The organism is Halomonas salinarum (assembly GCF_012062845.1).
Classification (GTDB): Bacteria; Pseudomonadota; Gammaproteobacteria; order Pseudomonadales; family Halomonadaceae; genus Onishia; species Onishia salinarum.
The window spans coordinates 287,046-344,716 of the sequence record NZ_WWNB01000001.1; the positions used below are offsets into that span (position 1 = coordinate 287,046).

49 protein-coding genes and 1 pseudogene (2 of these 50 cut by a window edge) are annotated in these 57,671 nt (G+C 63.8%); 29 read left to right on the forward strand and 21 right to left on the reverse strand.

Features of this window, described 5'->3' with window-relative positions; genetic code table 11:
* Nucleotides 1–390, forward strand: the end of a protein-coding gene (locus tag HF027_RS01270) for a sodium:solute symporter family protein (protein WP_168012104.1). 1,353 nt of this gene lie to the left of the window's left edge; only the last 390 of its 1,743 coding nucleotides appear in the window; its start codon lies beyond the left edge, outside the window; it ends in the stop codon at nucleotides 388–390.
* A 185-nt stretch (nucleotides 391–575) separates the two neighbouring features.
* Here HF027_RS01270 and HF027_RS01275 read toward each other — a convergent pair whose 3' ends face one another.
* Nucleotides 576–2,321, reverse strand: coding sequence for an IlvD/Edd family dehydratase (locus tag HF027_RS01275; protein ID WP_168012106.1), 1,746 nt, complete (start codon nucleotides 2,319–2,321; stop codon nucleotides 576–578).
* 196 nt (nucleotides 2,322–2,517) lie between these two features.
* Between HF027_RS01275 and HF027_RS01280 the strand changes: the two genes are divergently transcribed.
* The 6 genes from HF027_RS01280 to HF027_RS01305 all read left to right on the forward strand — a co-directional run bounded on the left by HF027_RS01280 (nucleotide 2,518) and on the right by HF027_RS01305 (nucleotide 9,480).
* A complete protein-coding gene (locus tag HF027_RS01280; protein WP_168012107.1) occupies nucleotides 2,518–3,537 on the forward strand; it encodes a TRAP transporter substrate-binding protein in 1,020 nt (339 codons plus the stop codon).
* A gap of 171 nt (nucleotides 3,538–3,708) precedes the next feature.
* Nucleotides 3,709–4,296 (forward strand): TRAP transporter small permease subunit, encoded by a 588-nt coding sequence (locus HF027_RS01285; RefSeq protein ID WP_245184409.1) that lies wholly within the window; start codon nucleotides 3,709–3,711, stop codon nucleotides 4,294–4,296.
* A complete protein-coding gene (locus HF027_RS01290) occupies nucleotides 4,296–5,600 on the forward strand; it encodes a TRAP transporter large permease (protein WP_168012109.1) in 1,305 nt (434 codons plus the stop codon). The genes HF027_RS01285 and HF027_RS01290 overlap by 1 nt, the downstream gene beginning before the upstream one ends.
* Before the next feature lie 127 nt (nucleotides 5,601–5,727).
* Nucleotides 5,728–6,714: an AraD1 family protein gene (araD1, locus tag HF027_RS01295; RefSeq protein WP_168012110.1), complete on the forward strand. Its 987-nt coding sequence runs from the start codon at nucleotides 5,728–5,730 to the stop codon at nucleotides 6,712–6,714.
* Between the two features lie 14 nt (nucleotides 6,715–6,728).
* Nucleotides 6,729–8,306 carry an aldehyde dehydrogenase (NADP(+)) gene (locus HF027_RS01300; RefSeq protein ID WP_168012111.1) on the forward strand — a complete coding sequence of 526 codons (1,578 nt, stop codon included), beginning with the start codon at nucleotides 6,729–6,731 and terminating at the stop codon, nucleotides 8,304–8,306.
* A gap of 10 nt (nucleotides 8,307–8,316) precedes the next feature.
* Complete coding sequence (locus tag HF027_RS01305; protein ID WP_168012112.1) at nucleotides 8,317–9,480, forward strand: fumarylacetoacetate hydrolase family protein; 1,164 nt, start codon at nucleotides 8,317–8,319, stop codon at nucleotides 9,478–9,480.
* Between the two features lie 193 nt (nucleotides 9,481–9,673).
* Here the strand turns inward: HF027_RS01305 and HF027_RS01310 are convergent, their stop codons facing one another.
* The 5 genes from HF027_RS01310 to HF027_RS01330 form a co-directional block, all read right to left on the reverse strand.
* On the reverse strand, nucleotides 9,674–10,588 hold the full coding sequence (locus HF027_RS01310) for an SMP-30/gluconolactonase/LRE family protein (protein WP_168012113.1): 915 nt from the start codon (nucleotides 10,586–10,588) through the stop codon (nucleotides 9,674–9,676).
* Between the two features lie 72 nt (nucleotides 10,589–10,660).
* Complete coding sequence (gene araH, locus HF027_RS01315) at nucleotides 10,661–11,674, reverse strand: L-arabinose ABC transporter permease AraH (RefSeq protein WP_168012115.1); 1,014 nt, start codon at nucleotides 11,672–11,674, stop codon at nucleotides 10,661–10,663.
* Nucleotides 11,675–11,721: 47 nt separating this feature from the next.
* Nucleotides 11,722–13,215, reverse strand: a complete 1,494-nt coding sequence (gene araG, locus HF027_RS01320; protein ID WP_168012117.1) for an L-arabinose ABC transporter ATP-binding protein AraG — start codon at nucleotides 13,213–13,215, stop codon at nucleotides 11,722–11,724.
* A gap of 58 nt (nucleotides 13,216–13,273) precedes the next feature.
* Nucleotides 13,274–14,266: an arabinose ABC transporter substrate-binding protein gene (locus HF027_RS01325; RefSeq protein WP_168012119.1), complete on the reverse strand. Its 993-nt coding sequence runs from the start codon at nucleotides 14,264–14,266 to the stop codon at nucleotides 13,274–13,276.
* Between the two features lie 313 nt (nucleotides 14,267–14,579).
* A complete protein-coding gene (locus HF027_RS01330) occupies nucleotides 14,580–15,707 on the reverse strand; it encodes an aldose epimerase family protein (RefSeq protein ID WP_168012121.1) in 1,128 nt (375 codons plus the stop codon).
* Nucleotides 15,708–15,952: 245 nt separating this feature from the next.
* Between HF027_RS01330 and HF027_RS01335 the strand changes: the two genes are divergently transcribed.
* Entirely contained in the window at nucleotides 15,953–16,975 is a 1,023-nt protein-coding gene (locus HF027_RS01335) for a LysR substrate-binding domain-containing protein (protein WP_168012123.1), read from the forward strand.
* A gap of 32 nt (nucleotides 16,976–17,007) precedes the next feature.
* Here the strand turns inward: HF027_RS01335 and HF027_RS01340 are convergent, their stop codons facing one another.
* Entirely contained in the window at nucleotides 17,008–17,970 is a 963-nt protein-coding gene (locus HF027_RS01340) for a DMT family transporter (protein WP_245184395.1), read from the reverse strand.
* Nucleotides 17,971–18,162: 192 nt separating this feature from the next.
* Complete coding sequence (locus HF027_RS01345) at nucleotides 18,163–19,878, reverse strand: DEAD/DEAH box helicase (RefSeq protein ID WP_168012125.1); 1,716 nt, start codon at nucleotides 19,876–19,878, stop codon at nucleotides 18,163–18,165.
* 534 nt (nucleotides 19,879–20,412) lie between these two features.
* Here HF027_RS01345 and HF027_RS01350 point away from each other — a divergent pair.
* The 3 genes and pseudogenes from HF027_RS01350 (at nucleotide 20,413) to HF027_RS01360 (ending at nucleotide 21,188) form a co-directional block, all read left to right on the forward strand.
* A complete protein-coding gene (locus tag HF027_RS01350; protein ID WP_168012127.1) occupies nucleotides 20,413–20,862 on the forward strand; it encodes a YaiI/YqxD family protein in 450 nt (149 codons plus the stop codon).
* 37 nt (nucleotides 20,863–20,899) lie between these two features.
* Nucleotides 20,900–21,025 (forward strand): annotated as a pseudogene (locus tag HF027_RS01355) (DUF188 domain-containing protein); the annotation flags it as partial.
* A gap of 37 nt (nucleotides 21,026–21,062) precedes the next feature.
* Nucleotides 21,063–21,188, forward strand: a complete 126-nt coding sequence (locus HF027_RS01360; protein ID WP_425338652.1) for a DUF188 domain-containing protein — start codon at nucleotides 21,063–21,065, stop codon at nucleotides 21,186–21,188.
* 328 nt (nucleotides 21,189–21,516) lie between these two features.
* Here the strand turns inward: HF027_RS01360 and HF027_RS01365 are convergent, their stop codons facing one another.
* On the reverse strand, nucleotides 21,517–22,521 hold the full coding sequence (locus HF027_RS01365; RefSeq protein ID WP_168012129.1) for a glutathione S-transferase family protein: 1,005 nt from the start codon (nucleotides 22,519–22,521) through the stop codon (nucleotides 21,517–21,519).
* 102 nt (nucleotides 22,522–22,623) lie between these two features.
* Entirely contained in the window at nucleotides 22,624–23,526 is a 903-nt protein-coding gene (locus HF027_RS01370) for a LysR family transcriptional regulator (RefSeq protein ID WP_168012131.1), read from the reverse strand.
* Between the two features lie 106 nt (nucleotides 23,527–23,632).
* On the opposite strand from HF027_RS01370, the gene HF027_RS01375 reads away from it, so the two are divergent.
* The 4 genes from HF027_RS01375 (at nucleotide 23,633) to HF027_RS01390 (ending at nucleotide 29,161) form a co-directional block, all read left to right on the forward strand.
* Complete coding sequence (locus tag HF027_RS01375) at nucleotides 23,633–24,493, forward strand: pirin family protein (RefSeq protein ID WP_168012133.1); 861 nt, start codon at nucleotides 23,633–23,635, stop codon at nucleotides 24,491–24,493.
* A gap of 236 nt (nucleotides 24,494–24,729) precedes the next feature.
* Nucleotides 24,730–26,472: a peptidoglycan DD-metalloendopeptidase family protein gene (locus tag HF027_RS01380; RefSeq protein WP_168012135.1), complete on the forward strand. Its 1,743-nt coding sequence runs from the start codon at nucleotides 24,730–24,732 to the stop codon at nucleotides 26,470–26,472.
* A gap of 501 nt (nucleotides 26,473–26,973) precedes the next feature.
* Nucleotides 26,974–28,323, forward strand: coding sequence for a NarK family nitrate/nitrite MFS transporter (locus HF027_RS01385; protein ID WP_168012137.1), 1,350 nt, complete (start codon nucleotides 26,974–26,976; stop codon nucleotides 28,321–28,323).
* A 148-nt stretch (nucleotides 28,324–28,471) separates the two neighbouring features.
* On the forward strand, nucleotides 28,472–29,161 hold the full coding sequence (locus HF027_RS01390; RefSeq protein ID WP_168012139.1) for an SDR family oxidoreductase: 690 nt from the start codon (nucleotides 28,472–28,474) through the stop codon (nucleotides 29,159–29,161).
* A 4-nt stretch (nucleotides 29,162–29,165) separates the two neighbouring features.
* Here HF027_RS01390 and HF027_RS01395 read toward each other — a convergent pair whose 3' ends face one another.
* A complete protein-coding gene (locus HF027_RS01395) occupies nucleotides 29,166–29,786 on the reverse strand; it encodes a LysE family translocator (protein ID WP_168012141.1) in 621 nt (206 codons plus the stop codon).
* 260 nt (nucleotides 29,787–30,046) lie between these two features.
* Here HF027_RS01395 and HF027_RS01400 point away from each other — a divergent pair, with 260 nt between their 5' ends.
* The 4 genes from HF027_RS01400 to HF027_RS01415 all read left to right on the forward strand — a co-directional run bounded on the left by HF027_RS01400 (nucleotide 30,047) and on the right by HF027_RS01415 (nucleotide 34,791).
* Nucleotides 30,047–31,468 carry an aminotransferase-like domain-containing protein gene (locus HF027_RS01400; RefSeq protein WP_168012143.1) on the forward strand — a complete coding sequence of 474 codons (1,422 nt, stop codon included), beginning with the start codon at nucleotides 30,047–30,049 and terminating at the stop codon, nucleotides 31,466–31,468.
* Nucleotides 31,469–31,683: 215 nt separating this feature from the next.
* Nucleotides 31,684–32,535 (forward strand): dienelactone hydrolase family protein, encoded by an 852-nt coding sequence (locus HF027_RS01405; protein ID WP_168012145.1) that lies wholly within the window; start codon nucleotides 31,684–31,686, stop codon nucleotides 32,533–32,535.
* A gap of 167 nt (nucleotides 32,536–32,702) precedes the next feature.
* Nucleotides 32,703–34,559: an ABC transporter ATP-binding protein gene (locus tag HF027_RS01410; RefSeq protein ID WP_168012147.1), complete on the forward strand. Its 1,857-nt coding sequence runs from the start codon at nucleotides 32,703–32,705 to the stop codon at nucleotides 34,557–34,559.
* 4 nt (nucleotides 34,560–34,563) lie between these two features.
* Complete coding sequence (locus tag HF027_RS01415) at nucleotides 34,564–34,791, forward strand: homocysteine S-methyltransferase family protein (protein ID WP_245184396.1); 228 nt, start codon at nucleotides 34,564–34,566, stop codon at nucleotides 34,789–34,791.
* A 1-nt stretch (nucleotide 34,792) separates the two neighbouring features.
* On the opposite strand, the gene HF027_RS01420 is transcribed toward HF027_RS01415, so the two are convergent.
* Nucleotides 34,793–35,152: a hypothetical protein gene (locus HF027_RS01420; protein ID WP_168012151.1), complete on the reverse strand. Its 360-nt coding sequence runs from the start codon at nucleotides 35,150–35,152 to the stop codon at nucleotides 34,793–34,795.
* 229 nt (nucleotides 35,153–35,381) lie between these two features.
* Between HF027_RS01420 and HF027_RS01425 the strand changes: the two genes are divergently transcribed.
* Nucleotides 35,382–35,861, forward strand: a complete 480-nt coding sequence (locus HF027_RS01425; protein ID WP_168012153.1) for a peroxiredoxin — start codon at nucleotides 35,382–35,384, stop codon at nucleotides 35,859–35,861.
* A gap of 257 nt (nucleotides 35,862–36,118) precedes the next feature.
* Here HF027_RS01425 and HF027_RS01430 read toward each other — a convergent pair whose 3' ends face one another.
* Genes HF027_RS01430 through HF027_RS01445 form a run of 4 tightly spaced genes read right to left on the reverse strand, consistent with a single transcriptional unit; the run spans nucleotide 36,119 to nucleotide 41,113 of the window.
* Nucleotides 36,119–36,442 carry a chaperone modulator CbpM gene (locus HF027_RS01430; protein WP_168012155.1) on the reverse strand — a complete coding sequence of 108 codons (324 nt, stop codon included), beginning with the start codon at nucleotides 36,440–36,442 and terminating at the stop codon, nucleotides 36,119–36,121.
* A 3-nt stretch (nucleotides 36,443–36,445) separates the two neighbouring features.
* Nucleotides 36,446–37,426, reverse strand: a complete 981-nt coding sequence (locus HF027_RS01435) for a DnaJ C-terminal domain-containing protein (protein ID WP_245184398.1) — start codon at nucleotides 37,424–37,426, stop codon at nucleotides 36,446–36,448.
* A 59-nt stretch (nucleotides 37,427–37,485) separates the two neighbouring features.
* Entirely contained in the window at nucleotides 37,486–38,412 is a 927-nt protein-coding gene (gene cobA / locus HF027_RS01440; protein WP_168012157.1) for a uroporphyrinogen-III C-methyltransferase, read from the reverse strand.
* The gene (locus HF027_RS01445) at nucleotides 38,372–41,113 is read right to left on the reverse strand and encodes a nitrate reductase (RefSeq protein WP_168012159.1); all 2,742 of its coding nucleotides are present in this window, start codon (nucleotides 41,111–41,113) and stop codon (nucleotides 38,372–38,374) included. The genes cobA and HF027_RS01445 overlap by 41 nt, the downstream gene beginning before the upstream one ends.
* Nucleotides 41,114–41,661: 548 nt before the next feature.
* Here HF027_RS01445 and HF027_RS01450 point away from each other — a divergent pair.
* From HF027_RS01450 to HF027_RS01475, 6 genes are all read left to right on the forward strand, one after another.
* Nucleotides 41,662–42,255 (forward strand): ANTAR domain-containing response regulator, encoded by a 594-nt coding sequence (locus tag HF027_RS01450; protein ID WP_168012161.1) that lies wholly within the window; start codon nucleotides 41,662–41,664, stop codon nucleotides 42,253–42,255.
* Nucleotides 42,252–43,277: a CmpA/NrtA family ABC transporter substrate-binding protein gene (locus tag HF027_RS01455; protein WP_168012163.1), complete on the forward strand. Its 1,026-nt coding sequence runs from the start codon at nucleotides 42,252–42,254 to the stop codon at nucleotides 43,275–43,277. Before HF027_RS01450 ends, HF027_RS01455 begins: the two co-directional genes overlap by 4 nt.
* A gap of 332 nt (nucleotides 43,278–43,609) precedes the next feature.
* Entirely contained in the window at nucleotides 43,610–44,947 is a 1,338-nt protein-coding gene (locus HF027_RS01460; RefSeq protein ID WP_168012165.1) for an NAD(P)/FAD-dependent oxidoreductase, read from the forward strand.
* The gene (nirB, locus tag HF027_RS01465) at nucleotides 44,944–47,454 is read left to right on the forward strand and encodes a nitrite reductase large subunit NirB (protein WP_168012167.1); all 2,511 of its coding nucleotides are present in this window, start codon (nucleotides 44,944–44,946) and stop codon (nucleotides 47,452–47,454) included. Before HF027_RS01460 ends, nirB begins: the two co-directional genes overlap by 4 nt.
* 265 nt (nucleotides 47,455–47,719) lie before the next feature.
* Nucleotides 47,720–48,061, forward strand: a complete 342-nt coding sequence (nirD, locus tag HF027_RS01470) for a nitrite reductase small subunit NirD (RefSeq protein WP_425338648.1) — start codon at nucleotides 47,720–47,722, stop codon at nucleotides 48,059–48,061.
* 348 nt (nucleotides 48,062–48,409) lie between these two features.
* Nucleotides 48,410–49,822, forward strand: coding sequence for a PhoH family protein (locus HF027_RS01475; protein ID WP_168012172.1), 1,413 nt, complete (start codon nucleotides 48,410–48,412; stop codon nucleotides 49,820–49,822).
* A gap of 118 nt (nucleotides 49,823–49,940) precedes the next feature.
* Here the strand turns inward: HF027_RS01475 and HF027_RS01480 are convergent, their stop codons facing one another.
* From HF027_RS01480 to HF027_RS01500, 5 genes are all read right to left on the reverse strand, one after another.
* Nucleotides 49,941–50,162 (reverse strand): hypothetical protein, encoded by a 222-nt coding sequence (locus HF027_RS01480; protein WP_168012174.1) that lies wholly within the window; start codon nucleotides 50,160–50,162, stop codon nucleotides 49,941–49,943.
* Nucleotides 50,163–50,335: 173 nt separating this feature from the next.
* A complete protein-coding gene (locus HF027_RS01485; protein ID WP_168012176.1) occupies nucleotides 50,336–50,971 on the reverse strand; it encodes a DUF938 domain-containing protein in 636 nt (211 codons plus the stop codon).
* A gap of 10 nt (nucleotides 50,972–50,981) precedes the next feature.
* Complete coding sequence (locus HF027_RS01490; RefSeq protein ID WP_168012178.1) at nucleotides 50,982–51,674, reverse strand: alpha/beta hydrolase; 693 nt, start codon at nucleotides 51,672–51,674, stop codon at nucleotides 50,982–50,984.
* A 125-nt stretch (nucleotides 51,675–51,799) separates the two neighbouring features.
* Nucleotides 51,800–53,569 carry an SLC13 family permease gene (locus HF027_RS01495; protein WP_168012180.1) on the reverse strand — a complete coding sequence of 590 codons (1,770 nt, stop codon included), beginning with the start codon at nucleotides 53,567–53,569 and terminating at the stop codon, nucleotides 51,800–51,802.
* A gap of 466 nt (nucleotides 53,570–54,035) precedes the next feature.
* A complete protein-coding gene (locus HF027_RS01500; RefSeq protein WP_168012182.1) occupies nucleotides 54,036–54,242 on the reverse strand; it encodes a cold-shock protein in 207 nt (68 codons plus the stop codon).
* A gap of 627 nt (nucleotides 54,243–54,869) precedes the next feature.
* Here HF027_RS01500 and HF027_RS01505 point away from each other — a divergent pair.
* From HF027_RS01505 to HF027_RS01515, 3 genes are all read left to right on the forward strand, one after another.
* Complete coding sequence (locus tag HF027_RS01505) at nucleotides 54,870–55,667, forward strand: murein L,D-transpeptidase catalytic domain family protein (protein WP_245184401.1); 798 nt, start codon at nucleotides 54,870–54,872, stop codon at nucleotides 55,665–55,667.
* On the forward strand, nucleotides 55,667–56,026 hold the full coding sequence (locus tag HF027_RS01510; RefSeq protein WP_168012184.1) for a DUF6164 family protein: 360 nt from the start codon (nucleotides 55,667–55,669) through the stop codon (nucleotides 56,024–56,026). Before HF027_RS01505 ends, HF027_RS01510 begins: the two co-directional genes overlap by 1 nt.
* 344 nt (nucleotides 56,027–56,370) lie before the next feature.
* On the forward strand, nucleotides 56,371–57,671 hold the 5' portion of the coding sequence (locus tag HF027_RS01515; RefSeq protein ID WP_168012186.1) for an FMN-binding glutamate synthase family protein. Its footprint extends 370 nt past the window's final position; only the first 1,301 of its 1,671 coding nucleotides appear in the window; its start codon is at nucleotides 56,371–56,373; the stop codon falls past the right edge of the window.

Below are 57,671 nucleotides of genomic sequence, written 5' to 3' on the forward strand. Positions count from 1 at the left end.
CATCCCGTGCTGCTCAGTACCCTGATGGCACTGGTCGCGATCACCGTGGCATCCATGCTGACCCAGGTCAGCCAGGCCGAGCGCGACTACCGGGCCTTCCTGCATAGCGACGACGAGCACGAGCCCACTGCATGGACAGCCGGCTCCCGCTGGGTAGCCGCATTCACCATGCTGTCGGGCGTCGCCGTGGGCACCTTCCTGTGGCACCAGTACGCCGATACGCTGGCCTCGTTCGCCGGGCAATTCGGCATCCCCGAATCCGCGGTCACCGGCGCCTACGCGCTGGCCATCGGTTGTGGCGGCATGCTGGTCATCGCCGGTGCCGTGGGTTACCGGGTGGTGCGGTCCAGGAATACCCCGGCACACAACGCCCGCGCGGTCGCCTCCTGAAAACCACCCGGCCCCACGAGGATGCCGGTGGTGAGACAGCACCGGCATCCCCGCCTACGGCGGCATCCCATGGCCGACATCTCGGCTCAGGTGGCTGACACTAGCGCCACTTCCTCGAGGCCTGCCAGAGGCAAGTGGCGCAACAGGGCACCACCCCGCATCCTCGAACGCCGCGCCCCGTCATCTCAGTGCGAGTGGCGCGGCACCTCGGCACCGCGACACCCGACCAGGAAGTCGAAGTCGCAGCCTTCATCGGCTTGCAGCACATGTTCGATGTAGAGCTGGCGATAGCCCCCCGTGCTGGCGATTTTTCTGGAGCTTTCGGTGGGATCATGCGCGGCGAGACGCTGCTTGAGCTCTTCGTCGTCAACCTCGAGGTTCAGCTTGCCGGCATAGGCGTCGAGCTCGATCCAGTCGCCGTTTTGCACCGCGGCAAGCGGCCCGCCGGCGGCGGCTTCCGGCGCCACGTGGAGCACCACGGTGCCGTAGGCCGTGCCGCTCATGCGCGCATCCGAAATCCGCACCATGTCGGTGACGCCCTGCTCGAGCAACTTGGCCGGCAGGCCCATGTTCCCCACCTCGGCCATGCCGTGATAGCCGCGCGGTCCGCAGTGTTTCATCACCAGTATGCTGTCGGCGTCGACCTCCAGGTCCGGGTCGTTGATGCGCGCCTTGTAGTCATCGAAGTCCTCGAAGACCACCGCACGGCCACGATGCTGCATTAGCTCGGGGCTCGCCGCCGAGGGCTTGAGCACCGACCCCGCCGGGGCCAGGTTGCCACGCAGCACGCACATGCCGCCGTCATCGCGCAACGGCTTGTCCAGCGGACGAATCACCTCGTCATTGTAGAGCGGTGCATCCTGAACGTTCTCCCACAGGGTCTTGCCGTTGACGGTCAGGGCATCTTTGTGCGGCAGGCGATCATCCTCGCCGAGACGCTTGAGTACCGCGGGCAAGCCGCCGGCGTAGTAGAACTCTTCCATCAAGAAGCGCCCGGAGGGCTGCAGGTCGACGATGGTCGGCGTACCCCGTCCGACGCGCGTCCAGTCGTCGAGTGGCAGATCGACGCCCATGCGCCCGGCGATGGCCTTCAAGTGGATCACCGCATTGGTCGAGCCGCCGATCGCCGCGTTGGTGCGGATGGCATTCTCGAAGGCGCCCTTGGTCAGCACCTTCGATAGTTTCAGGTCTTCGTGGACCATTTCGACGATGCGGTTACCGGACAGGTGGGCGAGCACATAACGGCGCGAGTCGACCGCCGGAATGGCCGCGTTGTGGGGCAAGGAGGTGCCCAGCGCCTCGGCCATGCAGGCCATGGTCGAGGCGGTGCCCATGGTGTTGCAGGTACCCGCCGAGCGCGACATGCCGGCCTCGGCGGCCATGAAGTCATGAATCGAGATCTTGCCGGCCTTGACCTGTTCGGAGAGCTGCCAGACCACGGTCCCCGAGCCGATGTCCTTGCCTTCGTGCTTGCCATTGAGCATCGGCCCGCCGGTGACCACGATGGTCGGAATATCGCAGCTCGCCGCGCCCATCAGCAGCGCCGGGGTGGTCTTGTCACAGCCCACCAGCAGCACCACCGCATCCATCGGGTTGCCGCGAATCGCTTCCTCGACATCCATGCTCGCCAGGTTACGGGTAAACATCGCCGTGGGACGCAGGTTGGACTCGCCGTTGGAGAACACCGGAAATTCCACCGGGTAACCGCCCGCCTCGAGAATACCCTTCTTGACGTGTTCGGCTATCTTGCGGAAGTGGGCATTGCAGGGCGTCAGTTCCGACCAGGTGTTGCAGATACCGATGATCGGCTTGCCCTGGAATTCATGGTCGGGAATGCCCTGGTTTTTCATCCAACTACGGTACATGAAACCGTTCTTGTCGGCGGTGCCGAACCATTCGGCGCTGCGCAGTCGGCGCTTGTCGTCGGTCATGGAAGTCTCTCCTCTAGCGTGTCGCGGCCTGTCTTTCGCCTTGAATGCGATGCCCCGAAGTATGGCAAGGCCTGCCATGACGGTAGCGCCACTTTGCCGCATAGTCGACACATACGAAAGTATATGTTGAACAAATGTTCCGTATGTACAACATTTAGGGCCCGCGACAAAACAACATCTCCAATGGAGCGTTCACATGTCCTACCTCAAGCCGAGTCTGGTACTCACCGGTACAGCACTGCTTATCGGTCTGTCCACGGCGCAAGCGGCCGAATACGAATGGAAGATGCAGGCCTCGGAAACCTCCGGCGAACCCAGCTTCAAGATCAAGCAGGAGTGGGCCAACAAGATCGAGACCATGACCGATGGTCGGGTGAGCATCGAGATCATGCCGATCAACTCCGTGGTTGGCCCCACCGAAACGCTGCAGGCGGTGTCCTCTGGCATCATTCAGGGCCACATGACCGACCCCAGCTACTTCTCGGGCCAGAACCCGGCGTTTGGCATGCTGGGCAACCTGGTCGGCGCCTGGAGTGATCCCTACGACTTTTTGGAATTCATGAAGTATGGCGGCGGCGAAGAGCTCTATAACGAGCTGGCGAACCCGTACGGCACTCACCTGATCAGTGCGGCAACCTTCCCGCTGGAATCGATTCCCTCGACGGTGCCGATCGAGTCCATTGATGACTTCCAGGGACTCAAGATCCGTGCCCCGCAGGGCATGGTCTACAACATCTTCGAGCGCATCGGCGCCACACCGGTCAACCTGCCGGGCTCCGAAGTCTATACCGGCCTCGAGAAGGGCGTGATCGACGCCGCCGACTCCACGGTGCTGTCCAACAACGACGCCATGGGCATCCACGACTTCGCCCCCTATCCGCTGTATCCGGGCTTCCACTCCATGCCGATGATCGCGGTATCGCTGAACAAGGATATCTGGGATGACCTGCCGGATGACCTGAAGACCACTCTGGAGACCGCCTTCGACGGCATGGCCTACGACCTGATTGCCCGTCTCAAGGCGCAGGATCTCGAGACCCTGCAAGCGCTCAAGGACAACCCGGATGTGCACCCGTTCGATCTGCCAGCGGACGAGCGCAAGAAGTTCCGCCAGGCAGCGCAGCAGGAATGGAAAGAATGGGCCGGCAAGAACGAGATGACGCAGAAGATCTACGACTCGGCCACCGCCTTCCTCACCTCTCGCGGCCTGCTCTAATCCAACGAGCTGACCCGACGAACTAGTTCGACGAGCCAGTTCGACGAGCGACTCGCCTCACTGACGAGACCCGGCCACTCGGGTCTCGCTGATCACTCTTCTCACCATGGCGGCGCCCGGGCGTCGCCTGGAGGAGTCATGTCTCAAACGTTTCACGACGAGGATCCCCTCATGAGCGACGAGGACGACCGCGTCCCCGCAACCGCCGAAGGCCAGGCGCCGAACCCGGTACGCAGTACCTTCGACCGCGGGGTGGTGTGGTGCGCCAGAGGTGCTGCCTGGCTGGTGTTCATCGCCATGGGTATCAGCGTCTTCGAGGTCATCATGCGCTATGGCTTCAACTCGCCCACGTCCTGGGTTCACGAAAGCGTGGTCATGCTGGTGGCGGTCAGTTTTGCCCTCGGCGGCCCCGCCGCACTGGCCGGCAATCAGCACATCCGTGTACGCGTTCTCTACGATGCCGCCGGCCCGCGGCTAAAGCGCTGGCTCGACCGTTTCAACGACCTGGTCACCTTCCTGTTCTGCCTGGCCATGAGCTACGCCGCTTTTCTGATGTTCTGGGATGCCTCGCATAACCCCTTCGGCGAATGGTCGCTCGAGCGCTCCGGCACCTCCTGGAATCCGCCTTTTCCGGCGCTGGTGAAGGGCATGATCATGCTGGCCCTGATCATCATGTGCGTTCAGTCCTTCATCCACACCATTCAGTCATTCCGTGGCAAACCCGCCACTGCCACGCCCGACGATAAGGGAGCCCAATAATGGAGATCGCTGACGCGACGATCCTGCTGGTCGGGGCGATCTTCGCCCTGCTGGTGACCGGCCTGCCGCTGGCTTTCATCACTGGCCTGGTAGCACTCGCCTTCACTTTCGGCTGGTTCGGCGGTAGTGCCCTGCCGCTGGTCACCAGCCGCGTGTTTGGCTTTGTCACTGAATACTCCCTGGTGGCAGTGCCGATGTTCGTGTTGATGGCCTCGCTGCTCGACCGCTCGGGCATCGCCAAGGATCTTTTCAATGCCATGCGGGTATTCGCCGGCCGCCTGCCCGGCGGGGTCGCCGTGCAGACCATCGTGGTGGCCTTCTTCCTGGCCGCACTCTCTGGAATTATCGGCGGCGAGATCGTGCTGCTGGGTATCCTGGCCCTGCCACAGATGCTGCGCCTTGGTTATGACAAGCGCCTGTCGATCGGCGTGGTCTGTGCGGGCGGGGCACTGGGCACCATGATGCCGCCCTCGATCGTGCTGATTATCTATGGCCTGATCGCAAGCGTCTCGATCGCCGATCTGTTCACCGCCGCCATTACGCCCGCGGTCATCCTGATGGGCTCCTACATCGCCTATGTGATGGTGCGCTGCCTGCGCGACCCGAACATGGGGCCGCCGATGACCGATGCCGACCGCGAAGACGGTTTCTCCAACCGCTGGCAGGCCCTCAAGGCCATCATCGTACCCGGGCTGATCGCCTTCATGGTGCTGGGCTCGATCTACGGCGGTGTCGCCTCGGTGACCGAAGCCGCCGCGATGGGCGTGTTCGGCGTGCTGCTGGCGATCGTGCTGCGCGGCGAGTTTTCCGTGAAGACGCTGCACTCAAGTCTCGGCCAGACCATGACCACCTGCGGCATGATCATCTGGATCGGCATCGGCGCCGCGGCGCTGGTCGGGGTCTATAACCTGATGGGCGGCAACCGTTTCATCTCGGGGATGATCATGGGGCTCGATGTGGCGCCCATCGTGATCATTCTGGTGATGATGGCGATCCTTTTGGTGCTGGGCATGTTCCTCGACTGGATTGGCGTTGCCATGCTGACCCTACCGATCTTCGTGCCGATCGTGGTGGAGCTCGGCTACAGCCCGATCTGGTTCGGCATCCTGTTCGCGGTCAACATGCAGGTTTCCTTCCTGTCACCCCCCTTCGGGCCGGCCGCCTTCTACCTCAAGGGTGTGGCGCCGCCCGAGGTCAGCCTCAAGGACATCTTCATCGCAGTACTGCCCTTCATTGGCCTGCAACTTTGCGTCCTGTTCGCGCTGCTGTTCTGGCCCAACCTGGCCATGTGGCTGGTGGGCTAAGCGGTAGGACCAACATACAACCCTTAATGTTGTACATAAACCGAGATCCGGCGCTATGATGGGGGTACTTGATGCTCGACTGGCGCCTGACACTCCTTTCTTCTCCTGGACGTCGAGGAAACCTGCAATGCGAATCATCCAATGTCTGCACCAGGGCGAGCCCCGCGCCGCCATGGTCGAAAACGAGCATACGGTCCGCCTGCTTGAGGCCGACACCTACACCCTGGCTCGGCGTGCCATCGCCAACAGCCAGCCTCTGACTGAGGTGATCGAGGCAGCGCTGACCGAGACACGGCTCGACTATCAGCAGCTGGTCGACGAGGCGCGCCTGTTGCCGCCGCTGACCCACGCCGACCCGGCGCATTGCCTGGTCACCGGCACCGGCCTGACCCACCTGGGCAGCGCCGATACCCGCTCAGCGATGCACGCCAAGGCGCAAGCCGACGAGTCCGAGCTGACCGACTCGATGCGCATGTTCAAGCTCGGCGTGGAAGGCGGCAAGCCCGCCGCCGGCGAGACCGGTGCTCAGCCGGAGTGGTTCTACAAGGGCGATGGCGACTGCGTGGTGGCCCCGGAAGCGGCACTGCCCGTACCGGCCTTCGCCGAAGACGCCGGCGAAGAGCCGGAGCTTGCAGGCCTCTACGTGAACGGCGATGACGGTCGCCCCTGGCGGGTCGGCTACGCCATCGGCAATGAGTTCTCCGACCACGTCACCGAGCGTTTCAACTACCTGTGGCTGGCCCACTCCAAGCTGCGCCACTGCAGCTTCGGTCCGGAACTGCTGGTCGGCGAGCTGCCCGACAACCTGGAAGGCACCAGCCGCATCGTGCGCGACGGCGAAACCCTATGGGAAAAACCCTTCCTCACCGGTGAGGCCAACATGGCGCACAGCCTGGCCAATCTCGAGCATCATCACTTCAAGTACGCCGGTTTCCGGCGCCCCGGCGACGTTCATGTGCACTTCTTTGGCACCGCGACGTTGAGCTTCGCCGACGGCGTTGAGACCCGTGACGGCGATCGCTTCGAGATCGCCCTGCCGGCCTTCGGTCGAACGCTGCGCAACCCACTGACGTTCGCGACCGAAGACACCGCATCCCCCATTCATTCCCTGTAAACCCAGGAGGCTTTATGACACTGGAAGGCAAACAACTGATCGGCCAAAGCGCCGTGACCGCCAATGGCGCGGCGATCAACGCCATCAATCCCGCCACCGGCGAGACCCTGTCGCCGGCCTATGCTGCCGGCGGCAAGGCCGAGGTCGACAAGGCCTGTGAGCTCGCCTGGGCGGCCTTCGGTACGTATCGCGAGACTGGCCTCGAGGCGCGGGCACGCTTCCTCGAGACCATCGCCGACGAGATCGAGGCCATCGGTGATGCGCTGATCGAGCGTGGCGTGGCCGAATCCGGCCTGCCGCAAGCTCGCCTGCAGGGCGAGCGCGGCCGTACCTGCGGCCAGCTGCGTCTGTTCGCCTCCGTGGTGCGTGCCGGCGAATGGCTCGACGTGCGTATCGACCCGGCGCTGCCCGAGCGCGAACCGATGCCGCGTGTCGACCTGCGTCAGCGCCACATCGGCCTGGGCCCGGTCGCCGTCTTCGGTGCCTCCAACTTCCCGCTGGCCTTCTCTGTGGCCGGCGGCGATACCGCCTCGGCCCTGGCCGCTGGCTGCCCGGTGGTCGTCAAGGCGCACTCCGCGCATCCCGGCACCTCTGAGCTGGTCGGCCGCGCCGTGCAACGCGCCGTCGCCAAGTGCAACCTGCCCGAAGGCGTGTTCTCGCTGGTGTACGGCTCCGGCCGTGAAGTGGGTCAGGGCCTGGTCCGCGATGCGCGCATCAAGGCGGTCGGCTTCACCGGCTCGCGCAGCGGCGGCACCGCATTGGTGCAAGCCGCCCAGGAGCGTCCCGAGCCGATCCCGGTCTATGCCGAGATGAGCTCGATCAACCCGGTGTTCCTGCTGCCCGAGGCCCTGAAGAGCCGCGCCAAGGAACTGGGCGAAGCCTTCGTCGGCTCGCTCAACATGGGCGCCGGCCAGTTCTGCACCAACCCGGGCCTGGTGATCGCCCAGCAGGGTGAGGGTCTGGAGGCGTTCCTTGACGCCGCCGGCGAGGCGGTCAAGGGTGCTCCGGCCCATACCATGCTGACCCCGGGCATCCATGACGCCTACACCCAGGGTGTCGAGGGCCTGACGCAAAGCAGCCATGCCCGCGAAGTAGCGCGTGGTCCGGTCGGCGACGGCCCCCACACCTGCCAGGTCGGGCTGTTCGTCGCCAAGGCGGCCGACTTCCTGACCGACGACGCCCTGCAGGCCGAGGTCTTCGGTGCCACCTCACTGGTGATCGAATGCGCCGATCAGGCCGAAGTGGCACGCGTGGCCGAGCATCTGGAAGGCCAGCTGACCGCGACCCTGCAGATGGACGATGGCGACCTGGACGCTGCCCGCGGCCTGTTGCCGATCCTCGAGCGTCGCGCCGGCCGCGTGATGGCCAACGGCTGGCCGACCGGCGTCGAGGTCTGCCATGCCATGGTGCACGGCGGCCCCTATCCGGCGACCTCTGACTCGCGCACCACCTCGGTGGGCAGTGCCGCGATCCATCGCTTCCTGCGTCCGGTGTGCTACCAGAACCTGCCCCAGGGCCTGTTGCCCGAAGCGCTGCGCGACGGTAACCCGGAAGGCGTCAGCCGCCTGGTCGATGGCAAGCGTGAGGCCTGAGGAGACGCCCATGACCGCTCCTACCGCGATAGCGTTGCCCGATGATGCCGACCAGGCGCTACTGGTCGGTCGGGTATGGCGCGATACGCCCCACCAGGGCCCTGCCCTGGTGGTGGTGCGCAACGGTGAGGTGCTCGATATCACGGCCAGTTGTGCCTGCATGGCCGACCTGCTCGACCGCGACGATGCGGTCGAGTTCGTGGCAACGGTCGAGGGTGAGTCCTTAGGCCCGGTCGAGGCCTTGCTTGAAAACTCGCGTCAGGACTCACCTATGGCGCCATACTTGCTCGCGCCCTGTGATGTTCAGGCGATCAAGGCCTGCGGCGTGACCTTCGCCGTCAGCCTGCTTGAGCGGGTGATCGAGGAGCAGGCCGGGGGCGATCCGGGCCGTGCCAGCGAGCTTCGCAGTGAACTCCAGGCGCTGATCGGCGACGACCTGTCGCAGATCAAGCCTGGCTCCGAAGCGGCCATGGCGCTGAAGGCGGAACTGCAGGCCCGCGAGGCCTGGTCGCAGTACATGGAAGTGGGTATCGGCCCGGACGCCGAGGTCTTCACCAAGGCGCAGCCGCTATCGGCGGTGGGCTACGGGCAAGGCGTCGGTCTGCATCCGGGCTCGAAGTGGAACAACTCGGAGCCTGAGATCGTGATGGCGGTCGACGCCGCCGGTCGTGCCAGAGGCGCAACGCTTGGTAACGACGTCAATCTTCGCGACGTCGAGGGCCGCAGCGCCCTGCTGCTGGGCAAGGCCAAGGATAACAACGCCTCCTGTGCGCTTGGCCCCTTCATCCGCCTGTTCGATGAGCGCTTCACCCTGGACACGGTGCGTAAGGCACGGGTGTCGCTGCGCATCGAAGGCGATGATGATGGTTTTGTGCTGGATGACGGAAGCGACATGGCCGAGATCAGCCGCGACCCGCTGGACCTGATCGCCCAGACCATCGGCGATCACCATCAGTACCCCGACGGGGTGATGCTGTTCCTGGGCACCATGTTCTCGCCGATTCAGGACCGCGACGGCCAAGGGCAAGGCTTCACTCATCACCTCGGTGATACGGTAACCATCGCCACGCCATCGCTTGGCGCACTGGTCAACCGCGTCGACCGCTCTGACCGGCTGCCACCCTGGACCTTCGGCATTCGCCAGTGGCAGGCCCATATGGCCAAGGGGCGCTGAGACGACGCCTTCGTTCCTTTTGCCCCACCAACACCTGATCAAACCCACACACAACGACACCAACAAAAGGGGCGGCCCCAACGGGCCGCCCCTCTTTCGTTCATTCCTACCTCTTCGCTCGCCTTTCTTTTGTTCGCCCTAGAGCCTTGCGTGCTGCCGTAAACGTCTTAGCTGAGACCCCGTAGTGACCCGCTCAGGAGCGTGAACGCGACACATCAGATGAAGCATTCACACCGAAGGGGGTGGCCGCCATGCCCCTGACACCGGGTCTGACGCGGAACAACCCGCCGGCCAGGCCCTCGGCATCTCGCTCCTCTGCCGCGGTGGTGATATAGAGCTCATCCAGATTGGGGCCACCGAAGGCACAAGAGGTAACCCGCGAGGCGGGCAGCGGCAATGTCTCGTCGAGACGGCCGTCGGGGGCGAAGCGGCTCACACGACCGCCCTCCCAGTGCGCCACCCAGAGCCCGCCTTCGGCGTCACAGGTCATGCCGTCGGGAAAGCCCTGAGTCTCGCTTAAGCGGATATGCTCGCGCTTATTCGACAGTGAACCATCGGCGGCAAGATCGAAGGCGTAAATCACGCGGCGCGGGGTGTCGCTGTGATAGAGGGTGCGGCCATCCGGTGCAATCGCCGGTCCATTGGCGACGCGATAGCCATCATCGTGGCGCTGCAGTTGCCGCCCCGTCAGGCAGTAAAGCGAACCGCTGGCATCGACGGCGGCATCGTCCATGGAGCCGAACCACAACCGCCCTTCACGGTCGATCTTGGCGTCATTGAAGCGATTGCCCGTGGGCTCGTCTTCTGGTGTGGGCCAAACCGCGACACACTGCGGCCCGCTCGCTTCGAGGCGCAGATGCACCAGGCGAGAACGCAGGCCGGCAATAAAGCCGTCGCCGTCGTCACGGGGCGCCAACCAGCAGCAGGCCTCACCCAGCGGCCAGTCATGCGTCGCGCCGCTTTCTGGATCGAATGCCAACAGCCGGGCACCCAGGATATCGACGAACAGCAGCTGCCCCGCACTACCCCTCTCGGGGCACCAGAGCGGGCCTTCACCCAGTCGAGCACGCGCCGGCCATACACATTCCAGTGTCGAGGCATCGAGCATCACCGTCTCCTTACCATAAAGGGGCGCCACTTCTGTCCCCGCCGCCTTCCAACGGGGCGGGGACAGGAGACGTCAGGACTGCTGTCGCCGAGTCTGCTTCCAGCGGTCAAACATCACCGCCAAGAGCAGGATGGCGCCACGCACCAGGTACTGATAGAAGGTCGGCACGTTGAGCAGGCCCATGGCATTCTGCACACAGCCCATGATCAACACCCCGACCAGCACACCAGTGATCGAGGCGATACCCCCGGACAGCGCCACGCCACCCAACACACAGGCAGAGATCACGGCGAGCTCCAGGCCGAGTGCGGTATTGGGATCCCCAAGGCCCATGCGCGAGGTCAAAAGCACCCCGGCGATGCCGGCAACCACGCCTTGCAGACCAAAAACGATGATCTTCAAGCGACGCACATTGACCCCTGCCAGGGCGGCGGCTTCGGCGTTACCACCGGTGGCAAGCACGTTGCGTCCGAAGGACGTCATGTTGAGCAGGATACCGAAGATCACGAAGCAGGCGATCATGGTCCACACCGGAAGAGTGAGGCCCAGGAAGGAGGCACTGCCCAGATCGAAGAAGGCCGGCACGGTGATCATCACCGCATCGCCACCGGAGGTGATGTAGGCCAGGCCACGCACGAACTCCATGGCTGCCAGGGTGGCAATCAGGGAGTTGATGCCGAAGCGCGCCACCACGAAACCGTTAAAGGCCCCCACGGCACCGCCGGCCACCACCCCACCGAGCACGCCGATGAAGACGCTACCCGAAGCGGAGGTGGCCACCGCGGCGACCACCCCGGCAAAGGCCACGATGGAAGCGACCGACAAGTCGACCTCGCCCAAGGCCAGCACCATCATCATGGTGGTGGCGATGGTACCGATCAGGGTCACCGAGAGCAGTAGCCCGATCATGTTGCGACCGGTGAAGAAGTCGGGGATGAAGACCGACAGTGCCACGAACAGCACGGCGAAGATGGCGATCAGTCCCGAGGTATCGAGAAGGGTCCGCAGCGGCTTGGTCAGCCCCTGGCGGCCCTGTGGCTGGGTCGAAGCATTGCCCTCGCCCTGCACAGTCTTTTGCGTAGTCATAGGATTGTCTCTCGCAATAAAGGTGTTTTCAGACGCGGTGAGATGGTTCAGGCAGGCAGTGCCAGGCCCAGCAAGCGCTCCGGTGTCGCCTCATCGCGTGCCACGATGTCGACCAAAGCGCCATCACGCATGACCCCGATGCGGTCGCAGATCGAGCTAACCTCGGCCAGGTCACTGGAGATCACCACCACGCTCTTGCCCTGGTCGGCCAGATCGTAGAGCAGGTTATAGATGTCGCGCCGGGCGCCGACGTCGATGCCCCGGGTCGGCTCGTCCATGACGAAAAGTTCGATCTCTTCGGACAGCCATCGCGCCAGAATCACCTTCTGCTGATTACCGCCGGACAGGGTGTTGATACGGGTCCGCGGGCCAGGCGTCTTGATGCTCAGGCGCTGGATATACTCGCGGGTATTGGCAAGCTCGAGTGATGGCTGGCGGAAGACTCCCCAACGCTTGAAGAAGCGCCGACAGCTGATGTTGAGGTTGTCGGTGACGCTTGCGATGGGAAAGATACCCTGAGACTTACGGTCCTCCGGACACATGGCGATGCCGGCACGAATCGCCTCGGTGGGCGAGCGGAAGTGACGCGGCTCACCACCAAAACGCACTTCACCGGCACGCGGGCGTTCGACGCCACAGACCAGCCGCATCAGCTCACTGCGCCCGGCGCCGACCAGACCGAACAGGCCGAAAACCTCGCCTCGCCTGACATCGAAGCTGACCGGTGCATTGAGGCCCTTGCCATCGATGCCATCGATGGCCATCAGCTCGTCGCCGAGTTCCCGGGAACGGTACCCATAGACGTCCTCGATATCGCGACCCACCATTTCACTGACCAGGGTGTCCTGGTCGAGCGAGTCGAGGCTTTCATGGGTGCGGATGTGCTTGCCGTCACGGAACACGGTGACGGCATCACACATCTCGAACACTTCTTCCATGCGGTGCGTGACATACAGCACCACGCGTCCCTCGTCGCGCAGACGATTGACGATACGCTTGAGCTGGCGGATTTCCTGGACCGAGAGACTACTGGTCGGTTCGTCGAAGGCGATCACCTTGGCGTCGCGCAACAGCGCGCGGCCGATCTCGATCATCTGCTGCTGACCGATCGATAGATCGCGTACCTTGGTAGCGGGATGGATGGCATCTTCGCCGAGGTCCCGCAGGATGCGCATGGCCTCCTCGCGCATGCGGCGACGATCAACGAAACCGGCTCGTACCGGCAATTGACCGAGCAGCAGGTTCTCGGCCACCGACAGGTTGGGCGACAGCGTCAGTTCCTGATAAATGATGGCAATACCCCGGGCCAGGGCCTCGCGGGCGTTGGCGAAGACATGGCGCTCGCCATCCAGCCACAGGGCACCTTCGGTGACGCGATTGACGCCACTGAGCACCTTGAGCAGGGTCGACTTGCCGGCACCGTTCTCGCCCATCAAGGCATGTACCCGGCCGGCATGGGCCGAGAAACTCATCTGGTCCAGCGCACGCACTCCGGGGAACTCGACGCTGATGCCGTCGAAACGCAGATAGGGTTCTGACATAGGGGCAGACTCCACAGCGGACGGACAGCCCGGCCCACCAGGGGCCGGGCAGGCAGGATCAAAGGCCGAGGTCTTCGCGCACGGACTCCCAGTTATCACGCGTCATCAGGGTGCCACCGGTCACGGTGTTGGCCTGCGGCTTTTCGCCCTCTGTGATCCACTCATAGAGGTTCTCTGCACTCTTGCGACCATGCATGGTGGAGCTCACTGCCACGGTGCCGTGGAAACCGGTGGGCGTCTCGCGGGAGAACTCGGCGAAGGCCGCCCCGGAACCGTTGATGCCCACGCCGATCACGTCCTCGGCATCGAGCCCGTACTGCTCGCTGGCGCGCACGCCGCCCAGCACACTTTCCTCATTGAGGGCGAAGATGACCCAGTGCTCAAAGTCGCCACGCTTGGCAAACACCGGCGAGGCGGCCGAGAAGGCGCTGGCGGTATCGCTGTTCTGCTGGGGCGCATCGAAGATGTTGTCTTCGGGGAAGCCTGACTCGAGCAGCGCGTCGGTCGCACCATCGGTGCGTTCCTTGGCGGTCGGCAGCTCATAGTTGGTGATGCGCAGTGCGGCAACTTCTTCAGGATCCCAGCCGCGAGCGTCCATCTCATCGGCAATGGCGTTACCGACCTGCTGGCCGATCTTGTAGCCGGACATACCCAGATGCGGCACACCCTCCATGGGTTCGCCGTCGGGGCCGACGAAGCGGTCATCAACGGTGACCACCTTCATGTCGTACTGCTTGGCGCGATTCATGATCGCAGGCCCCAGCCGCACGTCCGGTGGGCAGATCACGAAACCCTGAGCGCCCTGGGCGTGGAGGTTGTCGATGGCGCTCAGCACCTGCTGGCCATCCTCACCGGCCAGACGCACCACCTCAAAACCTTCCTCTTCGCCCAGCTCAGAGGCGGCTTTCTGCTCATTGATAAACCAGGCCTGTTCGGGTTTTTTGACGATGAAGCCAATCGTGACGTCATCCTGCGCCTGGGCACTACCCAGCGAGGCGAGAGCGATGGCGCCACCAAGCGCCAGGCGAGCGAAACGCGATGTGAGTGTCATGCTGACTCTCCTTGAGCCCCTCATGGGGGAGATTATTGTCGTTGTGGGTTAGCTATCACTACGAAGCTACGGAATGGGTCCGATAACACCCCTTACCCTAGCCAGCTCAAGGTATAACCATCTAATACCCATAATCGCTACATCTGATATATTTTTTGATATGACATGAATAGCGTCCCACACAGGCTGTGGGATCAGCCCTTGATACGCTCTCGGCGCCACGGGACTAAAGTGGCAAATCGGTAGAGGGAAAAGGCCATGCCCACAGCAAGAAGCCGCCCCGTGGGCGGCTTCAAGGGGCTAGCTATGATGCTCAGGCGTCAGGTTTGGCGGTTAAGAAGCGATACACCGTGCGCGAGTGATAGGTATCGCCAGGTGCCAGCAGCGTTGAGGGAAAAGCCGCTTGATTGGGCGAATCGGGGAAATGCTGCGTTTCCAATGCCAACCCGGCACGTTTGACGTAGGAGGCGCCCCCCTTGCCCAGAAGGCTGCCGTCGAGAAAATTGCCCGAGTAGAACTGCAGCCCCGGCTCGGTGGTCTCGACCTCGAGCACCCGCCCGCTGCCGGGCTCCCATACACGAGCCGCGCTGATCAGCGCATCGTCTGGCATGCCCGCGCGGGCGAGCACGAGGTTATGATCGAAGCCGCCGGCTCGCTCTAGCTGAGAATCGGCTTCGGTGATGCGTGCCCCGATACGGGTCGGCTCGCGGAAATCGAAGGGCGTGCCGGCCACATCACGGATCTCGCCGGTGGGAATCAATGTCTCGTCGACCGGCGTGAAGGTATCGGCGTGCAGGGTCAGAACATGGTCGAGAATACTGGGATGGCCTTGACCGGCCAGGTTGAAATAGCTGTGCTGGGTCAGGTTGACGGGCGTGGTCGCGGTGGTTTCGCCACGATAGCGCACCTCCAGCGCGTTATCGTCGGTCAGGGTATAGGTCACGCTGACCATCAGACGGCCGGGATAGCCTTCTTCACCCGCCTCACTCGTGTAGCTCAGTACCACCCCTTGGCCACCGGGCGAGCTGAACGGCTCGGCTGCCCAGAGCTTGCGATCGAAGCCCCGCTCGCCACCATGCAGATGATTGTCGCCATCGTTGGTGGCCAACACATATGTCTCGCGATTCAGGCTAAACTGGCCGCGCGCGATGCGATTGGCATTGCGACCGATCAGGGCGCCGAAATACGGGTTGGCTCGCCGGTAGTCCTCGGACAGATAGCCCTCCAGGGTATCGAAACCGAGCACCACGTCTTCGAACCGGCCGGCGTGGTCCGGCGCGCGCAGCGAGACGATGATACCGCCATAATTCATGACCTCGACCTGTAAGCCGTTGCCATTGGTAAGGCGGTACAGGGTGACGCCGCGGCCATCGGGAAGTGTGCCGAAGGGAAGGGCTTCGACAGGGTGAGAGGGGGCTTCATGAAGAGGGGTATTCGCCATTATCACTCCTGAGTTGATCGTGATCGGACCATCACCCCAACACGAGGTGATATTCGGCTTATCCACTCTAGCTAAAAGTCCACTGTTGTGGCCACGGCGGCTTGCTGTAGAACAATCGCCCAATACCGCCATGTCACATCTCTGGGAGCGCGGGACGCGCTCGCCGTCGGCAAGCGGGCCGACGCCATCTGACAAGGACCCATCATGCTTGCCATGCTTTGCCACCCATCAAGCGTTGTCGCGCCATGAAACACTCTCATACCCATTCCCCGCTGCCCGAGGACTGGTTCCTTCGCGCTCGACTGAAGATCCGCCACCTTCAGCTACTCATCGCCCTCAACGAACACCGCAACCTGCATCGAAGTGCCGAGTGTCTGGGCATGAGTCAGCCGGCAGCCTCCAAGCTGCTCGGCGATCTTGAAACACAGCTCGGCCTGACCCTGTTCGACCGACATGCCCGCGGCGTGACGCCCAACTGGTATGGGGAATCCCTGATTCGCCATGCGCAGGATATTCTGTCGGAGCTCCATCACGCCGGTGAGGAACTGAATGCCCTCAAGGCCGGCAACGCGGGCATGGTGGCCGTCGGCACCGTGATGGCCCCCGCCGTGACACTCCTCACCAGCGCCATCGAGCGCGTCCATCGCGATCTGCCCGGCCTCAAGATCAGCGTCGATGTGGGCGTCAGCAAGGACCTGGTACACCGACTGCTCGAGGGCGAGCTGGACTTCGCCATTACCCGCGTCCCCGCCGGCTTCCCCTCGGAACGCTTCGTGTTCGAGGAAATCGGCGAGGAAGCGCTGTGCTTTGTGTGTCGCGAGGGCCACCCACTCTCGGGACACCCGGCACCAACGCTCCAGGAAATGGCGCAATATCCCTGGGCCATGCAACCCCCCGGTGCGCTGATGCGACAGCGCGTCGACGGCCTCTTCCTGTACCATGGGGTCAGCCCGCCCAAACAGATCGTCGACACCGCCGACCTGATGGTCGCCCTGGCGCTGGTCGACAAGTCCGACACCCTGACCGTTACCACGCGCGAGGCCGCGGACCTGCTGTGCGCACCACAGCGCTTTCGCCAGCTACCCTTCGAAGAACCGCTCAGCGTACAGCCCTACGGTTTGGTGAGCCTGCGGGATCGGCGCCTATCGCCGGGTGCGGCGGCGCTGATGACAAGCCTGCGTGAACTTGTCGCGCAACCGGCGGCGCCACACCGGCTGACACGGACACCCCCTTTACTTCCACTCGGCATGGACAGCCCGCCTGAATGACGTCGTTACGACTGCTGGCATCGACAGAGAGTTCAGCGGCGCCTCTTTGACGCTTCGGTGCCTCCCTTTTCTACGCGGCCGTCATCTACCAGCACGGTTTGCGGAACGGGTGCACCGGCGGCGGCCTTGCGTCGCTGCCGGATCAGGTCCAGCAGCCCACCGCCCAGCAGCGAGGCGATGATCAGCGCGCCACCGACGAAGGCCAGCGGCGTCGGGGCCTCACCAATCCACCACCAGACCAGCAGGGTCCCGACCAGGGTCTCGAGCAGCATCATCAGGCTGACCTCGGCCCCCGCCAAGTAACGCGGGCCGGTCTGAATGCAGAAGTAGGCACCCGGCAGGAAGACCAGACTCAGCAGCGCCAGGCGCTGGAGATCAGCGGTAGGTGGCAGGGTGGCACCGCCCAGCAGCAGCGCCGGCAGCAAGATCACCACACAGCCAAGCGGCAGGATCACGGTGGTATCCACGCCCTTCTGGGCGCTGGCCACGCTCGTATTGATGGCCAACGCCAACGGCAGACCCAGCGCCACGATCAGCCCCAGCGGGTTGCCCTTGCCCATCTCGCCGGCCGCCATCAGGCTGGCCCCGGCGACACACAGCAGGATGATCACCCAGGTTTGACGACGCAGCCGCTGGCCGTAGATCAACAGGCCGATCAGCCCGGCGATGAGCGGTGCCAGGTTCTGGATCACCAGCACATTGCCGGCGGCGGTCAGCCGGTTGGCAATCACGAAAGTCCAGGCACCGGCGGCGAAAGCCAAGGGGCACCACAACGCCGCCGGCCCACAGGCACGTACCGCCGCCGGCAGATCGCGGCCATAGCGTGCCACCGCCACCAGGCTCAGCACCGTCCCCAGCAGCAGGGCCCGCCAGAACATGAAGGTGGCGACATCGACCTCGGTATCCTTGACGAAGAGCGCATCCGGCGACAGCAGCAACACGCCCAGCCCGGTGATCAGATAGCCGCGCAGTCGCCACGACATTCCTTGCCACATCCTTGACCTCCTACTCGATACCCCGTCCGGGGCCTGTCCATAAAACTGTCCATAAAAAACGCAGGCCGGGGAATCCCCGGCCTGCGTGGTTGCTGCCTTGGCACCTTCGACTATCCGCTAACGGCTGTCGCTGTGCCATCACCCTTTGGTACGAGAGCCTAAGTAAGCCTCACGTCCTGGATGAGCCTGTGATCAGGCCTGCGAGCGGCGACGAATCGGCGCATCTTCGCTATTGCGACGGCGCGGTGCACGCTCCGGCGCGCCACCGCTGTCTTCGCTGATCTCAAGCGGACGGCCACCGACCTTGGCGCGGGCCATCTTGGTCAGGATGCTGGCAGGCAGGTTGCTCGGCAACTCGACCACGGAGAAGGCGTTGCGAATATCGATGCGACCGATACGCGCGCCTTCGATACCGCCTTCATTGGCCAGCGCACCAACCAGCTGCCCCGGCTTGACGCCATCCTTGTGGCCAACGGCGATGCGGTAGCGCGTCATGCCTTCACGCGGCGCGCTGCTCTCGCGACGCTTCGGCTTGCCGCCGTCACGGCTGTCACGGCCGCTGCGCTCTTTGCTCTCTTTCGGCGCCTGCATACGACCGATCGGTGCTTCATCGGCGCGGGCCATGGCGGCGAAGGCACAGGCCAGCTCGACCGGGTCATGACCTTCAGCGACCATGCGCTCGATCAGTGCACGCTGCTCGTCGCTGCCAGCGGTCAGTGTGCCGATCACGCGCTGATAGAATTTTTCGTCGCGATGAGCACGGATCGCCGCTTCGTCAGGCAGCGCCATGTCGCTCATGTGCTGGCCAGTCGCCTGCTCGATCCAGCGAACCTTGCGCGTCTCACGGAAGCCGGCAAAGGTAATCGCCACGCCGCTACGACCGGCACGACCGGTACGGCCGATACGGTGTGTGTAGGCTTCCGAGTCCTGCGGCAGATCGTAGTTGATGACGTGAGTGATGCGTGGAACGTCGAGGCCGCGAGCGGCCACGTCTGTCGCGATCAGCACGTCGACCTTGCCACGCTTGAGGCGCGTGATGGTGCGCTCGCGCAGGCTCTGGTCCAGATCACCGGACAGGCCAGCGGCGTTGACGCCACGTGCGGTCAGCTGCTCGACCAGGGTGGTGCAGGCGGCACGAGTCCGCACGAAGACGATAGCGCCATCGACCGGCTCGACCTCGAGAATGCGTGACAGCGCCTCGAGCTTGGCGCCGCCTTCGGCACGCACCAGGCGCTGGTCGATGCTGTCGGCAGTACCCTTGGCGGATTCAATAGCGACCTTGACCGGATCGACCAGGTAGCGATTGACGATGCGCTCGATTTCGGTCGGCAGGGTCGCGGAGAAAAACACGCGTTGCGCGTCTTTCGGGGTATCGGCGACGACACGCTTGACGTCATCGATGAAGCCCATGCGCAGCATTTCGTCGGCTTCGTCGAGCACCAGCGCAGACAGGCCATCAAGCTTCAGGCTGCCACGATCCAGGTGATCGATGATACGGCCCGGTGTGCCGACCACGACTTGTGCGCCACGCTTCAGTGCGCTGAGCTGCTCACGATATTCCTGACCACCACAAAGGGTAGCGACCTGCAGACCCTGCAGATTCTGACCGTACTTGGTGAAAGACACGGCGACCTGCTGAGCCAGTTCGCGGGTCGGGGCCATCACCAGCACCTGCGGCTCACGGCGAGCGAGGTCGATGCGCGAAAGAATCGGCAGCGCGAAGGCTGCGGTCTTGCCGGTACCCGTCTGGGCCTGGCCGATCATGTCACGGCCTTCGAGCAGGGCAGGAATGGTCTGCGCCTGAATCGGAGAGGGAGTTTCGTAGCCCAGCGTATCGAGGGCAGTCAGCACGGCAGGCAGCAGTGCCATTTCGCCGAAGCTCGGCGAGGCGACAGAAGTCGAGGTCATCAATCACACCTTGGTAGGCCGGTCAGTACCGGCAACAGAAATTGTTGGCGTCCCCGACCCGGAACACGCAATAGCACAGGATCCACAAAGGGCCTGTAGGGTCGAATGCGAGCCACCCGTCGTGGGGCTGGCTCGGGGCGGAGTCTGGGACGCCGGTCGCACCTGGCATTCGGTTCACCTCAAGACACGGGCAGAACCCGGATCAAACGAGCATCAAACAAGCGCTTGGGCTTGCCAGAAACTCTCGGCGAACCGCTGTGGCGACCTTGGCACCTTGCCGACTGGCAGTGGGCGCTCCATCTACAAATCCAGACGCACTGGGCGAGGCCTTTAGCCTGCCCCGGGCGAACACTTGGCGAGCCCGGTCACAGCGCTTGGTCGCGGATCATCGCGCCTGGCGTCTTGCGAAAGCTTGCCATCCCTACCCAACGTGGGCGGGTGCAATTCGTCATGATGGTGGGGGTCAACACATGCGAGGAGAGCGCATGCTACCATTGTAGCCCTCGCCATTCCAACCTTTTTCGGGAGCCGTTAATGCCTAGCCTGTGGGTCGATGCTGATGCCTGCCCGCGTGTCGCGCGCGAGATCATCGTGCGCGCTGCGGAGCGTACCCAAACGCCGACCTGGTTCGTCGCCAACCATCAGGTGCCGTTGCCGCCCTCTCCGTGGGTCAAGCCGCTGGCAGTGGCGAGCGGCTTCGATGTCGCCGACGACGAGATCGTGCGTCGCCTGACGCCCGGCGACCTGCTGGTGACCGCTGACCTGCCGCTGGCTCAGGAAGCCATCGAAAAGGGCGCAGCCGTGATGACCAATCGTGGCGAAGCGCTGGATCACAGCAACATCCGTGCTCGGGTGCAAATGCGGGACTTTATGGAAACGATGCGCTCCAGCGGCGAGCACACCGGTGGTCCCAAGGGCTACTCCGACGTCGACCGTCGGGAATTCGCCAACGCCCTGGACCGCTGGCTGGCCAAGAACGTGTGACGCTGACGCATCTGCACCGGGTGCAAATGCGGCTCATATAAGGGCTGGCATGGAAACGATGCGTTCCAGCGGCGAGCATACCGGTGGTCCCAAGGGCTACTCCGACGTCGACCGTCGGGAATTCGCCAACGCCCTGGACCGCTGGCTGGCCAAGAACGTGTGACGCTGACGCATCTGCACCGGGTGCAAATGCGGCTCATATAAGGGCTGGCATGGAAACGATGCGTTCCAGCGGCGAGCATACCGGTGGTCCCAAGGGCTACTCCGACGTCGACCGTCGGGAATTCGCCAACGCCCTGGACCGCTGGCTGGCCAAGAACGTGTGACGCTGACGCATCTGCACCGGGTGCAAATGCGGCTCATATAAGGGCTGGCATGGAAACGATGCGTTCCAGCGGCGAGCCTACCGGCAGCCCCAAGGGGTTCTTCTACACAGAACTTCATCGATGTCGACCGTCGGGAATTCGCCAACGCTCTGGATCGCTGGCTGGCCAAGAATGCCTGAGTCGAAGCTCACCGGGGACAGGGATTCGCGAAGGCGCTGTTAACCCTTCCCTAGGCGCTACATTCTTCATCCCTGAACAATGACCTTCGCTTCGACCTGCCACCGGTGCGGCTTCTGTCCAGACGCCGGTTGAGCACCGCCTGTGAGGCTTAGCCCTTTTCCCTGATGCCCTGCCCCGGCAGCCGCTCGCGGTCGTGGGGGCGCTCAAGATCGAGTGCGGGCCCCTTGGGCACGATACGCGTCGGATTGATGGTGTCGTGACTGTAGTAGTAGTGGCGCTTGATGTGGTCCATGTTCACCGTCTCCTTGATGCCAGGCCACTGATAGAGCTCGCGGACATAGTTCGACAGATTCGGGTAATCCTCGATGCGGCGGATATTGCACTTGAAGTGACCGTGGTAGACGGCATCGAAGCGAATCAGCGTGGTGAACAAGCGAATGTCCGCCTCGGTAAACCACTCGCCGGCAAGATAGCGCTGCTCAGCGAGCCGGGCTTCCATGCGATCGAGGGCCTCGAAGAGTGCAGTGACATGCTTTTCGTAGACGGCCTGTTCGGTGGCAAAGCCTGCCTTGTAGACGCCATTGTTGATGTGGTCGTAGACATCGGCGTTGACCGCATCGATGGTCTCGCGAAGGTCGGGGGGATAGAAATCCAGACGATTGCAGGTGATGTCGTCAAAGGCATCGTTGAACATGCGCAGCAGATCGGCGGACTCGTTACTGACGATGTTGCCGGCGCTTTTATCCCACAGCGCAGGCACGGTGACGCGGCCGGTGTAATGAGGGTCGGTCAGAGTATAAAGCTCGCGGTGATAGCGCGCCCCATTGACCGGGTCTCCACTGGAGCCCTCTTCCTCGATGAAGCTCCAGCCCTGATCGAGCATCAGCGGGCTGACATGGGAGCTTCCCAGCAACGCATCAAGCCCTTTAAGGCGACGCATGATCAAGGTGCGGTGCGCCCAGGGGCACGCTAGCGAAACATAGAGGTGATAACGACCGGCTTCGGCGAGCCGCCCCGGCTGACCATCGGGCCCTTCGCTGCCATCGGCGGTCACCCAGTCGCGAAGCTGTGCCGACTCACGAACAAACTCGCCACCATGCTTCTTGGTGTCGTACCACTGATCGTGCCACTTGCCATCGATCAACAGGCCCATATGCCCTCCTCAAAACGCGCTTTAACGTATACCTCGCAGAATACGCCGACTCTTTAGGCGCTCAAGCGCTTATTTTCCGGCATTTCATTCGATGAGATCGAATCATTCTGCAGAAGTGACCTCCCACTCGCTCACCGATTGCATCAATGCCGCCGCCATGGCGCGGGTCGCCGGACCGGCTCGATCGCGATCGCGATGAATCAGCTGGAATGGCACCTCACGGACACCGCCAACCAGTAGCGGCAGGGGCAGGAGCTCGCCGCTGGACAGCGCAGGCTCGATCAGCGTCTTTGGCACCCAGGCAAACCCCAAGCCACGCTTGAGCATATCCACCGAAGTGGCCAGATGACTGACGGTCCAGCGCTGCTCGGCCTTCAACCAGCCGGCGTCCATGGCCTCGCGCTGCGCTGAGTCACGCACCACCAGTTGCCGGTGCTGTTCCAGATCACGCAGGTCCAGGGGACGGCCTAGCCTGTGCAAGGCGTGGTCGGGATGGGCGACGGCCAGGAAGGTAACCGTCGCCAGCGGTTCGCCGAGAAAGCCTTGCGCCGCGAGCCCCGAGGCCACCAGGTCGGCTCGGCCGTCATAGAGCATTTCGACTCCGCCGTTGAGTACCGTCTCGTGTAGCTGTATGCGGACATGAGGGAAGGCTTGCGAGAAGCGCTCAAGTGCCAAGGCCAGCACGTCCGGCGGAAATATCTGATCAATCGCCAACACCACCTCGGCTTCCAGCCCTTCGGCAAGGCTGTCGGCCACTTCTTCCAGCGCCTCGGCGCTCTCGATCAGCTGACGGGCCCGGCGCAGCAGCATTTCGCCGGGTTCGGTGAGTCGCACATTGCGTCCCACTGGCTCAAGGACCTTGACGCCCAACTGCTCTTCAAGCTTGTGCACCGCATGATTGAGCGTCGACGGACTCTTGTGCACGACCTGGGCCGCACGCGCGAAGCCACCATGATCGACGACCGCCGCCAGCATCTGCCACTGCGAAAGCGTCACTCGAGACATTTCGATTTCCTCGAACCATTTAAGCAAAACTATGCGCTATCGTTGCGCCAAGTTCATGATCAACAATTCACGCCATTGATACCAGACCCCAGGCGGAGGATGACTAATGAGTGCACCCCTCGACACACATCACAGCGATCGCCACATCGAACGTCGCCTGGCCGCGCAGCCAAGCCAGGATGGCGATGGCGTCAAGATCAAGCGCCTGCATGATTTCGGCGGTGGCCTCGACCCCTTCCTGATGCTCGACGAACTGGGCTCGGATCGTCCCGACGACTATATCGGTGGCTTCCCGCCTCACCCACACCGCGGCATTCAGACCCTGACGTACGTGATCAACGGCGGCCTGACCCATGAGGATCATCTGGGGCACTCAAGCACCATCGAGGCGGGCGATGCGCAGTGGATGCACACCGGACGCGGCATCATTCACTCAGAAATGCCGCTCACCGATCATCATGGCCTGCATGCCTTCCAGCTGTGGTTGAGTCTGGCGACCCGCGATAAAATGAGCCCGGCGACCTATCGCGACGTGAAAGCCGCCGAGATGCCACAACTCATCCAAGAAGGCACGCGCTTGACGGCGCTGGGTGGGCACTGGCAGGCGAGCAGCGGTGATGCCATCGTTGGCCCACTGGATGCACTGGCTGGCCAGGGGGCGGTTGCCCACCTGAGCCTTGATGAAGGCGCTTCTTTTACGCTCATGAGCGGTGCCCCTACCCTACTGGCCTATGTTTTCGACGGTGCACTGGAAATTGCTGGCGAGAACGTCGCCGCCGGGGAGCTGGTCCGCCTGACAGAGGGCGATCAGTTGTCGTTGTCCAGCCAGGACGGGGCTCAAGCTCTACTGCTGGCCGGTACGCCGCATCGCGAGCCGATCGCCCACTACGGCCCTTTCGTGATGAATACAGAGGCAGAGCTTCAACAGGCACTGCGCGATTACCGTGACGGTTCACTGACTGATTGACCTTGCGCACGATGCCAGCCAGAAAAAATGCCAGTAGATATTGAGGTCTTACACGCAGATCAAGGGTAATTTTCTGGCTTTCCTCTCAGTTTGTGACGACACTTCCCAGACCCTGGGCGGAAGATGGTGAGCTTATGCTTACTGTAAACATGTACAGACTAGGCAGCTAATACGCCATGGGGTAAGGTTCTCATGCCTTTTTATATCCATTTGATCCTTACTGGCCTTTACCGACTATGTTGCGAATCCTTCATTCGCTACCGCGCACGCACAAGTTTCTTTTGTTACCCATCGCCACGATGGTCACCGTGCTGGGCGCGCAGCAGCTTTACTCTAGCGTGTCGGCCTCGGAAGATGAGACCGATAATACCGAATACACTGTGGTCGACCTGCCCATTGGTGGCTCGGACACATCCGAGGTTGTCCAGACGACGGCGACAACCCCTAAGCGTGAGCGCTCATCGCTACGCAGCGATAGCCAAGGCTATATCCCTCTTGGCAGCCTGAAGTCCCAGGAAATAGTCAACATCGATTTCCTGCCCCATGCGCATGCCGCTGCAGAAAATGACGCATCAAAAGAGCGCGCCCGCAGAGTCAGTGAACAAACCGCCAGTGACGCTATCGGTGATGTCGGCGGGGACTCCGTTGACGACACCGCGGGCCTCGTCGCCGGTGAGCCGCCAACACTTGATCCTGATGTCTTGCAGCTGGCCAGCCATCTGGCAGACATCAATGTCGATCAGGGCACTGAAGACGGCACCTCGTACGATGATTTCTCCGCCGATCCCTTGTGGCTTGTCGATGAGGATCCCTCGCTCGAGGGCGAGATCGTCGCTCATCAGAACTTCGTGCCACAGTGGGAAACCTATACCGTTCAGCCAGGCGACACCTTCGCCGTGCTTGCCGAGCGCACGTTCGGGCTAGGCTATAGCGAGGTCATGCAGCTGCTCGATGCCCTGCCTGACAAGAGTGTCCTTACCCGCTGGCGCGTGGGGCAGAATTTCGACTATCAGGTTGATAAGAACAACGAGCTTCTCGCCCTGCGCATCATGAAGAACGCGCGCAACGGCTATCTGATCGAACGCGATGATACCAGCCAGCAGGCCTTCGAGATCGCCGACATCGAGAAGGCTGGCGAGGCGACCCAGCGCCTGTTCTCCGGCACCGTCAGCGGCAGCTTCGGACGCTCGGCCCAGGCTACCGGCCTCAACTCCGGCGAAGTCGCCGAGCTGACAAACCTCTTGGCCAAGAAACTCAACTTCCGCCGCGACACGCGGCGCGGCGACAACTTCCAGGTACTGGTCGAGTCCGACATCATTGATGGCAAGAGTCTCGACTCGCGGATTCTCGCGGTACGTTACGAGGGAGCGCGCATGGATCTGACGGTGCTGCGCAACAGCGCCGATAACCGCTTCTACACCCCGGACGGCCATAGCCTCGATCCAGCCTTCAACCGTTACCCCTTCAAGGGCCACTACCGGAAAAGCTCATCGTTCAACCTGCGCCGCAAGCATCCGGTCACCGGGCGTATCAGCCCCCACTACGGCACCGACTTTGCCATGCCCACGGGCTCCGCGGTTCGCTCGCCTGCCAATGGTCGCGTGGTCAAATCCGCCTATCATCGACTGGCAGGCAATTACCTGGTGGTACGCCATAACAACGGCTACAAGACCCGTTACCTGCACCTGTCCAAGCGGCTGGTGAGCGAAGGCGACAAGATCGAGATGGGCGAGCGCATCGCACTCTCCGGCAACACCGGTCGCAGCACTGGCGCCCACTTGCATTATGAAGTGATCGTCAATGGCAACCGGGTCGACGCCATGCGTGTTGACCTGCCGGAAAATCAAAGTCTTTCCGGTAACGCTCTGGCCGCTTTCCAAAGTGAGACCGAACCGCTACTGGCTCGCCTGGAAAGCGACAACAGCACCACCACTACCGTCGCCCAGGCGGACACTAACCGGGGCTCCGACGACAGCTGAGCCTCGCCGCTTAAGGCCTGGCTCGATCGTGAGCCTTAGCTAGATAGCGAAAAAAAGCCCCGTGCGCCGCAATACGGCGGGCGGGGCTTTTCTCGTTTGCATCCAAGCTGGGCATCGCCCCACCCGCCAGCGTTCGGCACCCGGCGCCACGTCTTTCTGCCCAATCGCTCGCTGCAGCAGTTTACAGCCCCTTACTCGGCCCCTTACTCAGACCCCTTGAGCAGGCACCGTCTTATCGATATTTTCCCGCGCATCTCTGCCACCTGTCGGTGCAGAACGCACCATAGGGGCTCATCCCTCAGATGCCCCGCGCCCTCCGAGAAAACTCAACTGCTTGATAAAACTTGTAAAAATAAAAATAGGCAGCTTTGTTGCATATCATTGAGCAGTCAGTATCAGGCGTAGACCAGGCTCCATCGGGGTACGAGTGCGTCGGACTCAACCTTCAACGGCGAAGGCCCTAGATCGTGTGTTCGAACGTCATTCGGCGAGGTACTCCCTATGGAAATCCGCAACAAAGCCAACAAGATTCGCCTGCTCAACTGGAAGATGCCGCAGATGCGGGCCTTCCATTTCTCGTGGTTCGCCTTCCACATCTGCTTCTTCGGCTGGTTCGGTATCGCCCCCCTGATGGCGGTGGTGCGTGACGACCTGGGCCTGACCAAGACCCAGATCGGCAACACCATCATCGCCTCGGTAGCCATCACCGTGATCGTACGGCTGGCCATCGGCGTACTGTGTGACAAGATCGGCCCGCGCCGCGCCTACACCTGGCTGCTGTGCCTGGGCTCGCTGCCGGTGATGTGCATCGGCTTCGCCGACAGCTTCGAGTCCTTCTTTCTGGCCCGCCTGGCCATCGGCGCCATCGGCGCCTCCTTCGTGATCACCCAGTACCACACCTCGGTGATGTTCGCCCCCAACGTGGTGGGCACCGCCAACGCCACCTCGGCCGGCTGGGGCAACCTCGGCGGTGGTACCACCCAGATCCTGATGCCGCTGATCTTCTCCGGCATCCTGATGCTCGGCGTCAACGAGGCGCTCGGCTGGCGCCTGGCCATGGTGGTCCCGGGCATCGTGCTGTTCGTCACCGGTATTGCCTACTACTTCTTCACCCAGGACGCCCCGAACGGCGACTTCAAGGAACTGCGCGCCCGTGGCGAACTGCCCGCGGCCGACGGCGAGCATGGCATGGGGGCGAGCTTCGCCACCGCCGCCAAGGACATCCGCGTCTGGGCGCTGTTCGTGGTCTATGCCGCCTGCTTCGGCGTCGAGTTGACCATCAACAACATCGCCGCCATCTACTACTTCGACAACTTCGAGCTGACCCTGGCCACCGCCGGCCTGATCGCCGGCCTGTTCGGGCTGATGAACCTCTTCGCCCGCACCCTGGGCGGTATCTTCTCCGATCTGTTCGCCCGCAACTCCGGCCTCAAGGGGCGGGTGCGCTGGCTGTTCATTGCCATGCTCTGTGAGGGGGTCGCGCTGCTGTTCTTCTCGCAGATGCAGGTGCTGGCACTGGCCATCGGCATCATGCTGGTGTTCAGCCTCTTCGTGCAGATGGCTGAAGGCGCCACCTTCGGTGTCGTGCCCTTCATCAACAAGAAAGCACTGGGGGCCGTCGCCGGCATCGTCGGCGCGGGCGGCAACGCCGGGGCCGTAGCGGCCGGTTTCCTGTTCCGCTCCGAGGCCCTGACCTATCAGGAAGGCCTGTTCTACCTGGGCATCGCGGTGATCATCGCCTCGCTATGCGCCCTGGTGGTACGCTTCTCCCCCGAGGTCGAGGCCGAGGAAAATGCCGCCTATCGCGAGGCCGCCGGTGTCGAGCCGTCAGCGGCTATGTCACTGCGCTGATAGCGCCCCTCTGCCAAGCCCCTTCAAGCCAACGCCACTGCCGCCCGGAAAGGCGGCAGTGGCGTTTTTATGCGCTGCAAAACCATTGCGCGCTTGACCCAACTTCGCTCATGCTGGGACATCCGTGGCTTGACTAGAGGGAATACGCATGAATGATCGTGTTCTGATAATTACCGGCGCTTCCAGTGGCATCGGCGCGTCCACTGCCCGGGCTGCTTCCCGGGATGGGTTTCGCCTGGTGCTGGCTGCCCGCTCACGCGACAAACTTGAGGCGCTGGCTCAGGAGCTTGGCCCGGAGAATGTGCTGACCGTAAGCTGTGACGTGACCTCGATGGAGGATCAGCAGGCCATGGTCGAGGAAGCCCTGGAGCGCTTCGGGCGCATCGATGCGGTCTTCGCCAATGCCGGTCGCGGCGGCTCGCCGGGCGGTTTCCAGGCGGCCGACCACGAAGCCTGGAAGGACATGATACTGACCAACATCTACGGCGTCGGCCTGACCCTGCAGGCCTGCCTGCCGGCGCTACAGAAGACCCGGGGTCATGTGCTGCTGACCGGCTCCGCGGCCGGGCGCGCCACCATTGCCGGTTCCATGTATAGCGCGACAAAGTGGGCCGTCACCGGTATCGGCTATAATCTGCGTGAAGAACTACGTGGCAGCGGTATCCGGGTGACCCTGATCGAGCCCGGCATGGTCGATACGCCCTTCTTCGATGAGCCGCCCGCCCATGCCCTGGAAGACAAGGACATCGCCAACGCGGTGCTCTACGCCATCAGTCAGCCGTCTAAGGTCGACGTCAACGAGATCCTGGTGCGCCCCACCCCACCGCTCGAGCGCTAGCGGATCAGCTCAGGATCATCAGCACGCAGGCGGCGGTCAATAATCCCATCACGGCGTTGAAAACCCGCCAGTGGCGACGTGTCTTCATCAGCCGGCCTACCGCCACGCCAAAGCCCGCCCAAAGCGAAATCGATGGCAGGCTGATGAGGCCCATCACCAGAATGATCGCCACTGCCGAGGCCAGGAAGGCATCGCCAGACAGCGTAAAGGACGCGATCCCCGAGATCGCCATCACCCAGGCCTTGGGATTGGCAAACTGGAAGGCGGCCGCCTGCCAGAAAGTCATTGGCCGCGCGTCTTCACCGGGCCCACGCTGATCCGGCGGGGGTGCCGTTGCGATCTTGTAAGCCAGCCACAAGAGATAAACGCTGCCCGCCACCTTGAGCCCCTGCTGCAGTGGTGGCCACTGCTCGAACAGGGCGCCGAGCCCCAGTGCCACCGCCCCCATCAACACCATTACCCCCATCGAGATGCCGAGCATATGCGGCAGGGTGCGCAGAAACCCGTAGTTGGCGCCGGACGCGGTCAGCATCATGTTGTTGGGGCCAGGCGTGGCCGTCATGCTGAAAGCAAACACTATCATCGGGCCAATCAGAGCAATCAGCTCGGGCATCGGGACGGACATAGTGGGCTCCTCTGAGGTAAATGATCTGCAGGTCGACTTAATTGCAGGGGTACAATTAAGCAAAACCGCCTGACATTGGCACCAATTGCGCACACAATTGAGTATGCACCGCCATACGCCCCAATCAAGGAATGCTTTGTCACCCCGACATTCGCTGATTCATGAGGCTGTCGGTCGAGGGGCACTGCCCTGTCCACTGGTTATCGTCCGCGGCGGCCCACCCGTTTCACCATGTCGTCTTCTCGAGGAAACATCGCTGCATGGATATTCAGACCAAGGCCCGCGCCCGCTGCCACTGGCTACCCGATCTCGACGCCGCCGCTAGCCCGCGCTACCAGGCGCTGGTCGACCGGCTGGCCGCCGACATTGCCGCCGGTACTCTCGCCCCCGGCGAGCGCTTGCCACCGCAGCGCCTGCTGGCCGACGCCCTCAAGGTGACCGTTGGCACCATCACCCGCGCCTATCGTGAAGCCGAGCGCCGTGGCCTGGTCGAAGCCAAGGTCGGCAGCGGCACCCGGGTGCGCAGCCTGGCGTCGGATGCTCCCGTTTTTCATCACCTGTCCCACGCCCCCGATGGCAGCGTCGACCTGTCGCTTAACGTGCCGATTCCCCACCCCATGCGGGTACAGCAGCTCTCCGGCGTGCTGGAACGCCTCGCCCATCGTCCCGGGGCCATCGACGCCGTCCTGGCCTACCAGCCCGAGCAGGGCAGCCAGGCGAGTCGCGAGGCCCTGGCAGGCTGGCTGACGGGCCAAGGGATGCCCATGACCGCCGATGAGCTGATCCTGACCAGCGGCGGCCAGCACGCCGACTACCTGGCCCTGCAGGCGCTGGTGCAGCCCGGCGAGGCGGTGGCCTCGGCGGCCCTGACCTTTCCGGGCATGATCGCCGCCGCCCGCCAGCTCGGCCTCAAGCATGTGGCGGTTCCGATGGATGCCGAGGGCATCCTGCCCGAGGCGCTGGAGCGCCTCTGCCTGCAGCAGAAGATTCGCCTGCTCTACCTGATGCCCGAGCACAACAATCCCACCGGCGCCCGAATGGGGGAGACGCGACGCAAGGCGATCGTCGAGGTCGCCAGACGCCACGACCTGCTGTTGCTGGAAGACGGCGTACAGTTCGTGACCGCCGAAAGACGCGGCACGCCCTTCTATCGGTTGGCGCCGGAGCGCTCGCTGTATATCTTCAGCGTCTCCAAACTGCTCGCCGGCGGCCTGCGCCTCGGGGCCCTGCGCGCACCTGCCAACCTGATGGCGCGCCTTACCGCCTCGCTACGCGCCCAGTACTGGGCCGTCCCTGAGCTAATGGCCAGCGCTGCCATCGAATGGCTGGCAAGCACCGATGCCAAGACCCTGATCGACTGGCAATGGCAGGAGGTAGCCGCGCGCCAGCAGTTGCTTGCCGAGCGCCTCAACGGCCACCAGATCAGCGCCCATCCGTGCGGCTTTCATGCCTGGTTGACGCTGCCGGAGCCCTGGCGTGCGGTGGATGTCGTGGCTCGCGCCGCCGAACGTGGGGTGACCGTGATTGGCGCCGACCCCTTCTGCGTGGGCAGCCAACCGGCACCGCAGGCGATACGCATCTGTGTGACACCGCCCGCCGAGCGCGCTCAACTCGACGATGGCCTGACCCGGCTGGCCGCGCTGCTCGATGAGGAACCCAGGCGCGTCTCACCGCTGGTCTGATGCGGCCAGACATGGCCAGCCCTGAGAGGAGGCGAACCTCGTCATGCACAAGGGCGACCCAGACGCCCCCTCTGCGGCGTTGATGCCCCGGCGTGTGCCTTGGTATCGCCGTACGGGTTCCGCCCAAGCGTCCCACTGGCTATATTAATGAAGCATGGATGAGCGAAGGCGATCGATGCCGAGTACGACAACAATCACAGGCAAGGAGATCCCTGATGCGACAACTCTTCACCCTGGTATGCCTGGCCACAGCCCTGCTGGCGGGAGCGGCCAGCGTCCAGGCACAGACGGAGCCCTCGCCGACCAACGAGACGGTCGATATTCAGTCGGGACCACGCGTGGTCGGCGAGGTCTTCGAGTACACCACCGGCGGCAACACCTATTCAGGATATCTGGCTCGCAACGCCAACATCGACGGTCCGCAACCCGCGGTCCTGGTGGTGCACGAATGGTGGGGGCTGGATCGTTATGCCCGCGCCCGGGCCAATCAACTGGCGGCGCTGGGCTTCGTTGCCCTGGCGGTGGACATGTACGGCGATGGCAAGCAGGCCGGACATCCCGCCGAAGCAAAGGAATATTCCAGCCGGGTGATGCAGGACTGGCCGGCGGCACGGGCCAGGCTCGAGGCCGCGATGACCAAGCTTGACGCCCACCCGGCGGTGGCCGATGGCGGCATGGCGGCAATCGGTTACTGCTTCGGCGGCAGCGTGGTGATGAACATGGCGTTGTCCGGCATGCCGCTCGAGGCCGCCATCAGCTTTCATGGGGTACCGACGGTGGCGGTGAACATGCCTCAGGCCTTCGAGGGCAGCGTGCGCATCCATAACGGCGCCGAGGACGGTTTCGTCGCCCACGACGACCTGGTGGCGATGGCCAGCGCCCTCAAGGCTCAGGGCGCCGACGTCGAGGTGACCAACTACCCCCGGGCCCAGCATGGTTTCACGAATACCGAGGCCGATGCGTTCGCCGCCCAGCACGACCTCCCGCTGGCCTACAATGCCGCCGCCGATGCCGCTTCCTGGCAAGCGGCGCTGCTGACCCTGGATGCCACCCTCAACGACGACTAAGGGCCCACGCTATCCGTCTGCCGTCCTTGTCACCGACAGGGACGGCGCCCCCAGCTCAGACAGGAGGCGATTGCCACGTCTCGATCACCCAGTGAGCAGTCAATGGAACCGAGATGTCGCAAGCCCCGGCCGTTCCGCCTGATACACTCGGGCGATCAACGCCAAGGATGCTCATCTTGTCACCACCGCCGGCCCCCACACCCGCCCGTTTCTCAAGCTTCATCGGCATATTTCGCTACAGCCGCCGCGCCCTGGCACTGGTATGGGAGACCTCAAGGGGCCTGACACTTGGGCTCATGCTCTGCACGCTGGTGGCCGGCGTGCTGCCGGCGGTGGCGGCCTATGTCGGCCAGCTGATCGTCGATTCAGTGGTGGCCGCCATGGACCGCTACCAGGCGGCCACCGACCCGTCGCTATTCGATATCGCCCTGCCCGTGCTCAAGTACGTGGCGCTCGAGGGGCTGATCATCGCCCTGATCGATCTGGCCCGGCGCGGGTTATCGGCTCAGCAATCGCTGTTGCGGGCGCTGCTTGGCCAGAAGGTCAATGTGATGATCCTCGAGAAGGCCGGCAGCCTCTCACTTGCCCAGTTCGAGGACTCGGAGTTCTACGACAAGCTGACGCGCGCCCGTCGCGAAGCCTCGACCCGGCCGCTGGCGCTGGTCAACAAGACCTTCGGGCTGCTGCAGAACGGCATCTCACTGGCGAGCTTCGCGGTGCTGCTGGTGCAGTTCTCGCCCTGGGCGATTGCCATCCTGGTGGTCGGGGCCCTGCCGGTGTTTCTCTCCGAGGCCAAGTTCTCCGGCGATGCCTTTCGGCTGTTTCGCTGGCGTTCACCGCAGACCCGCATGCAGATGTATCTGGAGACGGTGCTGGCCCGGGAAGACAGCATCAAGGAAGTCAAGCTGTTCGGCCTCGAGCCGCTATTCCTCAAGCGCTACCGGGATATCTTCAACACCCTCTACGCCGAGGATCGACGCCTGACCCTGCGCCGCGACGGCTGGGGCTTCGTGCTCGGCCTGCTGGGCACCCTGACCTTCTACGGCGCCTATGCCTGGGTGGTGCTCGATACCGTGGTCGGGCGGCTGACGCTTGGCCAGATGACCATGTACCTGATGGTCTTCAAGCAGGGCCAGTCGGCCCTCTCGGCGAGCCTCACCGCGGTCAGCGGCATGTACGAGGACAACCTCTATCTCTCGAATCTCTATGAATACCTGGAACAGCCGGTGGAAAAAGAGGCCGGCACGCTGACCCAGGGCGAGTATCCCGGCGACGGCATCCGCTTCGAGCAGGTCGGCTTCACCTACCCCGGCGCCGAGACACCGGTGCTTGTCGACATCACGCTGCACCTGCGTCCGGGTCAGAGCCTGGCGCTGGTTGGCGAGAACGGGTCGGGCAAGACCACTCTGATCAAATTGCTGACGCGGCTCTATCCGCCAAGTGAGGGCCGTATCCTGCTCGATGGCAGCCCGCTCGAGGACTGGGACGTGCAGGCACTGCGCCGACGCATCGGGGTGATCTTTCAGGATTTCGTGCGCTACCAGTTGCAGGTGGGCGAGAACCTTGGCGTCGGCAACGTCGAGGCCTTCTCCGACGAAGACCGCTGGCGCTATGCCGCCGAGCATGGGCTTGCCGATGATTTCATCGCCCAGCTGCCGGAAGGCTATTCAACCCAGCTGGGGCGCTGGTTCAAGGGCGGCCAGGAACTTTCTGGCGGCCAGTGGCAGAAGGTCGCCCTGTCGCGGGCTTACATGCGCGAGGACGCCGACATCCTGGTGCTCGACGAACCTACGGCGGCCATGGACGCCGCCGCCGAAGCGAGGGTCTATGCCCGTTTCCGCGAACACCGTCGCGACAAGATGACCATCCTGATCTCGCACCGCTTCTCGACCGTGCGGGCCGCCGACCAGATTCTGGTCATCGATCGCGGCCGGATCATCGAGCGCGGCGATCATGAGCAGTTACTGGCCATCAATGGCCGCTACGCCCAGCTGTTCCGGCTACAAGCCGAGGGCTATCGCTAGGCGCATGCATGGCGCCCATCTCGCCGATGACAGCGAGTACCGCGGCGACTCTGGTCACGACCGGGCTGTGCTCGCCCTCGAGACATTGCCGAGCCTTGATGAGGCGCTGGCACTGGCCGAGGGCGCCTCACGCTGGCTGTCTGCCGGTGCCGCAGTGATCGGCGGCGGCTGTCGTACCGGGCCCGACGATGTCGCGGCCCTCGCACAGCATCGTCGCGACGGGAAATGGTAAATCAAGGTTGAAGGCGGATCGTCAGGCGATAGGGCTGGACGTCGAAGTTGGCGATCAGCTGACCGACCACGATGGTGAAGGTCTGCCGACGAGGCACCTCGTAGGCGATACCCGACGCCTCGTCCTGCCCCTGGATCGAGAAGACGAGGTTGTGGCCACTGAGGACTTCAATGGAGATATGCTTCTCCAACCCTACCGTGAGGCTATAACAACGCACATCTTCAAGCGTGACCTCGCCATCGATGCTGAGCGACGATTCCCCATCGGACAGGGCAATCGGCTCGCAATGATCATCCGCCCAAGCCGGTTGGCTGGCGACCAGTAGCCACAAGATGCCGCCCAACAGGGAGTACTGGGTCATTCGAGTGCCTCATGAAGAAACTCGCTGCAAGCGAACCGAGCACAGGGCCCGCCTGCTTATTAACCGTAGCGACGGCAGGGATAAGCCGCCATCAAAACCGTTCGCGGCGACACTTGGCCTGGGTCAGCAACATCTGGCCGGTTTCACGCTCTGAGGCACCTTGCTAGAGTAGGAGGTCATGGCTTGGCCTTCTGCCTGCCGTGCCATTTCTCAAGAGAGGAAGCGCCACATGAGCATTTCCGTAGGCGACAAGATTCCCGACCTCACCATCAAGACCAACGGTGCCAATGGCCCGGAAGACATCAACCTGGGCGAACTGTTTGCCGGCAAGAAGGTAGTGCTGTTCGCCGTGCCCGGCGCCTTCACCCCGGGCTGCTCCAACACCCACATGCCCGGCTTCGTGATCAAGGCCGACGACATCCTCGCCAAGGGGGTGGATACCATTGCCTGCATGGCGGTCAACGATGCCTTCGTGCTAGATGCCTGGCAAAAAGACCAGAATGCTCAGAAGCTCACCATGCTGGCCGACGGTAACGCCGAGTTCGCCAAGGCCCTGGGCCTGGACATGGATGCAAGCGGCGGCGGCATGGGCACCCGCAGCAAGCGCTTCGCGCTGATTGCCAATGATGGTGTGGTCGAATACCTCGGCGTCGACGCCAAGGGCGTGGACCAGAGCAGCGCCGAGACCGTGCTCGACCAACTCGGCTGATAGCTGGCTCTATTCCCTCCGGGGCCGATGCTCGACATCGGCCCGTGAATGCCAGCCCTCATGGCTGGCATTCTTGCTGGCGAACGACTGAGCTTTATGGCGAACCAGTCGATCAACTCGACTCAGGCCCCACGCCCAGCATGATGACCTGATTCCAGACAGGTCAGGCGCGAATCTTCTACGGTTTCCGGTGGCTGCGTCCTGCGCAACACCCAACCACGCCACTCTTCCGTGCCTCCCTACCAATCCCTGCCCGGTCAATGTGGGCGCGTCGCGCGCAGCCGACCACGCAGCCACTCGACTTCCTCGATCAGATCGGCGACCAGCGCCGCCAGCTCCGGCTCGGCCTCGAAGTCACGTTCGACCTGGCGCAGGCGCCGGGCCCGGGTCAGGTCGTGGCTGGTGAAACGCTGGCTGGTAAGGCGCTGACGGGTCACATAGCGGCTGCCATCGGCCAACAGGCCGCTTTCGACCCGCTCGATGACCCAGTCAGGTTCCACCGCACAGGCCCGGGCCAGCTCATCAAGGGTCAGCGCGGCTTCGTCGATCAACTCGCCGCGAGTGACATCATCGTCTGCCATCACCTAGCCTCCCCTGCGCCGACGCGGGTCGAAGTCGAGCTCCCGCGCCATGGTGGCGTAGAGCTCGCGCGCCTTGTCGGTATCCGCCGGCGGCAGCACCACCGTGAGCTCCACGTAGAGATCGCCCGGCTCCTTCCCGGGAATACCGCGCCCCTTGAGACGCAGCCGACGCCCGCTCTGGGAACCGGCCGGCACCTTGAGCCTGACCGGTCCGACGGGGGTCGGCGTCTCGATGCTCGCGCCAAGCGCCGCCTCCCAGGGCGTCACCGGCACGCTGGCGAACACATCGCGGCCCTCGACGCGGAAGGCCGGGTCGGGGCGGAAGTGGATCTCCAGAAACAGATCGCCCGGCGGCCCACCGCCCAGGCCCGGGCTGCCCTGCCCCGTCAGGCGCACATGTTGGCCTTCCTTGACGCCCTTGGGGATCTTCACGCTGAGACTGTGCTCGCGCGTCACCACCCGGCCCTGTGCATCTACCTGCGGGACCTGCAGGGTGATGGTGCGCGTCGCGCCCTGATAGGCGTCCGCCAGGTCGATCAGCACCTTGGCGTGGCGATCCTCGCCGCGGCGCTGATAGTCACCGCGCCCATGCCGCTCGCGGCGCCCACCCTGGCCGAACAGATTGGCGAAGAAGTCGCTGAACTCGTCGGCCTCGGCTCCCTCGAAGCCGCGACCGGTGAACTCGAAGCCCGCATCCCAGTCCGGCGGCGGGCGGAAGTCCTGGCCGGCTCGGTAGTCCTCGCCCAGTTGGTCATAGGCGGCCCGCTTCTCGGGATCGCTCAGCACCTCCTTGGCCTCGTTGATCGCCTGCATGCGCGCTTCGGCGTCCGCTTCCTTGCTGACATCCGGGTGATACTTGCGGGCCAGCTTGCGGTAGGCCTTCTTGATCTCCTCGACGGTGGCGGTCTTGTCCACCCCGAGGGTCTGGTAGTAATCCTTGAATTCCACCTGGCCGGGCTCCGGGCAAGCGTGGCGGCGGGCCACGAATCAACGCCGATGCCTTAAAGCTAGTTGATAACGTCACGCCGGGTGAATGATATGGCTCAAGTTAGGGCTACTTGTGCCGGCACCGGTGCCATGGCCGCCGGGGAATCCTCGATCATGCTGACCACGCTGCCCACCACGATCAGGCACGGCGACGGCAAAGGCGATTTGGCGAGCTTGCCTGGCATATCGGCCAGGGTGCCGGTCAGCGCCGCCTGCTCTGGCAGGCTGGCGTTGGCGACCAGCATGATCGGCCAGTCGTCGGGCAGGCCGGCGCCGCGCAGCCCGGCACAGATCGCCTCGACCTTCGACAGGCCCATGTAGAACACCAGGGTCTCGTCACGGCGGGCAAGCGAAGTCCAGTCGGGTTCCCCGCCCTCCCGGCACAGCTGAGCGGTGATCAGGCGTAGCTGCTGGGCATGGCCACGATCGGTGAGCGGGATACCCGTGGACGCACAGGCCGCCGAGGCAGCGGTGATGCCGGGCACGATCTCGGCGGAAACCGTGGCCGCGGAGAGCGCGGCGAGCTCCTCGCCCATGCGCCCGAACACCCCGGGATCACCGCCCTTCAGGCGCACCACCGACTTGCCTTCCTGCGCCAGGCGCACCAGCAGGGCGCCGATCTCGGCCTGGGGCACGCTGTGCTGCCCCCGCGCCTTGCCGACGTAGTAGCGCTCGCGGCCGGCAGGAATCAGCGCCAGGATGTCGTCGCCGACCAGGCGGTCGTAGACCACCGCATCGGCCGCCTGCAGCAGGCGGGCCGCCTTGAGGGTCAAGAGTTCGACATCGCCGCTGCCCGCGCCGACCAGATACACCGTGCCGGCACGACAGCGACCGGTGACTGACAGGGGCGGCGACCCGGGTGCGCCGGCGTCGTCGAGCTCGCCACCGCCCCCCAGCCAGCGTGACAGGTCGTGGCCGAGGCGGGCGAGCAGGCTCAGCGCCTCAGATGGTTTGCTTTTCCAGCTTCTGGTCGGCGCGCGCATGGCAGGCCTCCTCTTCGAGAGCGTCTTCAATCAGGGATTTGAGTTCAGGGATGCAGCTACCGCATTGGGTACCGCAGGCAAGCCGAGCCCCCAGCGCCTCGACGCTGGTATCGCCGCCATGAATCGCCGCGACGATCGCCTGCTGGCCGACCTGATGACAGCTGCAGACCAGCGGGCCGCTGTCGGCCTCGCCGGCATCGCAACCGGCCAGCAGCCGCCGTCGCGCCGGCTCCTCCAGGGGATGCCCGGCGAAGCAGGCATCCAGCCAGCCGAGCCCCGGCAGTTCCGCCGGCGGCCCGACCATCAGCCACCAGCGCAGGCGGCCATCGGCCACGCCGGCGGCCCGCAGGCGCCCACTGGCGGGATCCTCACACCAGAGGGTCGGCGCGACCGGCAACCAGTCGCCAAGACGCGAAAGCCAATCGCCCGGCGCCTCGCCCGCTCTCCCCCCGGCCAGCTGCCAGCGCTCGGCGTGGTCCAGCGGAATCCGCGCCCAGTAGCGAGAGTCCTCACACCAGGCAGTCGTCGTGGCCAGGTCATCGGCGACCAGCAGGGTGGCCTCCCAGGCAGGGGCCAGCGGTGTCAGTGCCACGGCGCCGTGCTTGGATTCCGGCTGACCGGACAGCGGGTCGAGATGGGCCTTTAGAAGCCCGCCCATGCGCGCCCGCTTGCTGAAGCGGTCGGTCCAGTGCATCGGCACGAACACCTCTCCCGGCCGCTGGCCCTTGGCGACGCGCACCCGTCCCAGGTAATCGCCATCGGCACCCTTGAGGCGCGCCAGCTGGGCATCCCCGACCCCCGCCGCCAGCGCATCATCGGGATGCACCTCGATAAAGGGCTCGGCGCGATGGTTCATCAGCCGCGGCGCACGCCCCGTGCGGCTCATGGTGTGCCACTGATCACGTACCCGCCCGGTATTGAGGCGCAGCGGGCGCGCCTCGCTGAGCGCCTGGCTCGGGCCCCGCGGCCGCACCGGCAACAACCGGGCGCGCCCGCTCGGGGTGGCGAAGCGGCCATCCTCGAACAGCCTGGCGGTGCCGCTAGGCGCCGTTGCGTTGACCGGCCACTGAATCGGTGCCAGGGCGTCATAGCCCTCGCGGTCCAGGCCGGCCAGCCCCGAGATGTCGAAGAGACGAAACCCCGCCTTTGCATCGCGGCCATTCTCGAAACCGGAGAGCCTGGCGTGCTCGTCGAAGATCTCGCCGGGGTGGCGATAGGCGAAGGCCTCGCCATAACCAAGCCTTGCCGCGACCTGGCCGATGATCCACCAGTCATGACGGGCCTCGCCGGGGGGCGCCAGCATGCCGCGCTGACGCGAGATGCGACGCTCGGAGTTGGTGACGGTGCCATCCTTCTCGGCCCAGGAGGACGCCGGCAGCACGATGTCGGCGTAGGCGAGCAGGTCGGTGTTGGCCATGCACTCCGAGACGATGACCAGCGGGCACTTGGCCAGCGCCGCCCGGATCCGATTGGCCTCCGGCAGGCTGACCGCCGGGTTGGTGGCCATCACCCACAGCGCCTGCACCTCGCCCCGCTCGATGGCCTCGAAGAGGGCGAAGGCCTTGTGGCCGGGGGCCTCGGGCAGCGTCGGCGTCAGGGTCTCGGTGGACCAGAAACGCCTGACGCGATCGAGGGCACCGGGCGTGTCGTAGTCCATGTGGGCGGCCAGCTGGTTGGCTAGCCCGCCCACCTCGCGCCCGCCCATGGCATTGGGCTGGCCGGTGATCGAGAAGGGACCGGCACCCGGCAGGCCCAGCTTGCCCCCGGCCAGGTGGCAGTTGATGATCGCGTTGCACTTGTCGGTGCCGCTGCTCGACTGGTTGATGCCCTGGGAATAGAGAGTGACCACGTGCAGCTGGCTTGAGAACCAGTAGTAGAAGGTCTGCAGCGCCTCGGGATCGAGATCGCAGTCGGCGGCGATCGCCTCCAGCGAACAGTCCTCCTCAGCGGCGGCGGCCAGCGCCTCGTCGACACCATCGACATGGCCCGCCAGATAGACCCGGTCGAGCCGCTTGCGCTCGGCCATGAAGGCCAGCAGGCCGTTGAAGAGGCGAGCATCGCTGCCCGGCGCCAGGCCGAGGTAGAGATCGGCGATCTCGCAGCTGTCGGTGACCCTTGGGTCGATCACCACCACCCGCATCAGCGGATTGCGGGTCTTGGCGGTACGCAGCCGCTGATAGAGCACCGGATGATTCCAGGCCAGGTTAGAGCCCACCAGTACCACCAGCTCGGCTTCCTCCAGGTCTTCATAGCTGCAGGGCACGGCGTCGGCACCGAAGGCGCGCTTGTAGCCGGCCACCGCCGAGGCCATGCAGAGCCGCGAGTTGGTATCCAGGTGCGGGGTGCCGAGGAAGCCCTTGAACAGCTTGTTGGCGACGTAATAGTCCTCGGTGAGCAGCTGCCCGGACAGATAGGCCGCCAGGGCGTGGCTGCCATGCTCGCGACGGGTGTCGGCGAGGCGCTGCGCCACGCTATCCAGCGCCGTCGTCCAATCGACCTCGACGCCATCGACCCGCGGCCGCGTCAGTCGCCCCCCTTCGCCCAGGGTCTCGTGCAGTGCCGAGCCCTTGACGCACAGCCGCCCGTAGTTGGCCGGGTGGTCCTGATCGCCACTCACGGTGGTCAAGGTCGCATCCTCGACATCGGCCACGACGCCGCAGCCAACGCCACAGTATGGGCAGGTCGTTCGCACCTGGTGCATCAGGCTCCCCCTCTCTCGGTGGCCCGGCGAGCATGCCGCCTCTGGTAGCACGCGCTCGCCCGACGGGCCGCCCAACAAAAAGGCGCCCGGCTCCTCTGCCGCGAGGACAGGGAACCGGACGCCGTTGTCTGGTGAAGGCGCCGCCGTTGGCGCCTTATGCCTTACGAGAAAGCAAACCGCATGCCAGCTTATACAGGTCACCTGCCTTCCGTTTCGCTTGCTGCGGCGCAAGGCCCCGCCCCTGCACGGCCCGACGAAGACATGCGCGGCGTAGAGAGCCCAACCCGCGGCCGTCGGCTCACCCACTTCTGCGCTCCCGGACGCACCATCGGGATGCAACGGACAGCGAAAGCGCACCAACAAGACTCGCCGATAGCCGTTCCGAGGCCTCACGATGCGTGCGGCGGCGCCTGGGGCACAAGCGGCGTCTAGCGTCCGGCAACGGCCCCACGAGAGACCAGCCGCCGCCGGCATGCGACAAGACGGTACATTCCTTGCATGAGTCGGAGCATCCGCATTACGTTCATCGAAGATCGCGAGCCACCACCATGCCCCCACCGCTGAATATCCTGCTGGTCGACGACGAGGTCGTGCGCGCCGCCATGGTCGAGGAGGCCCTCACCAGCGAGGGCCACCGGGTGATCTGCCGGCTGCAGACCCCCACCAGCCTCAACGAGATGGTCGCCCGCCACGAGCCCGACGTGGTGATCATCGACATGGAGTCCCCCGACCGCGACACCCTCGACAGCATGGCGCTGCTCAACCGGGAGAACCCGCGCCCGGTGGTGTTCTTCGCCGACCAGCATGACTCCGACACCATGCAGGCGGCGCTCAAGTCCGGGGTCAGCGCCTATGTGGTCGATGGCCTGGTACCCAGCCGTGTCCGCGCCATCATCGACGTCGCCATCGCTCGCTTCGACGCCTTCCAATCGATGCGCAGCGAACTCGACAAGACGCGTAACAAGCTTGCCGAGCGCAAGCGCATCGAGCGCGCCAAGGGCCTCTTGATGCAGCACCAGAACTGTGGAGAAGAGGAGGCCTACCGCATGCTGCGCAAGATCGCCATGGATCGTAGCCAGCGTATCTTTGAGGTCGCCAAGAGCGTCATCGACATTCTCGAACCCCTGGAGAAGGGCCCATGACTGCATTGAAAGATGCCGAACTCGACCGACTGACGCTCGGCTTCGTGCCCCTGATCGACTGTGCCCTGCTGGTCGTCGCCCGAGAGCAGGGCTTCTTCGCCGAGCAGGGTCTCGATGTCACGCTGTCGCGCCAGAATGCCTGGTCGACGCTGCGCGACCGGGTAGCTGCCGGCCTGCTGGACGGCGCCCAGATGCTGGCCCCGCTGCCGCTGGCCATGAGCCTGGGGCTGGGGCGCGCGCCCTGCGACACCCTGGCACCGATCGTCCTGGGTCGACACGGTAATACCATCGCCTTGTCCCATGAGCTCTCAAGCATCAGCGGCGTCGGCTATCACGAGGATCCGGCCCTCAGTGCTCGCTCGCTCGCCGGCTACCTCGGCAAGCACCCGGACCACCGCCTGAGCCTGGCCATGGTCTATCCGCACTCCTGCCAACACTATGAGCTGCGCCATTGGCTGAGCCTTGGTGGCCTCGATCCGGACCGGGACCTGGACCTCAGCGTCTTGCCGCCGCCGCAGATGGTCGAGGCGCTCGAGGCCGGTCGCATCGATGGCTTCTGCGTGGGCGAGCCCTGGGGGTCACTGGCCGAGTCGCGAGAGGCCGGGCGAATCGTCGCCACCGGCGCTCAGCTATGGCCCACGCCGCCCGAGAAGGTGCTCGGCGTGACGCGCTCCTGGGCCCACCGCTATCCGGCCACCCTGGCACGGCTGATCCGTGCCCTGCGTGAGGCCAGTCACTGGCTCTCGGCGGCCCCCGCAAACCGTCGCCAGGCCTACGAATGGCTGGCCCTGCCGCCCTATCTGGATCGCTCGATCAGCCATCTCGACCACCTGCCGCTGGACGAGGCACCGATCAACCAGCAGCTCTACGGCCCCGACATGCTGCGCCCCGAGGTCGAGAGCGCAAGCCTGTTCGCCGAGCAGATGGATCAGCAGATGCGTGCCAGCGGCCGCCGCCTGGACCGTGCCACCCTCGATGAGTGCTACAGCCCTGTGCATTTCGACGCGACGACGCACCAGTGACGAGCACGGGAGCGGATGCCGGCGCCTTCTTACGCCGACAGGAATCACTCACAACATACTGTTGATAAAGGATAAAAAGACGAAATCGCGCCATTGGCCGATTCCTTGCACATATCCTTACAGCACTGCCCCTCTCGCCAGGGGCACCCCTAACCGGCCAGCGACGACCAATGGCGGTCGCCGCTGAGCCACGGACGAAGACGTCCGGCCAGGTACTGCCGCTATGCGTGGCGGCACCTGACCGGGCGTCTTTTTTTGTGCGTCGTCCCCCGCCCACCGCTGGTCGGCAGACGAGAGCGCATGAACGCAATGACCGCTGGAGGAGAGGCACCATGACCCCTCACCCGACGCCCACCGCCGAGCACCTGGTGATCATCGGCAACGGCATGGCCGGCCACCGCCTGCTCGAGGCGTTGATGAAACGCCCTGACCGCCCCCGCCGCATCACCATGATCGGCGAGGAAAACACACCGGCCTACAACCGCATCCTGCTATCGCCCTGGCTGGCCGGGGAGATGGACCGCGAGGCCCTGACCCTGCACGACGCCGACTGGTATGCCGACCAGGGCATCGAGCTGCTGCTGGGCGCGCGGATCGCCGAGATCGACCGCCGGCAGCGACGCCTCGTCACTGCCGCGGGCCGGCAGATCGGCTACGACCGCCTGGTGCTGGCCACCGGCTCACGCCCGGCGATGCCGGCCGTCGAAGGCATCGATCTGGAGGGTGTCCACGGCTTTCGTGACCTTGAGGACGTCGCGGCGTTGACCCGGGCGGCACGGCGCGGAGGCCCGGCGGTGGTCATCGGCGGTGGGCTGCTCGGCCTGGAGGCCGCCGAGGGGTTGCGCAAACAGGCGAAGCTCGAGGCAGCAGGCGACCCGCAGGCGACCGGCCGCGACATGACCATCAGCGTGTTGCAGCGCTCGGACCGGCTGATGAACCGCCAGCTCGATGCCACCGCGGCCGGGCTGCTGGAGGCGGAGCTGAACGAGCGCGGCCTTGCCATCCTGACCGGCGCTCGCCTGGCCGCCCTGGAGGACGACACGCAGGGGCGGGTCTGCGCCGTGCACCTCGAGGACGGTCGACGGCTCGCCGCCCACTGCGTGGTGATCGCCGCCGGTATTACGCCCAATGCCGAGCTTGGCGAGGCGGCGGGGCTAGAGGTGAAGCGCGCCATCGTCGTCGATGAGTTTCTCACTACCTCCGACCCGTGCATTCATGCCCTGGGCGAATGCTGCCAGTTCAATGGCACCACCTACGGCCTGGTCGAGCCGATCTGGCGCCAGGTCGAGGTGCTGGCCGATCACCTGAGCCGCACAGCCAAGGCTCAGGCGGCGTCCGGCTACGTCGAGCGGCCCACCGCCACCAAGCTCAAGGTCAGCGGCATCGCGCTGTATGCCTTCGGCCCCATCGAGCCCGACGACGATCACGAGGTGTTGACCTACCACGATCCGCAGCACGGCGACTATCGCCGCCTGCTGCTGCGCGACAACCGCCTCGAGGGGGCCGTGCTCTACGGCGATACCGCCGCCGGCCCCTGGTACTTCGAGCATTCGCTTAACGGACAGGATCTCTCCGGCTGCCGCCAGGCCCTGCTGTTCGGGGCAAGCGACGCCAACCGCCTGCTCGATTCCGCTTCTTCCCCCACCGCCACTCAGGAGGCCGCCGCATGACGACGCCTACTCCCCAAGACCTGATCATCATCGGTAACGGCATGGTCGGCCACCATCTGGTCGAGCAACTCATCGAACGCGGCGCCACCGAGCAATACCGCATCACGGTATTCGGCGAGGAGCGTCATCGCGCCTACGACCGCGTCCACCTCTCCGAATACTTCGCCGCTCACGACGCCCAGTCGCTGGCCATGTGCGATGCGGACTTCTACGCGCAGAACGGCATCGAGTTGCGCCTGCATGAGGCGGTGACCGCCCTCGACCGCGACAAGGGCGAGGTGGTGACCGACCAGGGTCGCTATGCCTACGACCGGCTGGTGCTGGCCACCGGCTCCTACCCCTTCGTGCCGCCGATCCCCGGCAACGATCGCGACAACTGCCTGGTCTACCGCACCCTGGATGATTTAGACGCCATCCGCGCCGCGGCAAAGACGGCCACCACCGGCGTGGTGGTCGGCGGCGGCCTGCTCGGCCTGGAGGCGGCCAACGCCCTGCACGGCCTCGATCTCGATACCGCCGTGGTCGAGTTCGCCCCTCGGCTGATGCCGATGCAGGTCGACACCGAGGGCGGTGAGCTGCTGCGCGAGAAGATCGAGGCGCTGGGCGTTCAGGTGCTCACCGGCCGCGCCACCCAGCATATCGAGGACGGCGAGGCCAGCTTCCACCGCATGGTCTTCCAGGACGACAAGGTACTGGAGACCGACCTGATCGTGTTCTCGGCAGGCATTCGGCCCCGCGACGAGCTGGCAAGGGACGCCGCCCTGGAGATGGGCGAGCGCGGCGGCGTGGCGATCGACGACCACTGCCTGACCAGCGACCCGGCGATCCTGGCCATCGGCGAGGTGGCGCTGTGGCAGGGCAGCATCTTCGGCCTGGTGGCCCCTGGCTACCAGATGGCCAAGGCCGCCGCGGATACCCTGCTGGGTGGTGAGCTGACCTTCGAAGGCGCCGACATGAGCACCAAGCTCAAGCTGCTCGGCGTCGACGTAGGCGCCATCGGCGACGCCCACGGCAACCAGAACCCCGGCGCGCGGATGTTCCGCTACCTCGACGAGATCAAGCAGGAATACCGCAAGCTGGTGGTCACAAGCGACGGCAAGAAGCTGCTCGGCGCCATGCTGGTGGGCGACAACGCCACCTACGACACCCTGATGCAGTATTACAGCAATGGCCTGGAACTGCCCGAGGACCCGGCTGCGCTGATCCTGCCCTCCAGCGAGGGCGCGCCGACCCTGGGCGCCGACGCCCTGCCCGAGGGCGCGACCATCTGCTCCTGTCACAATGTCACCAAGGGCGCAATCTGCGAGACGATCGACGCCGGCGCCGTCGACCTGGGGGCCGTCAAGGCCGAGACCAAGGCCAGCACCGGCTGCGGCGGTTGCGCGGGCCTGCTCAAGAGCGTGGTCGACCATGAACTCGAGGCCCGCGGCGTGGAGGTCGACCACTCGATCTGCGAACACTTCGCCCACACCCGCCAGGAGCTCTATTCGCTGGTGCGCGTCGAGGGCATCAAGACCTTCAGCGAGCTGATCGAGAAGCACGGCACGGCGTCAGGCCACCGCCTCGGCTGTGATATCTGCAAGCCGGCGGTGGCCTCGATCCTGGCCTCCTGCTTCAACGAGCCGATCACCGATGCCGCGCATATCCCGCTGCAGGATACCAACGACACCTTCATGGCCAACATGCAGAAGAACGGCACCTACTCGGTGGTGCCGCGCATTCCCGGCGGTGAGATCACCCCGAGCAAGCTGCGCGTGCTGGGGGAGGTCGGCGAGAAGTACGGTCTCTACACCAAGATCACCGGCGGCCAGCGGGTCGACCTGTTCGGCGCCCACCTCGAGGACCTGCCGGACATCTGGGGCGAATTGATCGACGCCGGCTTCGAGACCGGTCACGCCTACGGCAAGTCGCTGCGCACCGTGAAGTCCTGCGTCGGCAGCACCTGGTGCCGCTATGGCGTCCAGGACAGCGTCGGCATGGCGATCCGGCTGGAGAACCGCTACAAGGGCCTGCGCTCGCCCCACAAGATCAAGTTCGCCGTCTCCGGCTGCACCCGGGAGTGTGCCGAGGCCCAGAGCAAGGACATCGGGGTGATCGCCACCGAGCATGGCTGGAACCTCTATGTCTGCGGCAACGGCGGCATGCGCCCGCGCCATGCCGAGCTGTTCGCGACCGATCTGGACGACGAGGCCCTGATCAGCACCATCGATCGCCTGCTGATGTTCTATGTGCGCACCGCCGATCGCCTGCAGCGGACCTCGGTGTGGCGCGAGAGCCTCGAGGGCGGCCTGGATTACCTCAAGGAGGTGGTGCTCGAGGACAGCCTGGGCATCAACGCGGAGCTCGAGGCCCAGATGCAGACCGTGATCGACAACTACGAATGTGAGTGGGCCGGTGCGCTCAAGGACCCCGAGAAGCTCAAGCGCTTCCGCAGCTTCGTCAACGATGCCCGCCCCGACCCGGACATCATCGTAACCGAGGAGCGCGGCCAGCTCAGGCCCGCCTGACAGGTCCTTCCGCTCCCGTTGACACCCTCTGCGTGCCAACGAGGGGCGCCGGGGACAGGTTGAAGAGGAGGTCCTACGCCAGGGATGGCGTCGGTAGCGCCCAGGGATGGGTTCAAAGCGCCTCCTCGCAGACCTGTCCACGAATCAGCCCCGAGTGACCAGACCGGCGCCTATCGTTCCTCCAACGACGAATTGGCCACGCATCACGTTCCACGAACGAACAAGGTACTCTCACATGACCACCGCAACTGCAGAAGTCACAGCCATGACCTGGCAACCCCTGTGCACCAAGGCCGACCTGGTCGCCTACTCCGGCGTCGCCGCCTGGATCGAGACGCCCGAGGGACCGGCCCAGGTGGCCCTTTTTTACCTCCCCGGCCACGCCACCGAGCTGTTCGCCCTGGACCATCACGACCCTTTCTCCGACGCCAACGTCATCGCCCGCGGCATCGTCGGCGACATTCAGGGGGAGCCGGTGGTGGCATCGCCCATCTACAAGCAGCATTTTCGTCTCAGCGACGGCCAGTGCCTGGAAGACGAGACGGTGCGGTTGCGCTGTTGGCCGCTGCGCCTTGAAAGCGGTCAGGTCCTGATTGCCACTGACTGACCTTTCGCATGATGCTGCCGCAGGCATGGCGAAACAGTAGCCGAGATGAAAGACGTGGGTTACGTTAAACGGTAATGCCGTACAGAAAATGTTCGAAGGCGTCGAAACGGCGGACACCAGGCTTCACATCGTTGCGTCGCCTCAGCGTGAAAGCCGTTATGTTGCCGCACTGGGCATACAACACTCATGCTAAGGACATAAGGAAAATCACCTAAGACGGGAGGCGCCAATCACAAGAGCGTTAGGCAAGGAAGGCGGCACTGGCTGGACCAGCGAAAGATTGTCATGTCCCTGTAAGGGCTCGCTGCCAGTGTCGGAACTGCGGTTAACCAAGGAGTGTTCCTGCCGATGGTACGAATCGAGAAGAAAGCCACCCGGCTTTACGTGCTGGACACCAACGTCCTGATTCATGACCCTGCCGCCCTCTACCAGTTCGAAGAGCATGATGTGGTCATCCCGATGACCGTGCTGGAAGAGCTCGACAAGCACAAAAACGGCATTCGCGAGATCGCCCGTACCGCCCGCCAAGTCAGTCGCACCCTCTCCGATATCACAAGCCGCGTCGGCTTCGATGAAATCCAGGCCGGTATCCCGATTCCCGGTTCCATCGGTGTCACTGGCCGCCTGCGCTTTCTCTGCTACCACGACCTGAAACCGCTCGACAACCTGGAGGACAGCCCCGACAACCGGATCCTCGCCGAGACCTGCCGGCTGCGTGACGACCGCCCGGATGCCTCGGTGATCCTTGTGACCAAGGACATCAACCTGCGGGTCAAGGCCGCCGCCCTCAAGGTGCCGGTGGAAGACTATCTCAACGACCGTGCCTTCTCCGATCTCGACGCCATGATCGAGGGTGCGCGGATCTACCCTGATGCCGGCGAGCACGGGACCGGCCTCTGGGAAGAGCTGGATGTCGAGGTCAAGGTCGAGCGTGTTGACCACCATACCTACTACCAACTGAGCGGCGAGATGCCCACCGACTGGCATGTCGGCATGCTGGTCTCGGACAGCGAGAACGACGCCAATTTCGAAGCCATCATCCGCGAACTGGGACCGACCAGCGCACGGCTTCAGCTACTCACCAACTACCGCCATCACGCCGGTGTGTGGGGCGTGCACGCCCACGACAGCCGCCAGAACTTTACCCTCAACCTGCTGATGGACCCGGACATCGATCTGGTGACCATCGCCGGCAACGCCGGCACCGGCAAGACCTTCATGACGCTTGCCGCCGCGCTCGAGCAGACGCTGGACATGAAGGGCTTCGAGCGCATTGTCTTCACCCGGGCGCCGATTCCGATGGGCGAAGACATCGGCTTCTTGCCCGGCACCGAGGAAGAGAAGATGTCACCGTGGATGGGTGCCTTCCATGACAATATGGATAACCTGCTACGTGACGAGAAGGACGGCTCGTCAAGCTGGGACAATGACGCTACCCGCTCGCTGATCGGCTCCCGGGTACAGATCCGCTCACCGGGGTTCATGCGCGGACGCACCCTCAATGACACCCTGCTGATCATTGATGAGGCCCAGAACTTCACACCCAAGCAGCTGAAATCCCTGATCACCCGCGCCGGGCGTAACACCAAGATCGTCTGCCTGGGCAACGTCGGGCAGATCGATACGCCCTACCTCACCGCCAACACCTGTGGCATGGCAACAGTCGTGCAGAACTTCCGCGACTGGCCCCATGCCGGCCACATCACGCTGCGAAGTGTCGAACGCTCGCGGCTGGCTCTCGCAGGCGAAGAACTGCTCTAGGCATATCTAGGCATGGAGCCTTCCCTCTCAACACAACGACGCCCGCCATTTGGCGGGCGTCTTGCGTCGTATGGCTAGGCCCGGGCGCTGACGACCCGTTGATTCAGGACCAGCTGATTCAGTCGTGCCGATTGGCTGCCTTCTCGAGCAATGCCTCGCTCTCGCTGCCGGGGCCCTGGCGAATGATTTCCTGTGCTTCGTGATAGAGGCATACATACGTACTACAGGAAGCACAGAACACCTTGTCATCGGGGTTATGCACCTCGGATACCCGCATGCGGTGGCTGCCGCAATTAGGGCAACCTACCGGCAAGCGAAAATCTTCTGATAAATCGGGCATATCTGTCTCCTGAGCGTATCGTCCACAGTGAATAGTCCGGGCATTCGACCGAGAGTTCAAGTCAGTTCCGGCTTTTACACGAGCGGCAGATGAGCGGGAAGCCGGTCTGACTGCAGAGCGGGCAAGGGCCTATGACCATAGCACTCTACCCGGACGACTCAACTGGCTGGGCGCTATTCGCTGGACTGCTTGAACATCACGCTAAGGTTATTGGCCGGCATGTCGACCACGCGCTCAAGGACCAACCCCTCGGCCTCGGCACAGGCCCTTACCGCCTCCAGGTCGCGGATGCCCCATTGCGGGTCGCGCTGGCGAAGCGAGGCATCGAAGGAGGCATTGCTGGCGGCGGTATGCTTTCCCTCGCGCTTAAAGGGGCCATAGAGAAAGAGCCTGCCGCCCGGCGGTAGATGCATCGCCGCCTCGCTCATCAGCGCTTCGGTCACCGCCCAGGGCGAGATATGAATCAGGTTGATAGCAACCACGACATCGAAGCGTGTCAGCGGCCAAGGCCTGCGCTGTACGTCCAGCCTCAGCGGCTCGAAAAGGTTCTCGGGGCCCTCTGCGGCCCGCCAGTCGCGAATCGACGCCAGCGCCTCCAGGCTCGGGTCGCTCGGCTGCCAATCCACCCAGGGCAGGGCAAGGGAGAAGCTCAACGCATGCTCGCCGCTGCCACTCGCGAGCTCCAGCACCTGCAGGCGCTCGGCATTGCCCGCCTTGAGAACATCGCGCAGCATCGGTTCAAGCACCTCAAGAATCGGCCCGCGATTGCGTGCCACCGCCGGGCTGGACAGGCGAGAATCGGATGTCATGGCGAATCCTTCAGCTCTTTTCCGTTTCATCTGCACCCTGACTCAAGCGCTCACCCAGCCAGGTCCCAATCTGGGCGATCTGCTGTGGGCAAATCGCGTGCTGCATCGGATAGCTGCGATAAATCAGTGGATGGCCCATGGCCTCGGCACGCTCGGCGCCCTCGCGACCCAGAGACTCCGGTACCACTGGGTCGAAGTTACCGTGATGTACTTCAATCGGCAGGTCACGGTTGGCATCGCTTGGCACGATGGAGTCTGCGGTAGCGAAGTACGTCGACATGGCCAGCAGTCCGCCGAGGCGCTTGGGGTAGGTGAGCGCGGCTTCATAGGCCACGGCGCCGCCCTGGGAGAAACCGGCCAGGATGATATGGCGGCTGTCGATCCCCTTGGCGATCTCGGCATCGATCAGTTCATGCACGCGCTTGGCGGAAACCCGCAGCTGCGCCTCGTCGACTCGACGGCCCAGGTTCATCTCGAGAATGTCGTACCAGGCCGGCATCTGCATGCCGCCATTCACGGTGACAGGCAGGCGGGGCGCATGGGGCAACACGGTGCGCAGTGCGACGCTACGGGGCAGCGAAAAGGCCGGCACGATCGGTGCCAGGTCATTACCATCAGCGCCCAGACCATGCAGGAGGATGAGACTGGCATTGGCCGGACGACCACCGGCGGGTTCAATCACAAGCTCGTCGGAAGTGCTCATAAAGGCGGCTCCTAGCAGGAAAAATGTTGCCGTTACCCTACCCCAGCCGCTTTACCACGGCGACCCCCAAGGTGCAGCAGGCACCTGAAAATCCTTATCCTACGATGCGTGGGATATCGGCCTTTCTAGAAGGACCAGATCTGGGGAATCAGCCCCAATGCCACCACGGCGGTAATCACATTGAGCGGCCCACCCACCCGTAGGTAGTCGCGGAAGCGATACCCGCCGGGACCGTACACCATCAAGTTGGTCTGATAGCCAATCGGGGTAATGAAGCTTGCCGAGGCCGCGAACATCACCGCAATCACATACGGCATGGGGCTCACCCCCAGGTTCTCGGCCGCCGCTGTGACGATGGGGAAGGTGATCACTGCCGCGGCGTTATTGGTGACCAGTGCGGTCAGCAGGGCCACCAGCACATAGACGCCCGCCAGCAGCAACCAGGGCCCGGCATTCATCATCTCAAGGGCAGCACTCGCTATCGCCGCGGCGGCGCCCGAGCTCTCGAGTGCCGCACCGAGGCCAAAGGAAGCGGCAATCGTCAGCAGCACTTGGGTGTCCATGCCACGCTTGGCGGCATTCACCGAGCAGCAGCCGGTGATCACGGCCAGGGTCGCGCCAAGCATGGCGGCGTTGAGCATGCTCATTATCCCGAAGGTGGCCAGTATCACCACGCCCCCGAGGATGCTCCAGGCAAGCCACGACTTCTCGTGAACCGGTCGCGCCTGGCCATTGACCTGGCTGATCAGCAGGAAGTCGCGGGACTGGCGGTGGCGCTCGATGAATGGTGGGCGTGCCTCCAGCAGCAACACGTCGGCGGGTTGCAGACGAATCTGCCCCAGGTTGCCGGCGACCCGCTCGCCGCTACGACATACCGCCAGCACGGCCGCCCCATAGAGGGTGCGAAAATGGCCCTCGCGGATACGCTGACCCACGAATTGGCACTGATCGGATACGACGACTTCGACCAGCCGGCGCTCCTTGTAATTCTTCTCAAGGCTAAGCTCGCCCTGATGGGATGGCATCAGACCGCGGATCTGCTGAAGCTCCACCGCGCCCGCCGAGGTGCCGGCGAAGACCAGGCGGTCATTACCCTTGAGGATTTCCCCCGGCCCCACCACGCTGACCACATTGCCACCGCGCTCGATCTCGACCAGGAACAGATCTTCCAGATGGCGCAGCCCGGCCTGTTCGACGCTCTTGTCGACCAGGGGCCCATCGGGATCGATTTCCATCTCGATGGTGAACTCCCGCGGGTTCTCGAAGGCCTGCGCAGTCCCCTTGCCCTTCGGCAGAAGATGCCGTCCGACCAGCGCCAGATAGAGCACCCCGATCAGCGCCATCGGCACCCCCACCCAGGCAATATCAAAAAGCCCCAGGTTCAACTCCGGGTAACGTTCGACAAGCAAGCCGTTGACCACCAGATTGGTACTGGTGCCGAGCAGCGATACCGTCCCACCGAGGATCGACGCGAAGCTCAGCGGCATTAGAAAACGCGACGCCGGCTGACGGATGCGCCGGCTCCAGCCCAGCACCGCCGGAATATAGGTCGCGACCACCGGCGTATTGTTGAGAAAACCGCTCATCGTCGCCACCGGCACCAACAGCCGCCACTGGGCAGCGACTTCGCTGCGCGGCTGACCCAGGCCGTAACGGATGATCAGATCAATGCCGCCTGTCTCACGGATGCTGGCCACCAGCACATACATGAAGGCCACCGTGAACAGGCCACTGCTAGAAAACCCCGCCAGCGCCTGATCGGGACCAATGACGCCAAGGGTCATCAACACAACGACAGCACCCAGAAGAATCATGTCGGTACCGATCCGGGTCAGCGCCATCATCGGAAAGACGGCAACCACCACGGCAACGGCCAACCAGGCATCCAGAGACATCAACCACCCATCATGAGAACCGAAAAGTGGTCTATTGTGACGCGTCGTGAATATAGCGAAAAGTTATTTGTAGAAATTTCGTTATTCCTGGAAAGCAAGTCCGTAGCGACGAGAGCGGTCGCGAAACAATAAGCGAGTCGGGACAACGTCAACCGTTGGACGCAGGGCAGGAAGAGCCAACACCGAGGACCAAACAAGAACGACCGATCATGAGGTTGAAACGGGCTCGATAGCCAGAGTTGCGGGTAAAAAGCTAGCAGGCTAGATGAGCGAGCAGGATGAAACGGCAGGGCGCGGGAGAAAGGCGAGAAAACAGGACAAGGGGCTAAGGTGATAAAGAAAAGCTGCCGATGACGCCACTGAAGGCAGGGGTCATTGAGGCCATGACGCACAAGGCCCGCCGATGGCGGGCCTTGTGAATACTAGATGCTAGCGTACCAGCAAGTAGCGTATCAGGGTCGACGATTCAGTCGATAACCTTGATGTTGGATGCCTGAAGGCCTTTCTTGCCCTGAGTGACCTCGAAGGAAACCTTCTGGCCGTCCTGCAGGGTTTTGAAGCCGTCAGCCTGAATCTCGGAGAAGTGCACGAACAGGTCGTCGCCGTTGTCTTCCGGAGAGATGAAGCCGTAGCCCTTGGTGTCGTTGAACCACTTGACGGTGCCAGTTGCCATGATCGATATCCTCGAATAGCTAATGATGTACCGGGAATTACCCGAAGTTGAGTGGGCAAAACAAAAAACGATATTCACCAGACTACCGAAGCGCTTACAACGATTTCGGGTACTACTGACGAACTGCATCTTGCCAACTAACTGATCGAACTATGCATGCGCACCCTGGGCGCGTCAAACAAATTTTTACCCCCTTTTGACCCAGCGCAAGAAGCCCCCTATTTCCCTTCCATGGACATCCGAAAGCAAGGCCAAACGCCCATCAGCGGCGGGCTATGCGGCCAAATAAACCGGCAGTAACGCCTTCCGCGATCACCGTCCAAGACACCCGATTCGCGGCCCGACGTGCTAAGCTTTGTCTGAAAAGTCGACGAGCGAAGGCCAGACAAGGCAAAAATTGGCGAAAGAGCGGAGTTTACGGGGTGTAAATGAGCATTTTGAGCCGATTTTTAACGCCGTATGGGCGAGCGCAGTACTTTTCAGACATTGCCTAAGCGTTTGGCGAGCGTCTCCCCTGTCGTCATAATAACCGCTATCTTCGTGAAGGCGCCGTCACCAAGCCTTTGCCGCCCATTCAAGGATTCATCAGCCATCAGCGATATCGCCTGTGGAAGGAGACTTCTTGCCATGCCGACGTGTCCGCCTCGCAAGCGTAATGGACGTCATGCGTTAACCCCCTCGCCACTGCGCGTCGGCGTCCTGGTCCTCGCTGTTCTGGCCATGGCGGCGCCTGCCCTGGCATCGACCCCTTCCGAGCCAGGCGATGAGTCACTTCCCGACACCCTGGAACGGCTGGCCCCCGGGGCCTCACCCAAGGTGCTGAAGCTGGCGGCTCGGGCGATCCAATGTGCCAACTCAGGCGCCGAACGGCTGGCGGTCATCGATTTCTCGCGCTCCGCCAACGAGGAACGTCTTTGGGTCTTCGACCTCGCGCATGAGCGGCTGCTGTTCAAGGAACTGGTCGCCCATGGTCAGGGCACAGGCCAGGAGTACGCTCGCCACTTTTCCAACACCCCGGACAGCCACCAGTCGAGTCTGGGGCTTTTTCGCACCCAGCAGAGCTATACCGGCATCAATGGCTACTCGCTGCGCCTGGAGGGGCTGGAGCCCGGCATCAATGATCTGGCCTATGAGCGGGCCATCGTCATGCATGGCGCCGATTACGTGAGTGAGGACTTCATCGCCGCCAACGGCCGCCTGGGCCGAAGCTGGGGCTGCCCGGCGGTGCCGAGCGAGGTGGCCAAGCCGCTGATCGACAGCCTCGAAGGTCATCAATACCTGTTCGCCTATTACCCGGATCAGCACTGGCTCCAAAACTCCGCGTATCTGAACTGCCTGCCCAAGGTGACATTGAACGAGGCCATCGATACCGGCGAGCAAGCGATGGTCAACCGGAACACCGATTACCAAGGAAGGGATAGTTAATGGCCACCCTGCTTTTCCACCTGCGCGACGTGCCCGATGAAGAGGCCCAGGAGGTACGCGAGCTGCTCGCCGAGCATGATATCGAGGTGTACGAGACCGAAGCGGGCCGCTGGAGGCTCGCCGTCCCCGCACTGTGGCTGGTCGACGAATCGCGCCTCGACGAGGCCCGGGGCCTGATTGATGCCTACCAGCGAGAACTGCATGAGCGGATGCAACGCGATCACGCCGAAGCCCGCGACCGTGGCGAGGCACCAGGCGTGTGGGACCAGCTGCGCCAGCACCCCATGGCCGTACTGGTCACCCTGATCGCGCTGGGCCTGATGCTCGGTCTGAGCCTGCTGCCCTTTCTTAACCTCTAGCTTAACCTCTAGGCTCACTCTCCAAGCTTACCCTCCAGGGTCAATCTTCCAGGTCCACTCTTCCAGATACGCTCTTCCAGATACGCTCTTCCAGATACGCTCTTCCAGGGTCGCGCGACGGGCGCTCGCGCCAGGCATCCATCCTGATCCCTTGACGCCCAAGCGCTCTGTGGCTCGAAAAGCGTCGCGACGAGCCGGTCATCGCCACCGCGCGCAGCGTGCTGGCCGACACCTGGCCCCGCTAAACCGGCACGGTCGCCAACACCCCGTCATTGACAGCGCCACGGCCGCCACGTCGAATATTGGCACCCTCTTCTTCACGATGACCGGCAGGAGCCTATCGCATGCCCCCCTTACCCGCTCGCCTGACCGATTGGCTTCGCACCCTGCGCAGCGAGTCTCGCTACATCGCCTACGGCGCGAGTATCGTCGGCCTGATCGCGAGCCTTGCACTGATGACCCAGAGCCATGCCTGGGGCTTCGTGGCACTGGTCTTTGCCGCCCTGGCGGCACTGGGCACCCATGACCTGCGCCAGCGCCAGCGTACGGTGAGTCGCAACTACCCGATCCTTGCTCATCTGCGCTATGGGCTCGAGGCGATCGGCCCGGAAATTCGCCAGTACTTCATCCAGGACGATACCGAACCGCGGCCCTTCTCGCGGGAACAGCGCGGCGCGGTCTACCAGCGCGCCAAGAACACCATGGACAAGAAACCCTTCGGCTCGCTGCATGACATGTATGCGCCTGGCTATGAATGGGTCAATCCGTCGATGGCACCGGCCCCCCATCGTGGCCATGACTTTCGCGTGACGATCGGCGCCACTCGCCCGAAGCCCTATGCGGCCAGCGTCTTCAATATCTCGGCGATGAGCTTCGGTTCATTGTCAGGCAACGCCATCGAGGCCCTGAACCGGGGTGCCGCGCGCGGCGGCTTCTACCATGACACCGGCGAAGGGGCGATTTCGCCTTACCACCGCCAGGGCGGCGACCTTGTCTGGGAAATCGGCTCGGGCTATTTCGGCTGTCGCACCGAGGCGGGAGACTTCAGCGATGAACGTTTCATCGAGGGCGCCACGCTCGATCAGGTCAAGATGATCGAGATCAAGCTCAGTCAGGGTGCCAAACCCGGCCATGGCGGCATCCTGCCTGGCGCCAAGGTGACCGACGAGATCGCCTCGACTCGCGGCGTGCCGCCAGGCGAAGACGTGGTCTCCCCTGCCGCTCACTCTGCCTTCACCACGCCACGCGAGCTGATCGCCTTCATCGTGCGCCTGCGAGAACTGTCCGGCGGCAAACCGGTGGGCATCAAGCTGTCCATTGGACACCCCTGGGAATGGTTCGGGCTGGTCAAGGCAATGCTTGCTACCGGCGAGCATCCCGACTTTATCGTCGTCGACGGCGGCGAAGGCGGAACCGGCGCGGCACCGCTCGAGTTCATCAATCGACTGGGCATGCCGCTCACCGAGGCCCTGCTGCTGGTGCACAACACCCTGGTCGGTGCCAACCTGCGCGAGTCGATCAAGATCGGCGCCGCCGGCAAGCTGATCTCGGCCTTCGATGTTGCCCGCACCATTGCCCTGGGCGCCGACTGGTGCAACGCCGCTCGCGGCTACATGTTCGCCCTGGGTTGCATTCAGGCCCGCGC

Bases quoted from the DNA above. Each gene is read 5' to 3' on its own strand.
- HF027_RS01275 (WP_168012106.1), bottom strand. From the start codon at position 2,321: ATGACCGACGACAAGCGCCGACTGCGCAGCGCCGAATGGTTCGGCACC.
- HF027_RS01280 (WP_168012107.1), top strand. From the start codon at position 2,518: ATGTCCTACCTCAAGCCGAGTCTGGTACTCACCGGTACAGCACTGCTT.
- HF027_RS01285 (WP_245184409.1), top strand. From the start codon at position 3,709: ATGAGCGACGAGGACGACCGCGTCCCCGCAACCGCCGAAGGCCAGGCG.
- HF027_RS01290 (WP_168012109.1), top strand. From the start codon at position 4,296: ATGGAGATCGCTGACGCGACGATCCTGCTGGTCGGGGCGATCTTCGCC.
- araD1 (WP_168012110.1), top strand. From the start codon at position 5,728: ATGCGAATCATCCAATGTCTGCACCAGGGCGAGCCCCGCGCCGCCATG.
- HF027_RS01300 (WP_168012111.1), top strand. From the start codon at position 6,729: ATGACACTGGAAGGCAAACAACTGATCGGCCAAAGCGCCGTGACCGCC.
- HF027_RS01305 (WP_168012112.1), top strand. From the start codon at position 8,317: ATGACCGCTCCTACCGCGATAGCGTTGCCCGATGATGCCGACCAGGCG.
- HF027_RS01310 (WP_168012113.1), bottom strand. From the start codon at position 10,588: ATGCTCGATGCCTCGACACTGGAATGTGTATGGCCGGCGCGTGCTCGA.
- araH (WP_168012115.1), bottom strand. From the start codon at position 11,674: ATGACTACGCAAAAGACTGTGCAGGGCGAGGGCAATGCTTCGACCCAG.
- araG (WP_168012117.1), bottom strand. From the start codon at position 13,215: ATGTCAGAACCCTATCTGCGTTTCGACGGCATCAGCGTCGAGTTCCCC.
- HF027_RS01325 (WP_168012119.1), bottom strand. From the start codon at position 14,266: ATGACACTCACATCGCGTTTCGCTCGCCTGGCGCTTGGTGGCGCCATC.
- HF027_RS01330 (WP_168012121.1), bottom strand. From the start codon at position 15,707: ATGGCGAATACCCCTCTTCATGAAGCCCCCTCTCACCCTGTCGAAGCC.
- HF027_RS01335 (WP_168012123.1), top strand. From the start codon at position 15,953: ATGAAACACTCTCATACCCATTCCCCGCTGCCCGAGGACTGGTTCCTT.
- HF027_RS01340 (WP_245184395.1), bottom strand. From the start codon at position 17,970: ATGTGGCAAGGAATGTCGTGGCGACTGCGCGGCTATCTGATCACCGGG.
- HF027_RS01345 (WP_168012125.1), bottom strand. From the start codon at position 19,878: ATGACCTCGACTTCTGTCGCCTCGCCGAGCTTCGGCGAAATGGCACTG.
- HF027_RS01350 (WP_168012127.1), top strand. From the start codon at position 20,413: ATGCCTAGCCTGTGGGTCGATGCTGATGCCTGCCCGCGTGTCGCGCGC.
- HF027_RS01365 (WP_168012129.1), bottom strand. From the start codon at position 22,521: ATGGGCCTGTTGATCGATGGCAAGTGGCACGATCAGTGGTACGACACC.
- HF027_RS01370 (WP_168012131.1), bottom strand. From the start codon at position 23,526: ATGTCTCGAGTGACGCTTTCGCAGTGGCAGATGCTGGCGGCGGTCGTC.
- HF027_RS01375 (WP_168012133.1), top strand. From the start codon at position 23,633: ATGAGTGCACCCCTCGACACACATCACAGCGATCGCCACATCGAACGT.
- HF027_RS01380 (WP_168012135.1), top strand. From the start codon at position 24,730: ATGTTGCGAATCCTTCATTCGCTACCGCGCACGCACAAGTTTCTTTTG.
- HF027_RS01385 (WP_168012137.1), top strand. From the start codon at position 26,974: ATGGAAATCCGCAACAAAGCCAACAAGATTCGCCTGCTCAACTGGAAG.
- HF027_RS01390 (WP_168012139.1), top strand. From the start codon at position 28,472: ATGAATGATCGTGTTCTGATAATTACCGGCGCTTCCAGTGGCATCGGC.
- HF027_RS01395 (WP_168012141.1), bottom strand. From the start codon at position 29,786: ATGTCCGTCCCGATGCCCGAGCTGATTGCTCTGATTGGCCCGATGATA.
- HF027_RS01400 (WP_168012143.1), top strand. From the start codon at position 30,047: ATGGATATTCAGACCAAGGCCCGCGCCCGCTGCCACTGGCTACCCGAT.
- HF027_RS01405 (WP_168012145.1), top strand. From the start codon at position 31,684: ATGCGACAACTCTTCACCCTGGTATGCCTGGCCACAGCCCTGCTGGCG.
- HF027_RS01410 (WP_168012147.1), top strand. From the start codon at position 32,703: ATGCTCATCTTGTCACCACCGCCGGCCCCCACACCCGCCCGTTTCTCA.
- HF027_RS01415 (WP_245184396.1), top strand. From the start codon at position 34,564: ATGCATGGCGCCCATCTCGCCGATGACAGCGAGTACCGCGGCGACTCT.
- HF027_RS01420 (WP_168012151.1), bottom strand. From the start codon at position 35,152: ATGACCCAGTACTCCCTGTTGGGCGGCATCTTGTGGCTACTGGTCGCC.
- HF027_RS01425 (WP_168012153.1), top strand. From the start codon at position 35,382: ATGAGCATTTCCGTAGGCGACAAGATTCCCGACCTCACCATCAAGACC.
- HF027_RS01430 (WP_168012155.1), bottom strand. From the start codon at position 36,442: ATGGCAGACGATGATGTCACTCGCGGCGAGTTGATCGACGAAGCCGCG.
- cobA (WP_168012157.1), bottom strand. From the start codon at position 38,412: ATGCGCGCGCCGACCAGAAGCTGGAAAAGCAAACCATCTGAGGCGCTG.
- HF027_RS01445 (WP_168012159.1), bottom strand. From the start codon at position 41,113: ATGCACCAGGTGCGAACGACCTGCCCATACTGTGGCGTTGGCTGCGGC.
- HF027_RS01450 (WP_168012161.1), top strand. From the start codon at position 41,662: ATGCCCCCACCGCTGAATATCCTGCTGGTCGACGACGAGGTCGTGCGC.
- HF027_RS01455 (WP_168012163.1), top strand. From the start codon at position 42,252: ATGACTGCATTGAAAGATGCCGAACTCGACCGACTGACGCTCGGCTTC.
- HF027_RS01460 (WP_168012165.1), top strand. From the start codon at position 43,610: ATGACCCCTCACCCGACGCCCACCGCCGAGCACCTGGTGATCATCGGC.
- nirB (WP_168012167.1), top strand. From the start codon at position 44,944: ATGACGACGCCTACTCCCCAAGACCTGATCATCATCGGTAACGGCATG.
- nirD (WP_425338648.1), top strand. From the start codon at position 47,720: ATGACCTGGCAACCCCTGTGCACCAAGGCCGACCTGGTCGCCTACTCC.
- HF027_RS01475 (WP_168012172.1), top strand. From the start codon at position 48,410: ATGGTACGAATCGAGAAGAAAGCCACCCGGCTTTACGTGCTGGACACC.
- HF027_RS01480 (WP_168012174.1), bottom strand. From the start codon at position 50,162: ATGCCCGATTTATCAGAAGATTTTCGCTTGCCGGTAGGTTGCCCTAAT.
- HF027_RS01485 (WP_168012176.1), bottom strand. From the start codon at position 50,971: ATGACATCCGATTCTCGCCTGTCCAGCCCGGCGGTGGCACGCAATCGC.
- HF027_RS01490 (WP_168012178.1), bottom strand. From the start codon at position 51,674: ATGAGCACTTCCGACGAGCTTGTGATTGAACCCGCCGGTGGTCGTCCG.
- HF027_RS01495 (WP_168012180.1), bottom strand. From the start codon at position 53,569: ATGTCTCTGGATGCCTGGTTGGCCGTTGCCGTGGTGGTTGCCGTCTTT.
- HF027_RS01500 (WP_168012182.1), bottom strand. From the start codon at position 54,242: ATGGCAACTGGCACCGTCAAGTGGTTCAACGACACCAAGGGCTACGGC.
- HF027_RS01505 (WP_245184401.1), top strand. From the start codon at position 54,870: ATGCCGACGTGTCCGCCTCGCAAGCGTAATGGACGTCATGCGTTAACC.
- HF027_RS01510 (WP_168012184.1), top strand. From the start codon at position 55,667: ATGGCCACCCTGCTTTTCCACCTGCGCGACGTGCCCGATGAAGAGGCC.